General features: G+C 59.2%; 54 protein-coding genes (1 of these 54 only partly in view). 28 read left to right on the forward strand and 26 right to left on the reverse strand.

Annotated elements, in window-relative coordinates; genetic code table 11:
- Positions 1-183: 183 nt before the first annotated feature.
- The 3 genes from K1X75_10430 to htpG all read right to left on the reverse strand — a co-directional run bounded on the left by K1X75_10430 (position 184) and on the right by htpG (position 4636).
- On the reverse strand, positions 184-1077 hold the full coding sequence (locus tag K1X75_10430) for an alpha/beta hydrolase (protein MBX7058469.1): 894 nt from the start codon (positions 1075-1077) through the stop codon (positions 184-186).
- An 89-nt stretch (positions 1078-1166) separates the two neighbouring features.
- The gene (locus K1X75_10435; GenBank protein ID MBX7058470.1) at positions 1167-2720 is read right to left on the reverse strand and encodes a LuxR C-terminal-related transcriptional regulator; all 1554 of its coding nucleotides are present in this window, start codon (positions 2718-2720) and stop codon (positions 1167-1169) included.
- Between the two features lie 56 nt (positions 2721-2776).
- Positions 2777-4636 (reverse strand): molecular chaperone HtpG, encoded by a 1860-nt coding sequence (gene htpG, locus K1X75_10440; protein MBX7058471.1) that lies wholly within the window; start codon positions 4634-4636, stop codon positions 2777-2779.
- A 245-nt stretch (positions 4637-4881) separates the two neighbouring features.
- Here htpG and K1X75_10445 point away from each other — a divergent pair, with 245 nt between their 5' ends.
- The 8 genes from K1X75_10445 (at position 4882) to K1X75_10480 (ending at position 13599) form a co-directional block, all read left to right on the forward strand.
- Complete coding sequence (locus tag K1X75_10445) at positions 4882-7233, forward strand: GAF domain-containing protein (protein ID MBX7058472.1); 2352 nt, start codon at positions 4882-4884, stop codon at positions 7231-7233.
- Positions 7234-7261: 28 nt separating this feature from the next.
- Entirely contained in the window at positions 7262-7843 is a 582-nt protein-coding gene (locus K1X75_10450; GenBank protein ID MBX7058473.1) for a DUF2505 family protein, read from the forward strand.
- Positions 7844-7853: 10 nt separating this feature from the next.
- Entirely contained in the window at positions 7854-8774 is a 921-nt protein-coding gene (gene argB, locus K1X75_10455; GenBank protein MBX7058474.1) for an acetylglutamate kinase, read from the forward strand.
- Positions 8761-9306: an adenine phosphoribosyltransferase gene (locus tag K1X75_10460; protein ID MBX7058475.1), complete on the forward strand. Its 546-nt coding sequence runs from the start codon at positions 8761-8763 to the stop codon at positions 9304-9306. The genes argB and K1X75_10460 overlap by 14 nt, the downstream gene beginning before the upstream one ends.
- Positions 9306-9734, forward strand: coding sequence for a hypothetical protein (locus tag K1X75_10465; GenBank protein ID MBX7058476.1), 429 nt, complete (start codon positions 9306-9308; stop codon positions 9732-9734). The genes K1X75_10460 and K1X75_10465 overlap by 1 nt, the downstream gene beginning before the upstream one ends.
- 80 nt (positions 9735-9814) lie before the next feature.
- Entirely contained in the window at positions 9815-11236 is a 1422-nt protein-coding gene (locus K1X75_10470; GenBank protein MBX7058477.1) for a UTP--glucose-1-phosphate uridylyltransferase, read from the forward strand.
- A gap of 139 nt (positions 11237-11375) precedes the next feature.
- Entirely contained in the window at positions 11376-12587 is a 1212-nt protein-coding gene (locus K1X75_10475) for an NAD(P)/FAD-dependent oxidoreductase (protein MBX7058478.1), read from the forward strand.
- 148 nt (positions 12588-12735) lie between these two features.
- Positions 12736-13599, forward strand: coding sequence for an SDR family NAD(P)-dependent oxidoreductase (locus K1X75_10480; GenBank protein MBX7058479.1), 864 nt, complete (start codon positions 12736-12738; stop codon positions 13597-13599).
- Positions 13600-13639: 40 nt separating this feature from the next.
- Here K1X75_10480 and K1X75_10485 read toward each other — a convergent pair whose 3' ends face one another.
- From K1X75_10485 to K1X75_10505, 5 genes are all read right to left on the reverse strand, one after another.
- Positions 13640-15841, reverse strand: coding sequence for an adenylate/guanylate cyclase domain-containing protein (locus K1X75_10485; GenBank protein MBX7058480.1), 2202 nt, complete (start codon positions 15839-15841; stop codon positions 13640-13642).
- 16 nt (positions 15842-15857) lie between these two features.
- The gene (locus K1X75_10490; GenBank protein ID MBX7058481.1) at positions 15858-16601 is read right to left on the reverse strand and encodes a M48 family metalloprotease; all 744 of its coding nucleotides are present in this window, start codon (positions 16599-16601) and stop codon (positions 15858-15860) included.
- A 33-nt stretch (positions 16602-16634) separates the two neighbouring features.
- Positions 16635-17147 carry a hypothetical protein gene (locus K1X75_10495; protein ID MBX7058482.1) on the reverse strand — a complete coding sequence of 171 codons (513 nt, stop codon included), beginning with the start codon at positions 17145-17147 and terminating at the stop codon, positions 16635-16637.
- Between the two features lie 54 nt (positions 17148-17201).
- Positions 17202-17996, reverse strand: coding sequence for a M48 family metallopeptidase (locus tag K1X75_10500; protein ID MBX7058483.1), 795 nt, complete (start codon positions 17994-17996; stop codon positions 17202-17204).
- Positions 17997-18115: 119 nt separating this feature from the next.
- The gene (locus K1X75_10505) at positions 18116-19438 is read right to left on the reverse strand and encodes a TraB family protein (GenBank protein ID MBX7058484.1); all 1323 of its coding nucleotides are present in this window, start codon (positions 19436-19438) and stop codon (positions 18116-18118) included.
- Positions 19439-19585: 147 nt separating this feature from the next.
- On the opposite strand from K1X75_10505, the gene K1X75_10510 reads away from it, so the two are divergent.
- The 4 genes from K1X75_10510 to K1X75_10525 are packed head-to-tail and all read left to right on the forward strand — an operon-like array spanning position 19586 to position 22875.
- Positions 19586-20092 (forward strand): chemotaxis protein CheD, encoded by a 507-nt coding sequence (locus K1X75_10510; protein ID MBX7058485.1) that lies wholly within the window; start codon positions 19586-19588, stop codon positions 20090-20092.
- 4 nt (positions 20093-20096) lie between these two features.
- Positions 20097-20978 carry an HDOD domain-containing protein gene (locus tag K1X75_10515; protein ID MBX7058486.1) on the forward strand — a complete coding sequence of 294 codons (882 nt, stop codon included), beginning with the start codon at positions 20097-20099 and terminating at the stop codon, positions 20976-20978.
- Positions 20979-20995: 17 nt separating this feature from the next.
- Positions 20996-21547 (forward strand): shikimate kinase, encoded by a 552-nt coding sequence (locus K1X75_10520; protein ID MBX7058487.1) that lies wholly within the window; start codon positions 20996-20998, stop codon positions 21545-21547.
- Entirely contained in the window at positions 21544-22875 is a 1332-nt protein-coding gene (locus K1X75_10525) for a beta-glucosidase (GenBank protein ID MBX7058488.1), read from the forward strand. The genes K1X75_10520 and K1X75_10525 overlap by 4 nt, the downstream gene beginning before the upstream one ends.
- A 58-nt stretch (positions 22876-22933) precedes the next feature.
- Here the strand turns inward: K1X75_10525 and K1X75_10530 are convergent, their stop codons facing one another.
- A complete protein-coding gene (locus tag K1X75_10530; GenBank protein MBX7058489.1) occupies positions 22934-23845 on the reverse strand; it encodes a glycosyltransferase in 912 nt (303 codons plus the stop codon).
- A 135-nt stretch (positions 23846-23980) separates the two neighbouring features.
- Here K1X75_10530 and K1X75_10535 point away from each other — a divergent pair, with 135 nt between their 5' ends.
- Positions 23981-24511 (forward strand): hypothetical protein, encoded by a 531-nt coding sequence (locus tag K1X75_10535; protein MBX7058490.1) that lies wholly within the window; start codon positions 23981-23983, stop codon positions 24509-24511.
- Positions 24512-24519: 8 nt separating this feature from the next.
- Here K1X75_10535 and K1X75_10540 read toward each other — a convergent pair whose 3' ends face one another.
- Positions 24520-25020: a DUF4279 domain-containing protein gene (locus tag K1X75_10540; GenBank protein MBX7058491.1), complete on the reverse strand. Its 501-nt coding sequence runs from the start codon at positions 25018-25020 to the stop codon at positions 24520-24522.
- Positions 25021-25108: 88 nt separating this feature from the next.
- On the opposite strand from K1X75_10540, the gene K1X75_10545 reads away from it, so the two are divergent.
- Together K1X75_10545 and K1X75_10550 are read left to right on the forward strand one after the other, a co-directional pair.
- Positions 25109-26452, forward strand: a complete 1344-nt coding sequence (locus K1X75_10545) for an NAD(P)/FAD-dependent oxidoreductase (GenBank protein MBX7058492.1) — start codon at positions 25109-25111, stop codon at positions 26450-26452.
- A 43-nt stretch (positions 26453-26495) separates the two neighbouring features.
- Complete coding sequence (locus K1X75_10550; protein ID MBX7058493.1) at positions 26496-27845, forward strand: 4Fe-4S binding protein; 1350 nt, start codon at positions 26496-26498, stop codon at positions 27843-27845.
- On the opposite strand, the gene K1X75_10555 is transcribed toward K1X75_10550, so the two are convergent.
- Both K1X75_10555 and alr read right to left on the reverse strand, forming a co-directional pair.
- The gene (locus K1X75_10555) at positions 27842-28216 is read right to left on the reverse strand and encodes a hypothetical protein (GenBank protein ID MBX7058494.1); all 375 of its coding nucleotides are present in this window, start codon (positions 28214-28216) and stop codon (positions 27842-27844) included. The genes K1X75_10550 and K1X75_10555 overlap by 4 nt on opposite strands.
- Positions 28217-28398: 182 nt before the next feature.
- Positions 28399-29565 (reverse strand): alanine racemase, encoded by a 1167-nt coding sequence (gene alr, locus K1X75_10560; protein MBX7058495.1) that lies wholly within the window; start codon positions 29563-29565, stop codon positions 28399-28401.
- 93 nt (positions 29566-29658) lie between these two features.
- On the opposite strand from alr, the gene K1X75_10565 reads away from it, so the two are divergent.
- On the forward strand, positions 29659-29796 hold the full coding sequence (locus K1X75_10565; GenBank protein MBX7058496.1) for a hypothetical protein: 138 nt from the start codon (positions 29659-29661) through the stop codon (positions 29794-29796).
- Positions 29797-29974: 178 nt separating this feature from the next.
- A complete protein-coding gene (locus K1X75_10570; protein MBX7058497.1) occupies positions 29975-31960 on the forward strand; it encodes a polysaccharide biosynthesis protein in 1986 nt (661 codons plus the stop codon).
- Here K1X75_10570 and K1X75_10575 read toward each other — a convergent pair.
- Together K1X75_10575 and K1X75_10580 are read right to left on the reverse strand one after the other, a co-directional pair.
- The gene (locus K1X75_10575) at positions 31868-33154 is read right to left on the reverse strand and encodes a hypothetical protein (protein MBX7058498.1); all 1287 of its coding nucleotides are present in this window, start codon (positions 33152-33154) and stop codon (positions 31868-31870) included. The genes K1X75_10570 and K1X75_10575 overlap by 93 nt on opposite strands.
- The gene (locus K1X75_10580; protein MBX7058499.1) at positions 33147-33647 is read right to left on the reverse strand and encodes a hypothetical protein; all 501 of its coding nucleotides are present in this window, start codon (positions 33645-33647) and stop codon (positions 33147-33149) included. The genes K1X75_10575 and K1X75_10580 overlap by 8 nt, the downstream gene beginning before the upstream one ends.
- Here K1X75_10580 and K1X75_10585 point away from each other — a divergent pair.
- The 8 genes from K1X75_10585 to K1X75_10620 all read left to right on the forward strand — a co-directional run bounded on the left by K1X75_10585 (position 33646) and on the right by K1X75_10620 (position 40396).
- On the forward strand, positions 33646-34488 hold the full coding sequence (locus K1X75_10585; GenBank protein ID MBX7058500.1) for a hypothetical protein: 843 nt from the start codon (positions 33646-33648) through the stop codon (positions 34486-34488). The genes K1X75_10580 and K1X75_10585 overlap by 2 nt on opposite strands.
- The gene (locus K1X75_10590; GenBank protein MBX7058501.1) at positions 34485-34847 is read left to right on the forward strand and encodes a nucleotide pyrophosphohydrolase; all 363 of its coding nucleotides are present in this window, start codon (positions 34485-34487) and stop codon (positions 34845-34847) included. The genes K1X75_10585 and K1X75_10590 overlap by 4 nt, the downstream gene beginning before the upstream one ends.
- Before the next feature lie 112 nt (positions 34848-34959).
- Positions 34960-35304 (forward strand): hypothetical protein, encoded by a 345-nt coding sequence (locus tag K1X75_10595; GenBank protein ID MBX7058502.1) that lies wholly within the window; start codon positions 34960-34962, stop codon positions 35302-35304.
- A complete protein-coding gene (locus K1X75_10600) occupies positions 35276-35881 on the forward strand; it encodes a hypothetical protein (GenBank protein MBX7058503.1) in 606 nt (201 codons plus the stop codon). The genes K1X75_10595 and K1X75_10600 overlap by 29 nt, the downstream gene beginning before the upstream one ends.
- The gene (locus tag K1X75_10605) at positions 35878-36207 is read left to right on the forward strand and encodes a hypothetical protein (GenBank protein MBX7058504.1); all 330 of its coding nucleotides are present in this window, start codon (positions 35878-35880) and stop codon (positions 36205-36207) included. The genes K1X75_10600 and K1X75_10605 overlap by 4 nt, the downstream gene beginning before the upstream one ends.
- Positions 36208-36210: 3 nt before the next feature.
- On the forward strand, positions 36211-38829 hold the full coding sequence (locus K1X75_10610) for a TonB-dependent receptor (GenBank protein ID MBX7058505.1): 2619 nt from the start codon (positions 36211-36213) through the stop codon (positions 38827-38829).
- Between the two features lie 45 nt (positions 38830-38874).
- On the forward strand, positions 38875-39882 hold the full coding sequence (locus K1X75_10615; GenBank protein ID MBX7058506.1) for an alpha/beta hydrolase: 1008 nt from the start codon (positions 38875-38877) through the stop codon (positions 39880-39882).
- 58 nt (positions 39883-39940) lie between these two features.
- Positions 39941-40396 (forward strand): hypothetical protein, encoded by a 456-nt coding sequence (locus K1X75_10620; protein MBX7058507.1) that lies wholly within the window; start codon positions 39941-39943, stop codon positions 40394-40396.
- A gap of 44 nt (positions 40397-40440) precedes the next feature.
- Here K1X75_10620 and K1X75_10625 read toward each other — a convergent pair whose 3' ends face one another.
- Genes K1X75_10625 through K1X75_10645 form a run of 5 tightly spaced genes read right to left on the reverse strand, consistent with a single transcriptional unit; the run spans position 40441 to position 46635 of the window.
- Positions 40441-41193: a hypothetical protein gene (locus K1X75_10625; GenBank protein ID MBX7058508.1), complete on the reverse strand. Its 753-nt coding sequence runs from the start codon at positions 41191-41193 to the stop codon at positions 40441-40443.
- Positions 41190-42371 carry a DUF1574 domain-containing protein gene (locus K1X75_10630; GenBank protein MBX7058509.1) on the reverse strand — a complete coding sequence of 394 codons (1182 nt, stop codon included), beginning with the start codon at positions 42369-42371 and terminating at the stop codon, positions 41190-41192. Before K1X75_10630 ends, K1X75_10625 begins: the two co-directional genes overlap by 4 nt.
- Positions 42368-43651 carry a hypothetical protein gene (locus K1X75_10635; protein ID MBX7058510.1) on the reverse strand — a complete coding sequence of 428 codons (1284 nt, stop codon included), beginning with the start codon at positions 43649-43651 and terminating at the stop codon, positions 42368-42370. Before K1X75_10635 ends, K1X75_10630 begins: the two co-directional genes overlap by 4 nt.
- A complete protein-coding gene (locus tag K1X75_10640) occupies positions 43629-45134 on the reverse strand; it encodes an MBOAT family protein (protein ID MBX7058511.1) in 1506 nt (501 codons plus the stop codon). The genes K1X75_10635 and K1X75_10640 overlap by 23 nt, the downstream gene beginning before the upstream one ends.
- A gap of 4 nt (positions 45135-45138) precedes the next feature.
- On the reverse strand, positions 45139-46635 hold the full coding sequence (locus tag K1X75_10645; protein ID MBX7058512.1) for a DUF2029 domain-containing protein: 1497 nt from the start codon (positions 46633-46635) through the stop codon (positions 45139-45141).
- Positions 46636-46673: 38 nt separating this feature from the next.
- On the opposite strand from K1X75_10645, the gene queA reads away from it, so the two are divergent.
- Both queA and K1X75_10655 read left to right on the forward strand, forming a co-directional pair.
- Positions 46674-47777: a tRNA preQ1(34) S-adenosylmethionine ribosyltransferase-isomerase QueA gene (queA, locus tag K1X75_10650; GenBank protein ID MBX7058513.1), complete on the forward strand. Its 1104-nt coding sequence runs from the start codon at positions 46674-46676 to the stop codon at positions 47775-47777.
- A 51-nt stretch (positions 47778-47828) separates the two neighbouring features.
- The gene (locus K1X75_10655) at positions 47829-48734 is read left to right on the forward strand and encodes a hypothetical protein (GenBank protein MBX7058514.1); all 906 of its coding nucleotides are present in this window, start codon (positions 47829-47831) and stop codon (positions 48732-48734) included.
- A gap of 30 nt (positions 48735-48764) precedes the next feature.
- Here K1X75_10655 and dtd read toward each other — a convergent pair whose 3' ends face one another.
- The 7 genes from dtd to metF all read right to left on the reverse strand — a co-directional run bounded on the left by dtd (position 48765) and on the right by metF (position 56534).
- Complete coding sequence (gene dtd / locus K1X75_10660) at positions 48765-49223, reverse strand: D-tyrosyl-tRNA(Tyr) deacylase (GenBank protein ID MBX7058515.1); 459 nt, start codon at positions 49221-49223, stop codon at positions 48765-48767.
- 7 nt (positions 49224-49230) lie between these two features.
- Entirely contained in the window at positions 49231-50319 is a 1089-nt protein-coding gene (locus tag K1X75_10665; protein MBX7058516.1) for a hypothetical protein, read from the reverse strand.
- A 58-nt stretch (positions 50320-50377) separates the two neighbouring features.
- Positions 50378-51283 carry a hypothetical protein gene (locus K1X75_10670; protein ID MBX7058517.1) on the reverse strand — a complete coding sequence of 302 codons (906 nt, stop codon included), beginning with the start codon at positions 51281-51283 and terminating at the stop codon, positions 50378-50380.
- 115 nt (positions 51284-51398) lie between these two features.
- Positions 51399-52697 (reverse strand): adenosylhomocysteinase, encoded by a 1299-nt coding sequence (ahcY, locus tag K1X75_10675; protein MBX7058518.1) that lies wholly within the window; start codon positions 52695-52697, stop codon positions 51399-51401.
- Between the two features lie 46 nt (positions 52698-52743).
- Complete coding sequence (locus K1X75_10680) at positions 52744-53853, reverse strand: metalloregulator ArsR/SmtB family transcription factor (protein ID MBX7058519.1); 1110 nt, start codon at positions 53851-53853, stop codon at positions 52744-52746.
- 40 nt (positions 53854-53893) lie between these two features.
- On the reverse strand, positions 53894-55585 hold the full coding sequence (locus K1X75_10685) for a SpoIIE family protein phosphatase (GenBank protein MBX7058520.1): 1692 nt from the start codon (positions 55583-55585) through the stop codon (positions 53894-53896).
- Positions 55586-55658: 73 nt separating this feature from the next.
- Positions 55659-56534 (reverse strand): methylenetetrahydrofolate reductase [NAD(P)H], encoded by an 876-nt coding sequence (gene metF / locus K1X75_10690; GenBank protein MBX7058521.1) that lies wholly within the window; start codon positions 56532-56534, stop codon positions 55659-55661.
- A 94-nt stretch (positions 56535-56628) separates the two neighbouring features.
- Here metF and K1X75_10695 point away from each other — a divergent pair, with 94 nt between their 5' ends.
- Positions 56629-57402, forward strand: the 5' portion of a protein-coding gene (locus K1X75_10695; GenBank protein MBX7058522.1) for an ion transporter. Its footprint extends 387 nt past the window's final position; only the first 774 of its 1161 coding nucleotides appear in the window; its start codon is at positions 56629-56631; its stop codon lies beyond the right edge, outside the window.

Below are 57402 nucleotides of genomic sequence, written 5' to 3' on the forward strand. Positions count from 1 at the left end.
GTACGCGGGGCCTGCGGCGTTCTGCATCAGGCGCACTTTGGTCTGTATGCCATTCCGACGATCAGCAGCGGTTCGATCTACAATGACGACCTGACAATTCGCGAAGTGAGCGCCTGCCCCTTTTGAATGAGAGGGCGCGGAATCGCATCGCGGCGCAATGGCTGCCGCGATGCTCTTTCAATTTCAACGATTGGACTGAATCCACTGCAGGGCGAAGTCTGCCACTTCTTCCCAGCCCTGCTGGGCGGCAATGTAGTGGCCGCGTCCTTCAAATTCGCGATACTCGGTGCGGCCGGCCGATTCGGGATACTCTTCAAAATTCAAGCGAGTTACGCTGGCCGGAATGATGCGATCAGCGCCGCCAGCGATCAGCAGCAGCGGTCCGCGCGCTTTTGCAAAATCGAGCTCGGAAGCTTCGGTCAAAGATTCGCGCGCCAGACGTCGCGAGGTTGGCACACACTGCTCCTGATAGGCGCGCTGCTGGTCGCTTTCACTCAAATTATTGGCAAAGGCCCAGGCAAACTCCTCTTCCGAAAATAGGATTGGCTCATCGTCGCTGGCAAAGGGGCTGATGAAGGGCCAGCCGGTGCGCACAAAATCCAGGCCATGGCGGCCGGCGGTCAGCGGCGAGACAATGCCGTAAGGCGCCGCGCTATCCAGCACAATGGCGCCAGCGGCCAGGCCTTCATTCAAGAAAAGCTGCGAAAGCAGGCCGCCCATGGAATGGCCCACCAGGATTGGCTTTTCTGGCAGCGATTTCAAAAAATTGCGCAGATGATCGCGAGTTTGCGTGAAGGTCAGCGCAGCCAGCTGCGCGTCCGGATGTGCAGCGCGCATGGCCGCCGGGTCGCGATCATGCAGCGGGTAAGCAGGCGTATAGACCTTGTAGCCTGCAGCTTCGAAGCGCTTCTTCCATTCCGCCCAGGATTTTGGCGTCATATACAGACCATGCAGAAAAACTACGGTGCGTGTGGCGCCAATGCCGGCAGCGCCAGCTCCCTTCTGAGCCTGCGTAAAGGAAGCGCAGGCGGCCAGCGCTGCAAGCAACAGGCTGGCAAATAGTGCCTTGAATCTCATCGTTTTGGACTCCTTGCTGAGCATACCGTATTCTAGCTGAAGGCCTGGGCTAACGCAAGGGCCAGTTGGCCTATGCCATGACGCAGCGACTAGTCAGCGGACGCTGGCATATCGTGCAACAGGCCCTGCTGGCTGGCAATCAAGGTTGCGGCGGCCCGCGATTGGACGCCCAATTTTCCATAGATGCGAATGGAATGGTGCTGCACGGTTCGGGCCGAAAGCCCCAGCAGTCCGGCAATCTGTCCATTGGACAGGCCGGAAGCAATCGCCCGCAGCACCTCGCGCTCTCGATCGGTCAGTCCGAAGCGATCGCTCTGGGCGCGACTGCGGCGCGGCGTCAGACCCGCCGCCTCCAGGCAGAGCTTCAGCGCCCGACCATCGCGTCGGCCCTGGCGAAGCTCATCTTGCAAGGTCTGAGAAGCCTGCTCCAATGTCTGCGCCTCGCGCCAGGCGCGCGGCGAATGCAGCGCCGTCAACGCATCGCAGGCCGAAAGCAATGCCGCAGCCAGCGGCGCATCACGTCGGCCGCGATGGTAGCCGCTGCCGTCCGGTCGTTCATGGTGCGCCGCGGCGAGGGCGACGGCCGGCTGCCAGAGTTCAACTCCGGACAGAATTCGTTCTGTATAGAATGTATGCAAATGTATGCGATCAAGTTCGGGACGACTGAGCGGACCGGGCTTCTCGATCAGTCCGCTGGAGACGCTGCACATTCCGATATTCATCAAAAGCGCCGCCGTCTCAATGGCATCGCGATCCTCGGCGCTCATGGCGGCGATGCCTGCCGCAGAACGGGCCAGCCGCGCAACGCGCTGCGAATGACCAACGGTAAAGCGCGACTTCAGATCGGCAAAGCTGGCCATGGCCCGGGCGCATTGCAAGGCATCGACGCCTGGAGGCGCCTCAATCTCGTCGCAGACCAGCTCCCAGACCGAAGCGCGCTCCAGCTCCGGTTGCAACTGCGGCGCGAGGACTTGCAATGAGTGCGCCAGATGCGCATCCAGTTGGGCGCCGGCGCGCTGGCGCAGCATCTGACAGGCCGCATCTAATCCCAGGCGAAGACGTACGGATTCAAAGTTGTAAGCGACGGCGGCGGCCCGCGCCGAAAAGGCGATCTGTTCTCCAACGAGGCCCGCCGGCAATCCGCGGCCGTCGACCCGTTCAAAAACTTGAGTCAGCGCCGTGCAGACGCTGTCCGGAAAGGCCAGGCTCTGCCCCAACAGCGCCGCCGTTTCGCACTGTGCGCGAACCATCGATGCATAGATCTCCGGTCCGCGCATCGCTGCCGTCAGCACGCTGCGTGCCCGGGAAAGCGCCGAGTCGCCGCCAAGCTGGGAGGCGCGACGCAGTACATCTATGCGATCTTCGGAATCTGCGCCGCCATAGACGCCCTTGAATGTTAAATCATCGCCAAGCGCCTGCGCCTCCTCTGAGGCGTAGGAAGTGCACCCCAGAAAGCGCAGCAAGGTAACCAGCGCCGCCTCGCGCTGTACCGCGGACGGCCAACCCTCGACCTGCAGCAAACGCAGCGCAATGAGTGCGGCGCGCAGCGCCGTTTCCGGCGGATTGCCGTTGGCCAGATCCTCCGCCAGCGAAAGCGAGGAGAGAATCGGGCCCATGGAGAGGCCTTCGTTTGCGACGCCCACTGCCTCGATCGAAAGGCAGGCCTGTCGACTGACAAGCGCCTTTTTGCGCCGGCCTGCTAGAGGGTTCTGGCGAGGGCGGCGTAGCTGGCATCCAGCAAGGCCTCAATCTCATGATGATTGATCGCTCCCTGCGCCAGGCGCGCCAGGAAGTACAGCTGGCGTGCGATCAGTTCCTGTTTCGACGGCCCTGCCTCGCTGCTGATGATTGCCGGTCTGCCCAGCGCCTGGACAATCGCATTCTTGGCGTTCAATACCAGCGTATGCTCCAGCGGCATCGGCGGCGCCTCGCCGCGCGACATCATCGCCGCCATCTCGCTGAATCGTCGCATTTGCTCGGGAAAAATGACCAGCGCCGGGATATCGTCGCTGCGCAGGCCCTCCACACGAATGGTCACTTTGTCGTTAGCAATGGCCTTCTTGAAAAGCTCGCTCAAGCGCTCTTCGCTGCTCTGTCCGCCGGCATCGGCCAGCGAAGGCTTGTGCTCCTGATCCACCAGATGCTCGCCAAGCTCGGCATCGGCGCGTACAAAACGCAGACCTTCCTCTTTGCTTTCCAGAAACTGCACGAAATGAGCGTCGATCATGCTGTTCAAAAGCAGCGCGGAAAGGCCCTGCGAGCGCAGGAGTTTCAGCGGTCCGGCCTGAGCGCGCAGATCGCTAACGTAGAGGGCGCGATCGCCCAATTTTTCGCGGGTCTTCTCACGGTATTCATCGAGCGTGACAAAGCGCTCGGCTGGCCTGTCCTCGGCTTCGCCCGCCAGTTCGAAGAGCAACGCGCCGCGCGCCTGCTCAAAGAACTTCTCGTCATTGAGCATGGCATATTTCACAAACGGCGCCAGCTCGTTCCAGATTGACCGATAGTGCTCGGCATTTCGCGTGCGCTCCTCCTGAAGGCGATCAGCAACCTTCTTGACGATATGCTGGGCGATCTTTTTGATTTGCGGCTCGTTTTGCAGATAGGAACGCGAGACATTGAGCGGCAGATCAGGAATATCGATGACGCCTTGCAGCACTGTCAGATATTTCGGAATCAACTCCTGAGCTTCGTCGGTCACAAATACCTGCTTACAGAAAATGCGCACTTCGCTCTTGTTGAGGTCCATTTCGTGCGCCAGATGCGGAAAATACAAGATGCCCTGCAGCTGGAAGGGATAGTCCACATTCAGGTGCACCCAGAACAAAGGCTCCGGCTGCATTGGATAAAGCGTTCGGTAGAATTCCTGATAGTCTTCGGGCTTCAACTCACTGGGGTTCTTGGTCCACGGGGCTGATTCGCGATTGACTCGAGCGCCATCGATCTGAATTGCAATCGGCAAAAAGTCGCAGTAGCGGCGCACCAGACCCTGCAGATGGGTCTTATCCAGGAGATCGCGCGACTCCTGATTGAGGTGCAGTCTGATTTCCGTGCCGCGACGAGCGCGCTGGCCTTCGCCAATTTCATACTCCTCGCCGCCATCGCTCGACCAGAAAGCCGCCGCCGAATCGCCGCGATAGGAAAGCGAATCAATATCGACGCGATCAGCGACCATAAAGCTTGAGTAGAAGCCCAGACCAAAATTGCCGATGATTCCGGCCTTGTGACGATCGCCAGATTGTTCGTACTTGTTAATGAATTCCTGCGCTCCGGAGAATGCAATTTGCGCTATGTAGCGCTCGATTTCGGCGCCGTCCATGCCAATGCCATTGTCTTCAATGCTCAAAATGCCGTTTTCGCGATCGATCTTTAAGTTGATGGCGAAATCCAGATCATCGCCGTTGCGGATTTCCTCACTGACGCGAATGCGATTGAGCTTGTTAATAGCGTCAAAGGCATTGGAAATCAACTCACGCAGAAAGATCTCCTTTTCTGAATAGAGCCACTTCTTGATGATGGGCAGCAAATTGCCGGTTTGAACTGAAAGCTTGCCGCGTTGCATTGGATTCCCCTTATTCTGGCGCCGATTTTCAGCGGCGCGGCCCTGAAAAGTGGCCTGGCGCCATGAGCCGGGCGCCGGGGCAATCCTGATACTCCTACTTTGGCCGCAGAGCCCCGGCGGCGGCGGCCAGGAGCAAAAAAACCGACATAATTGAAGGGCGGGTAGCGGACGGCCAATGATCGGACCGGACTCAAATCAAAGCGCTTTTTGCTTTAACGCGCAGGCTGGCTGGCGATGCTCTCCGTATGCAGCCTTCTTCCTTTGCCGGAAGTCCGGCCGCGCGCATTCTGCAGCGGCTTCTGACACGACTCAGCGACGAAATTGAAGCGGAGGGTCTCTGCCTGCGCAACGAGAATGGCGTGCTGCTGGAAGTCGGCCATCCCGCGGCGGAGAGCCTGGCCGAACCCTTCTCCGGCTATACCCTGGATATTTCCTTTGGCGCGGAGCGAATGACCCCCGCGGTGCGCCGCCGGCTGCGCGTCTATCGCCGCATCACGGACATTGTTCTGCGCGGCATGCGCGAGCCGGCGCTGCCTCAATTCTCGGGCAAGGCGCTGGGACGCATTGGCGTGGACTTCCTGCTCGATGCCCTGGTGGAGATCTTCTTGATCCTCGAAGAGAAGAGCATTCTTCTCGATCACTACCAGCGCATCCTGCAACTCAATGAAAAGATTCTGATGGCCGAAGACCTTTTCGGTACGCTGCAGGTGGTAATGGATATGGCGCGCGAGGCGGTTGGGGCCGAAGGCGCTTCGTTGCTGCTGGTCGACCAGCGCACCGGTGAAATGTATTTCAATGTGGTCTCCGGCGATCGGCGCAGCGATCTGCGCGAAGTGCGCTTGCCGCCCGGCCAGGGCATTGCCGGCAGCGTGGTACAGAGTGCGCGCGCCGAGATCATCCGCGATGTCAAAGCCGATAGTCGAGCCTTTCGCGATGTCGACCAGCAAATTGGACATACCACGCGGGATATGATGATTGCACCAATCATTGCCCGCGGACAGGTCATTGGCGTCATCGAAGTGATCAACTCGACTTCGACACATGGCTTCCTTTCCGAAGAGCTGGATGTTCTGCAAAACATTGCCTCGCACGCCAGTCTGTTTATCGAGAACAGCAAATCCAAAGAAGATCTGCTGCGCTCCAACCGAGAGCTGGACCGGCGGCACACCGAGATTCAAACGCTCCATGAAATCGGCCGCGCCCTGAATAGCAGCCTGGATCCCGTAGAACTGCAGCGCACCCTCTTGCGCACCCTGCTGCGATTGATGCACATTGATAGCGGCATGATCCTGGAAATTGGCGAGCAGCGGCGCACGCTTTCGCGCAGTCTGGCCATGCACAACGAAGGCGAGGGCATCGTTGAATCAACGGCGGCCGGCCAGACGATTTTTGTCGAAGCCACGGACGCCCTGCTCTGGATGCAGGAATATCGCGAGCCTTTTTACTTTTCGCAATCTGAGGAACAGGAAGTTGATCCGCGCCTGGGCCTTGCCAATCGGCTGAAGCAGGCCAATGCCGAGAGCTTCGAAAGCGCCGGCGCTCCAGACGCCTGGATTCCGGTATTTGCTCCGGACAACGAAACTATCAAGTTCGTCATTTCGCTCAGCGGCGCACAGCTGCGTCGACGCGATCCAGTCAGCGACCTTGCATTTTTTCGCAGCGTGATGAACCTGGCCTATGCGGCCTTTCGCAACGTCGCCTCCTACGCCGAGGCGCTGCTGGCGCGCCAGCAAGAGCAACAGATCCGCCAGAGTTTTCAAAAGTATGTCCCGCTGCGCGTGATCCAGGAGGTTCTGCAAGAGTCTGACGAATCGCCGCCGCGACAGCAGGCAGTGAGCGTATTTTTCCTGGATCTACACGACTTTACCAGTCTTGCCGAGCATACCGAGCCCGAGCATCTGGTACACCTGCTCAATGAATTCTATGAGGAAGCGGCGCCGGCGGTCGACGCCCATGGCGGCGTCATCGACAAATTCATGGGCGACGGCTTCATGGCCCTTTTTGGACTGCCGGAGGCGCGAGAGGACGACAGCGTCCGGGCCGTCGACTGCCTGCGCACGATCTTTGAACGGCTGGCGCGCTTGAATCGACGTCGCGCCGACGAGGGCCGTCCGCTGTTCAGCGCCGGCGCCGGCGTACACGCTGGCATGGCCATCGTCGGCAACCTGGGTTCGCGGATGCGCATGGACTACACCGCCATCGGCGATGCCGTCAATCTGGCGGCCCGCGTCGAGAAGCTGGCGCGCTTTTACGGCGGCGATGTGCTGCTGACCGAGGAGGTGCAGCAAAAGAGCGCCGCGGTGTGGCCCGCCCGGGAAGCCGATCTGGTGCAGGTGCGCGGTCGCAACCGAGCCACGCGAATCTACCAGCCCTGGCTGCAAGGCGCCGATCAGGCCGCAGAATGGGACCGCACCTGGCAAAAGGCGCTTTTCCAGTACCGGGCGCGCAATTTTCAAGAGGCCTTTGCCCATTTTGAGCGAGTACGCCGGGCAGGCAGCGAGGACCCGCTGGCTGATCTTTATTTGCGGCGCTGCTCCGATTTTCAGCGCAATCCGCCGCCGCCGGAATGGGACGGCGTTTTTCGAGTGGACGTATGAATCACAGGCCAACACTTTCCCACGCGATATGAGGAAGATCTCCATCCAGCAGGACTTCCCGCATGCGCTGGCGATGCTGCTTGATGCGCGCGAAGAGCGCTACAAGCGGCTGGACAAGTTCCCCGAACTGAAGAATGTGCATATCGTCTCGGAAAGCCGTCATGGACGGATCCTCGACCAGAAACGCGAGATCTCCATTGCCGATTCCATGCCGGCGGTGATCGCTACGCTATTGCCGGCCGGAGCGGATGTGCTGGTGGAAGTATCGCAGTTTGACGAAGATAGCCACGTACATACCTTTACTGTGACGCCCGGCGGCGCCAATGACCATATCTTCCGCATCAAGGGCGTCTCCCGCTACTATGAAAGCGGCGCCGGAGAGTCTGCGCGCAGCTATGACATCGAGATCCACAGCGATGCGTTTCTGGTTGGTCCCTTGATAGAAAATGCAATTGCCGACGTGTACGCCAGGAACCTGGAGCGGGACCGACGTTCCATTCTCAATTTCATCCAGCTGCTGAATGAAGAGCAAGGCGCGCCTTCGGGGCCGGCCGACGATCAGAGGCCCGCGGACGGCGTAGCTGCCGACGAACATGCCCATGGCAACTGAGTCCCTCGATCTGCAGCAGGAAAACCAGCGCGCCCAGGTTCTGCTCGAAGCCCTGCCCTACATCCGTCGTTTCCGCGGCCGCACACTGGTGATCAAGTTTGGCGGCGCCGCTATGGAGAGTCCGGATCTCCAGCACCGCTTCGCCCGTGATATTACGCTGTTGCAGATGGTCGGAATCAAGCCGGTGATTGTCCACGGCGGCGGTCCACAGATCAATCGTCTGCTCAAGGATCTCAACATCCCCACACAATTCGTCGATGGGCATCGCATCACTGACCAGGCCTCCATGGAGGTTGTGGAGATGGTGCTCTGCGGCCGCATCAACAAGGAAATCGTAGCGCTGATCAACGCTGAAGGCGGGCGCGCCGCTGGAATCTCCGGCAAGGATGGCGGTCTGGCCGTCGCTCAGCCGCACTCTTTACAGCGCACCAACGAACGCGGTCAACTGGAGGAAGTCTCGCTGGGCCTGGTGGGCACAGTGAGCGCCGAGGATATCGATCCATCGTTGATTCGCGCCCTCGAACAAAATGATTTCGTTCCGGTCATTGCTCCAGTTGCAGCCGATCGGCAAGGACGCGGGCTGAATGTAAACGCCGATACCATGGCCGGGGCCATCGCCTCCGCTCTGCGCGCAGAAAAATTGATTCTACTTACAGATACGCCCGGCGTGCTGGCGGAAGGAAAGACCGTCACCGGCCTCAGCCCGCGCGACGTAGAGCGCATGAAGAACGACGGAACAATCAGCGGCGGCATGATCCCTAAAGTCGATTGTTGTTTGCTTGCCCTGCTGAGCGGCGTCAAGCGCACGCACATCATCGACGGTCGAGTGCCGCATGCTCTGCTGCTGGAGGTATTCACCGACCGCGGGGTAGGCACGCTGATCTCCAACGACTTTGATAAGGCCAGGAACCCTGAACATGTTGACCATTGATAAAGATTATTTAAAGAACCTGGTGCGCACCGTCCCCGACTGGCCCAGCCCGGGCATTATGTTTCGCGACATCACGCCGCTGTTCCAGCATCCGAAGGGACTGCGCTCGATGATGGATGCTTTTGTGAATCGCTACTTCGATATGCGCGCCGAGGTCATTGCCGGCCTGGACGCACGCGGATTTATGCTGGGCGTGACCATCGCCTACGAATTGAACATTGGCTTCGTACCAATTCGCAAGAAGGGCAAACTGCCCTGGAAGTCCATTTCCGAGGACTATGACCTGGAGTATGGCAAAGCTACCGTAGAGGTGCACGAGGACGCCATCGAAAAGGGACAGCGTGTGGTGCTCTTCGACGACTTGATTGCCACAGGGGGCACGATGCTAGCCGGCGCGCGTCTCTTGCGACGGCTGGGCGGAGAGATACTGGAAGCGGCGGCAATTGTCGATCTTCCGGAGCTTGGCGGCTCAGCCAGGATTCGCGAGGCAGGCATTCCCGTGCATCATCTGATCGACTTTGCAGGCCATTGATGCGCTGCTTGCGCCGCGCTGGCGTCGTGGCGCGCGCTGCCAGGATCTGTGCAGCGCTCTGTATGGCGCTGGCCAGCCGCGAAAGCCTGCGGACGGCGCCGCTTCCGCCCGGCTATGCTCGCGTAGCGGAGCTGTTGCCTGCGCTCTGGAACGCACGCTATCCGCTTGCGGCGCGCGCTTTCCTGCCCAATCCCGAGGCCCGCGGGATACTTACGGCAAGCGATGGCGGTCGCCGCGTTTATTACTATCATTTCCAGGCAGTCATACCGCGTCCGGTGCGTCAGACGGACGAAGTCGTGGGTTACGAAGGCGAGCGTCGGATAGAACTCTGGGTGCGCTTTCGACCGTGGCTCGCTGATGCCTATGATCTGAGTTTTGCCAGACGCGATTTGCTGCCCGGCGCCAACAAACGCTGGATCTTGCGTTAGAATCTAGACGCCGCAAGGCGTCGCCAGACCTGCACTGGATTTGGCATGACGGAATGGGCAGGATGCGCGACTGCTGCAACATGGCGCGACCTCCCCTCTCCGAAATTCAGGATCAGATACGCTTGCGCATGCAGCAGCGCCAGATGGCGCCGGCCGTTATCGAAGAGTACCAGCGGCGGGCGGCGCTGGTCTTTCACGGCGCAACCGGAAAGGTAGACTGGAATTCTATCGGCGATCTGCAGGCTCGCGACTATGTCGAGCTGGAGCATCTGCCTGCGCCGGGCCCCGATGAAGTGCGCGAGGACCTTTCCAAACTTGCTGTCATCAAGCTCAACGGCGGGCTGGGGACAACCATGGGACTGACGCGCGCCAAATCCTTGATTCGCGTCAAGGGCGAGTACACTTTTCTGGAAATCATTCGCAAACAAATTCTGTCGCTGCGCGCTCATTTCGGAGTTAACCTGCCGCTGCTCTTCATGAACTCTTTCGCCACCCGCGAGGATACGCTGCGCGAGCCAGGCATTTCTGAAATCAATCGCAGTGTGCCGGGCGATATTCCGCCAGATTTCATTCAGAGCATGGCGCCGCGCATTGACGCTCAGACGCTTCTGCCGGTTGGCGACGGCAGCGATGAAAGCCACTGGTGTCCGCCGGGACACGGCGATGTATTTCTGTCGCTGGCCATTACCGGGATTCTGGATCGCCTGCTGGGCGCGGGGTATCGCACCGCCTTTCTTTCCAATGGCGACAATCTAGGAGCGACAGTCGATCCGCGCCTCTTGCGCTATTTTCACGCCAACGAGTTGCAATGGGTTTCCGAAACCACGCCCAAGACCAATGTGGACCTGAAAGGCGGCGTCCTCTATCGCAAGAAAGCGGAGCATGCGCCGATCGAGCTTCTGGAAACGGCGCAAGTGCCGGCCGAACGCTTGCCGGATTTCCAGAACATTTCTCGTTTTGGCTACTTTAATATCAATAATCTGTGGGTCGATCTCCAGGCGCTGAAGGATCGCCTCAGCGGCGGAGCGCTGGAGCTGGCTTTGATTGTGAATCCCAAGAGACTTGGCGATCAGGAGATTCTGCAGCTGGAGACGGCAATGGGCGCAGCCATTGGCCGTTTCGATCGTTCGCGAGTCATGATTGTGAACCGTAAACGCTTCGCGCCGGTCAAAGACTGCGCCGACTTGCTGGTGCGTCGCAGCGATTGCTACACGCTGCATCCAGATAGCTGGGCGCTGGAGCGCAATCCTGCACGCAGCATTGCCGCCGAACCCATCGTCAGCCTTGATCCAGTCTACAAAAGCGTGCACGATTTTGAGAGCCTGACGCCCTTTGCTCCCTCTCTGGCGGATTGTGAAAGCCTCAGCGTTCAGGGCCGGATTGAATTTGATCAGCCAACAACAATGCGCGGCAAAGTGAAGCTGCAGGCCGGACCGCAGGGTTCGCGCATCTCGGCGGCAGGGCGCAGTGAATTTGCCGATGAAACCGTAACGCTGCCCTGAACGCGGCGCGCCGCAACGCCGTAAAGTTACGTAACAGATCTACGCCGGCCGCAAGCCGGCGCCCAGGATCGTCGCAGGATTGCGCTGCCGCCCTGCACTGCGCTTGCCAGAATCCGCCGGCCTGTATACCCTGGGGGATATGGCAAAAGTTCTGGTCCTTGGTTCCAATTTTGCGGGCATGACGGCGGCTATCGAGCTGCGACGCAAGCTCTCCAGAGAGCACAAAATCACCGTGGTTTCGCCGGCAGAGCGCTTCCTCTACACGCCCTCGCTGATCTGGGTTCCCTTTGGAATGCGCAAAGTCGCCGATATCAGCTTTCAATCGGCGCCCATCCTGCAGCGGCGTGGCATCGAATTCATTCAGGATCAGGCGCTGAAGGTCAATCCAGCGAAGAATCAGGTTAAGACAGCAAAGAACGGCGCGCTGTCCTACGATTATCTGATCGTTGCCACTGGCGCCGCCATGAACTTCAGCGTTTTGAAGAACCTCGATCCCGCCGACGGCTATGTGCAGTGTATTGTGACGCCGCCGCTGGCTGAGAAAGCTTACAAGGCCTACGAACGTTTGCTCGATGATCCGGGACCGGTGGTCGTGGGGGCGACGCAAAGCGCCAGTTGCATGGGCGCAGCCTACGAGTATCTTTTCAATCTCGACAAGCAGCTGCGCAAAGCCGGCAAACGCAAGCAGGTCGATCTGACCTGGATTACGCCGGAGCCCTTCCTTGGACACTTTGGCATCGGCGGCATCACCGGCGGGCAGAAGATGCTGGAAGCTTTCATGAAGCTATATAAGATCAACTGGCGCACCGATGTTGTGATTGAATCGATCAAGCGCGATACGATTCTCATCAAGGGCGGCGAAAGCTTTCCCTACAAGATGGCGATGCTTATTCCGCCCTTTGTCGGCGCCGATCTGGTGCGTTCCAGCCCGGGCCTTGGCGATGAAAAGGGCTTCATTGAAACCTCCGACAGCTATCAACATGTTCGCTTCCCGAACATATTCGCGGCTGGCCTGGCGGTAAAGGTGGTGGCCCCCTTCCGCCAATGCTCTGCGCCCTATGGCACGCCGAAAACAGGCTTCCCCAGCGATGTAATGGGCAAGCTGGCCGCCGAGAATATTCGGCGCATGATCGAAGGACGATCTGACTTCAAAGAAATGCCCTTTGGCAAGATACCGGGCGTTTGCATCATGGATGCCGGGTCCAAAGAGGTCTGGATTCTTACCAACCATCTCTTTCCGCCGCGCCAGCTGGAGATCATGGCGCCCAACATCATTTACAATGTTGGCAAGAGAGCGCTGGAGAAGTACATGATCTGGAAAAACAGGCACGGCTACAGCAGGCTGCCCTGATCCTTCGATTCTGCCTGGCGGACGGCGATCCGAGGCGCCCGCCTCTCAAAAAAACCGCCCGGCACTCTCGCCCGCCGGCAAAGGAGCTTTGACAGGGGGCCCGGACTTCGAACAATGCGGCCGCGCCCATCGACGGCGCGGAGCAGTTATGGCAGGAAACAGCAGGAAGCCCGTCGCATTGATCACCGGCGCCGGCGTTGGCATTGGGCGCGACGCCGCGCTCTATCTGGCTCAGCAGGGCTACCTGGTCTTTGCAACGATGCGCAAACCAGAGCGCCTGGCGCGCTTCGAAGCCGAGGCGCGCGAGCTTGGACTGCTGGACCGCATGCAACTGCATGTTCTGGACGTAACCATTCCAGAGCAGATTGAACAAGCCTGCGCGGCGCTTTTTGCCTGGGACAAAGCCGAACTGCAAAGCGAAGCGCCGCCCATGCTCTGCCTGATCAACAATGCCGGCTATGGTCTGTCGGGCGCAGTGGAAGAGCTGCGGATGGATGACTTCCGGCGCATTATGGAAACCAACTACTTCGGGGCAGTTGCACTGACTCAGAGGCTATTGCCCTACATGCGCGAGCACAAACAAGGCCGCGTTGTTCAGATTTCCAGCGGCTTTGGCCGCATTGGCGCGCCGCTGATGTCGGCCTACAACGCCTCCAAGTTTGCGCTGGAAGGTTTCAGCGAGGCGCTTCGCTACGAAATGCTTCCTTTTAATGTCTTTGTGTCTCTGCTGGAACCCGGTCCTGTCAAAACGGACTTCAGCGAACATATGGAGGCGACGCCGATCAAGGAATCGTCCCCTTACCGTCGGCTCTATGAACGCGCCGATCAGGCGGTGCAAACCTCGATGCGCGTCGCCAGCGAGGCGCGCGATGTCTCCAGGACGATCCAGAAGGCTTGCGAAGCGCGCTATCCTTCGTTGCGCTACGAGGTGGGCCTTGGCGGCTATCTGGCCAAGGTTACCAATCAGTTTGCGCCGCAAGATGTGATTGAAGGGATCTACCGCTTCGTTTGATCGCCGGACAGGACCAGCGGGAGGCTGGGGCGCCTGCGATTTACTTGGTCTTCATTACCAGCGTTCCATCCCAGGCCTCCGGCGGCGGATTGCGCTGGTAGTCTTCGCATCGAGTGATCATGCCCGCTGCCGCCGAGTCCTGGCGGCCATCGACGTACAGTAAGATAGAGCGGTAGCCGTCGATCGCGCGCTTCCAGTCGCGTTGCAGATAAGCCTCAAAGGCGGCGTTGTTGGCGGCTACATAGTCGTTGTGATTCATACCCGAGACCCGCGGCGGCGACTGCGGGTGCAGCGGCTCGAAGATCATGATTGGCTTGGTCTTGCCCTTGACTGCGACCAGATCCAGACGCCTTGCCGGAATTTCATCGTTGAGCTGCTCAAAACAGCTCTGGCTGATAATCATGTCCACGCCGTAATTCTTGGTAATGCCTTCCAGTCGAGAACCCAGATTGACATTGTCGCCAATCACGGTGTAGTCCAGACGCTTCTCGCCGCCAATGTTGCCGACGATCATCTCGCCGCTGTTGATGCCAACGCCCATATGCAGCAGCGGCAGATTGCGCGCCTTCCAGCTGGCATGCATCTGGTAGAGCGCCTGCACCATTTCCATGCCGGTGAGCACCGCCCGCCGCGCATGATCAGGCTGGTCGTTGGGCGCATTCCAGAAGGCCATGATTGCATCGCCGATAAACTTATCAAGCGTGCCCTCATGCTGAAAGATGATATCAACCATCGTATTCAGATACTCGTTCAGCAGCTTGACCACTTCGGCGGCGTCCATCTGTTCCGACATCGTTGTGAAGGAACGAATGTCGGTAAACATGACCGACATGACCCGGCGTCGGCCAACCTCGGCCTGCAGGTTGGTGCGCGACATGACATCAGTAAGAACGCCGGGCGACAGGTACTTGGACATCGCCACTTTGAATTTGAACTTATCCCGTCCCTCGATGAAGGTCAGCAGAGCCAGCGCTGCCGGGAATGCAAAGGGATACGAAACCAGAAATGGGGCAAGGCCGATGGAAAGATCCGTGAACTTAAAGATCAGCATCGCGCCCAGGACCACCGCCGCCAGTATCAGAGTGGGGAACAGAATGCGCGCCCACAGTTTCTGGGCGCTGAGCGTGATATAAACGCCGGTTGGCGCCAGCAGCAGCGCCAGAAGGAAATTGAACCAGGCCGGAGTGAGGCGGACAAAATCCTTCTGCAGCAAATTGGAAAGCATGATGGCATGCAGCCAGGGCCCCGGGATGCGGCCATAGGGAGTGTTCTTGAGATCAAGGGTGGCGGCCGCCGTCGCCCCGATGATGATGATTTTATCCTGAAACTCCAGCGGAGACACCGGCAGATCGGAGAGGTCTGTAAAGTCGCCTGTCTCCACACGTCGTTTGCTTTCCAGTACAGCTGCCATCGATATCCGCTGGAAGCGACCGCCGGTCATCTGCTCCTTCGGGTAGTAATTCAGGAGAAACTGGCCATCGACCAGCGGGATGCGTAGATCTTCCTGGCCGGACTGGATGCGCAGCAAATCCTGGCGCACCTCGATGGCGTCCGGAGGATGGAAGGCCAGATAAGCGGCAAGGCCAAGCGAGGGATAGGTGCGGCCGCCAAAGGTGGCCAGCGGCGGAATGCGCCGCGCTATCGAATCGGCATCGGATTGAAAATTGACGGTGTGGATGAGGTTCAAGGCGTCGCCGATTTTTCCAGTCGGCGCATCCATGACGTTGAAACGCGGCGCTCCGGAATCGCGCGTCAACGACGCCGGCAGTCCCAGATCGGCAACCGGCGGCAGCGTGCCGTCCAGGCGCGGATGAAAGCCGCGGCACTCCAGCGTACTGCAGGGATCGCGCAGGTTCACGGCGTGCGAGACCAGGCCAGTAGCGCGGGTTACATCGGCGAGGCCGGCGTCCGCCTCGGTGCGACCCAGAAACATGATGTCAAACAGGATGCGACGCGGCGCTCCCTGCGAAATGAATTCAATAATCGGCGCGTAGACATCGCGCGACCAGGGCCAGGCGCCAAAGCGATCGTCCGGCTCCAGCACCTGAAAGGTCTGGTCGTCGATCTCCAACATGTAGACATCCTGAGAGATCTGATGTCCGGGATTGAAACGATTGAAACGGAAATCAAGCAGGCGTTCTTCCAGGCCCTGCAGCGTCCCGCCCAGCATCAGAACCAGAGTCCATGCCAGGGGGATGGCCGAAAGCGCGCCAATCGCCAGTAGCTTTTGTTTGCCCTGCATGACGCGCTTGCAGGTTCTAGAGTCGGCCTACGCTGCCGGCATAGCGCGACTGGTTGGTCTGGCCGCCGGAACGAATCCCATTCTGGCTTTGCACCGCCTGCAATGCGCTGGCTCGGTCCGCCGCCGATGGATGAGCGGAGACATAGGCTGCGCCGTTCATCTTTTGCAGAGCGCGCGCTGCGCCGCCCACATCGTAGCCAAGGGTTGCCAGATAGACCAACGCTGCTTCGTCCGACTGACGGATGCGCGAAGAGCCAAGTCCCCCGCCAGTCAGCATTGGCAGCAATCCGTCTACGGCGCTTTCCACATCGCCGCTGGCGACGCCCGAGGTGTAGCCGCTCATGTGGCGCAAAGCGACGTGCGCCACCTGCTCGCCAAGTATGAAGGCCGCCTCTGATTCATCGCCCAGGGCCTTCAGCGCGCCGCGAGTAATGAAAAGGTAGCCGCCCGGACAGGCCATGGCATTGGCCTCGCCATCGTTCAAAATTCCGACATAGAAGGTGAGCTCCTGCCGTGTAGATACGCCGCCCAGCGCGTTGGCCAGCTGGTTCAGGTAGCGCGTGGCGCCGGCGTCCTCAACCAGTCCGTACTTCTGGGCCAGACGCGCCGCGCAGGATCGGCCGACGCGCACCTCTTCAATGATGCCGCGCAACGTGCCCGAACGCTCATCCGGGCCGCTGGCGCAGACGCTGGCCGTCAACAGGGCCGCAATGATTGTTGCGACCCTCAATTTGCTGGAGCTAAGCTTAAGCGAAAACATAGAGTTCCTTTCCGTTCTCTTTTCGAGATAGTGTCAAAGCGCGTTCAGACGGCCGGCGCGCAAGAAGCCGCTCACTTCAGGGCGAGAGACCTTTTGCGATTCAAGCCAGCGAACCTGGCGTTCATTGTATTGCGGCGGCACGTCCGGACCCTCGTCCCCTCCGCCAGCTGAGAGACCGCGCGCGGCGGCCGTTTCGCTCACTTGCGAAGCCTGGCGATTGAGATTTACATTGGGATTGCGCTGCAAGTCGGCGACGCTAACCTGATTTTGCTGCGGCGGAAAAGGCGAAACAAATAGTTTCGAAACGTATTTGGTTGAACTGCCAACCTTGATCACGTAGAAGGCGCCTTGCTCGCCCTGTTCATTGAGCGGCTGACCGCGCTGCAGGGGAGCGCCGGCGCTGCCCATGCTTGGCTGGTCCAGCAGGCGCGCCGCCGGACTTACAACATAGACGGTGCGCGCCAGCAGGCCGCTGCCAGCCACAACGATAATCGCCGCAGCGGCTGCCAGGAGGCTACGGCGCGAAGCAAATTGGAACAACTTCATTGATATTCTCCCGGCCGGTGGGGTAGCACCGGCCATGCATGTCTAGACGATCGATTAGAGATGACAGTTCGGCTTCTTGCCCTGGGCCTGCGCCGCTTGATAGAGCAGGAAGTTCTCCGGCATTGCATCGTTCAGATCGCCAATTCGCGTTTCGTGCGACGGATGGGTGGAGGTGAACTCCATGGGATGGCTGCCGCCAGCAGCGGCCGCCATATTTTGCCACAGCTCCACGGCGCCAGTCGGCTTGAATCCGGCATTGGACATCAGCTCCAGACCGTAGAGATCAGCTTCGGATTCCTGACCGCGGCCAAAGGGCAACAGCAGCCCGTACTTTGCGCCAAGCTGTCCGGCCGTTACGGCGATATCTTTGTACTGCGAGTATTGCGATCCGCCCAGCGCCGCGCCTACTCCGCTGATCGCCTTGTCGGCAAGGCTGGAAGAGCGCTGTTGCCTGGCGCTATGACGCAGGTTGACGTGGCCAATTTCATGACCGATCACTGCCGCCAGCTGGTCCTGGTCGCGAGCTACTTGCAAGAGTCCGGTAAAGACGCCTATTTTGCCGCCGGGGATAGCGAAGGCGTTGATTGCATCGGTGCGAAAGACTACGATCTCCCACTGCCCTACGCCGGTATCATCGTGCGCCACTTGCAGCAGATTATTGGCAATGCACTTTACGTAAGCGTTGATGCGCGCATTGTTCTCAATGGTCATCTGCGACTTGAGTTCCGTAAAATACTGCGAGCCCTTGGCGCCCATCTCGGCGTCGCTTGGCAGCGTATACTTATCAATGATTGCGCAGGCCGGCAGGGTTGCCACCAGCGCCAGGGCAAGAAGGCGAATGCGGGTCATAGTTCGATTGCTCCGTGTTGATTGGGCCGCACAGGGCCGAAGCCGTTACTATGACAGCCGCCTGCAGGCCGGCAAGAAAAAAAGGCGCAGGCGTCTTGTTGTCGGCGCCGCCGCCGGATTCAGCCGCCGCCAAGTCGTGGTAGAATTACAGAGAAGAAGGCCAGCGAAGCGAGGGCGACGCCCCAGCCAACGCCCAGGAAAAGGTAGGCCAGATTCAGTACCGGGTTCGTATAGAGGGCGCGTACAAAGCCGCCAAAGCTGCTGGTTTCCAGTGCAATGCGCTCAAAGTCCTCGACCGAAGGCTTGTGGCTGCGCAGCTGCAAGAGCGCCGTGATCATCGAGAGGCGAATGCCAGCAAAACCCAGAAAGAAGGATACGGGCGCCAGCGCGGCGGTAATCAGGGCGTTCAGCGGACGTACGCCGGTCAAGAGAGCGCCCAGGCCGCCGCCCAGTGCGCGCAACCCGGCCCACCAGAGGAGGGCCTGCCGGATTTGCTCCAGTCGATCCGCTTCGCCGCGAAAAAACAGCACAGCCGATACAACCAGCAGCAGTGCGCCGCTGAGAACCCACTTCAGTATTTCCAGCCAGCGTCGACGCCGGGGCAGGCTGGAAAGCGACTGCAAATCAACCTGCGACCCATCCAGAAGTTCGCGCTCAATTCCCGGCAAGTGCCCGGCGCCAACAACCGCCACGATACGTTTCTTCCCGCTGCGTTGCAGCTCTTCGCGCAGCGATTGAGCCATAAAGCGGTCGCGCTCATCGATGATTACTTCGCGCACCGCTGCATAACGCGGCGGCAAATCATCAAGCAGCGTCTCAAAAACATCGCGCTGCTTGAGGTTTTCAATTTCTGTCGGGTCGATATCCTCGCGCACCAGCAGCGACGCAGCCAGAGACGAAGCCAGCCAGAGGCGCGAAAAGAAGCCGACTCGGTCCCAGGCGCGGGCCAGCGTCGATCGCACCTCGCGATCGATCAATGCCAGGGGGATCTTTCTTTTTGTAGCCAGCTCTGCAGCGCGCAGCATCTCCGCGCCGGGCGCCACGCCGGTCAATTCGCCAATGCGCTTCTGAAAGGCTGACAGCGCCAGGCTGCTGGCCAGAAGCCAGATCTTGCCTTCGCGGATGACGCGAGCCATATCCAGTTTGCGCCAGCGATCTTGATCGGTCAATGACTGGTAGCGCGGGGCGCACAGCTCGATCGCAACCAGGTCCGGTTTCAGCGCGGCGATCGCTGCCTCTACATCGGCGACGGATTCGGCGGACACGTGCGCCGTACCCAGCAGATGGATGACGCTGCGGCCCAGTTTTACCCGTCGCAGAGGCGCCTTTTTCAGTCGGGCCGCGGCTGCACGCGAAGCGCCGCTTCCGCCGGCCGACGAAGGGCGCGATTGGCGCCGCACGCCTGTCCCGGGCGACCTTACTTTAGCCTTCTGTACTGCCATTGCGTCCCAAGCAGCGGCAGCTTTCGCCGGAACCTCGCCAGGACCAGCGATTTTCATTGCCCTGTCGATGGCAGCGCGGCGTTGCAGTATCTGAGGGCCGAAAGACGAGCGCTGGCAAACGACTCGCCCCGGCCCAACGTAAGCGGGATGCAAGCCGATCCATTATTCAAAGGGGTGGTAGTGCACGTCGGCGTCGCCGAGTGGAAAGTGGCCGAAAAACCCGACGCCCTGCGCACCACTCTTGGTTCTTGCGTTGGCATTGCACTCTATTGCGAAAGGAAGGGCGTCGGCGGTCTGGCGCATGTGCTGCTCGGTCACCCGCAGCCTGGCAAGATCGTCAACAAAGGCAAGTATGCCAGACCGGCGGTGCAAGGGCTTGTGCAGGATTTGCAGCGCGAAGGCGTTGCCGCCGAAGATCTGAGGGCCAGAATATTTGGCGGGGCTTCAATGTTTGAAGCTCAGAATTCTTCCTTCTTGCAAAACATTGGCGCCGGCAACGTAAGCGCCGTGAAAGAAGCGCTTCAGGAATTGCACATCCCGCTGCTGATCGAAGATGTCGGCGGGACTGCAGGCCGTACGATCACCTTTTTTCTGGACGATGGTCGAATCCTGCTGCGCGCCAACGGCAAAGAGAAGTATATCTACAAGGTTTAAGTCCATGGAAGCAGCGGAACAAAGCGCCGCAATCAAAGCGGCCATCGATAAGCGCCTCGCCGATATCCAGCAATTGCCGCCGATGCCGGCCATGGCTTCGCGCATCTATTCCATGGCCTCCAATCCGGACGTGGACATCAAGGCTCTGGCCGAAGAGATCACGCGGGACCCAGCCATTACCGCAGCAATTATCAAGCTTTCCAATTCGGCTTACTACAAGCCGACGCGCCCGATTCGCAGCGTGCAGGAAGCGATTGTCACCCTTGGCCTTGAGACGGTGGCCAACATCGTAATGGTGGCGGCTTCGCGCGGACTGCTAAAAGTAAACCTCGATGCCTACAAGATTCCGGCTACCGAGATGTGGGATCACAGTTTGTTGGTCGCCGAGTTGAGCGGAGCGCTGGCGCGCATGAAGAAGGGATCGGCGCCGCCTGATGTCGCTTTCACCGCCGGCCTGTTGCACGATATTGGCAAGGTTACCCTGGTCAGCTACTTTCAGCAGGTCTATCGGCCCATCGCGATTGAAATGGAGCGCAACCCCTCGGCGACCTTCATTGCCATCGAAGAGAAGTATCTGGGCTACAACCACGCCCAGCTCGGCGCTCGCTTGCTTGAAATCTGGAAGTTTCCGCCTGATCTGGTGGATGCCGTGCGCAACGTTTACACGCCAGAAAAGGCGCAGGTCAACAAGGCGCTCTGCGCTATCATTCACATCGCAAATCTGGTGGCCATTGCCGGCGGAGTTGGCGTCGATATTGGCGGCCTCAGCGAGAAGTTGTCGGGCCAGGCGCTGGCCGCCCTGAAAATGACTGACTCCGAAATGGAAGCCCTCTACTCACACCTGCCGGAGCTGCTGGAAAAGCTGGTCGATCTTCGCTCGATCTGATTTCCCATTGGCCGGCAATGAATCATCCGCAGGAGAACATCGCCTTCATTGGCGCCCGCGGAGCTGGCAAGTCGCGGCTCTCGCGCAAGCTTGGCAAGCTCTGCGGCCGCGTCACACTTTCTACAGACAGCCTGATCAGCTACGAGGCTGGCGGCCTGACCATCGCCGAAATCGTCGCCGCCGAAGGATGGCATGGTTTTCGCCAGCGAGAATACCAATTGTTGCAGAAGTTCCTGGCGATGCGGCGCATTCTGATCGATTGTGGCGGCGGCATCCTGGTGGAGAGCGACGCACGCGGCGGAGAGGTTCTCTCGCAACGCAAGCTGCAATTGTTGCGGCAAACCGCAAACATTGTCTATATCAAGCGCAATCTGGAGTGGCTGCTGGAGCGCGGCCAGGCTGATGCTCTGCGACCGCAGTTGAGCGCCGACTATGAACAAACGTTGATGCGACGGTTGCCCTGGTATGAGGAAGCGGCGGATTTTACGCTGAATATGGACAGCCGCAGCCTGGACGAGGCCATGCTTGTGTTGCAGCGCGAATTTGGACTGCAGGCGCCGGGGCTGTGAGTTTTCCAGCGCCGGCCAATTTTCTATGGGGAGCGGCTACCGCCGCCTATCAAATTGAAGGCGCTCATGACGCGGATGGCAAGGGGCCTTCGGTCTGGGATGACTTTTCGCGCCGCGGCAAGATCAAGGGCCGGCAAAGCGGCGATCGCGCCTGCGATCATTACGCACGAATGAAGGAAGACGTTGGCCTGATGCGCGAGCTGGGTCTTGGCGCTTATCGCTTCTCGCTTTCCTGGCCGCGTATCCTGCCCGATGGAACGCTGCGCGGCGGCCTCAACCAGGCCGGCATCGATTTTTATAAGCGCCTCTGCGACGAACTCTTACAGAGTGGTATCCGTCCCTTTGCCACGCTTTACCACTGGGATACGCCGCTGGCCATCGAACAGCAAGGCGGCTGGCAAAACAGGGACATTGCACTGCGCTTTGCAGATTATGCGCAAATGTGCGTGGCGCAGCTTGGCGACCGCATCAAGGACTGGATTACGCTGAATGAGCCCTTGATGTTTACACTGCTGGGCTATGGCCTGGGCTATTTTCCGCCTGGCAAGTTTGGTCGCCGCAGCTTTTTGCGCGCTGCGCACCACGCCCTGCTGGCCCAGGGCTGCGCAGCGCAGGCCATGCGCGCTGTCCGCGTCGGTTTGCATCTTGGAACAACGATTTCCACCGTCGCCGGAACGGCGCACAGCCAACGCCCGCGCGACCAGCGCGCCCTCGCCGCCCATGACGCGCTCTTCAATCGTCTTTTTGTCGATCCGATATTCGGCGATGGCTATCCAACGGACGCCCTGCCCTGCCTGCGACGCATCGAATCCTTTGCAAAGGCCGGCGATCTGGAGACCATTCGGCAGCCCTTTGATTTTCTGGGCGTAAATCACTACTCGCGCAAGGTCGTTAAGTCGGCGCGCTATCTGCCCTGGATTGGCTTCCGGGAAAAACGCACGCCGCGCGGCGCGGAAAGGACGGCCATGGGCTGGGAGGTTTATCCGCCTGGATTTTATGATATCCTGATGAAATTCAGCAAATACGAAGCAATCCCGGCGTTGTATGTTACAGAAAATGGCGCAGCCACAGAAGACGAAGTCGCCGCCGACGGCGCGGTCCACGATGCCGCCCGACAGAGCTACCTGCAACGCTACATCGATCAGGCGCTGCGGGCGGCGCACGACGGCGGAAAGTTGCGCGGGTATTTTGTATGGAGTTTGTTCGACAATCTGGAGTGGCGCGAAGGCTACGACAAACGCTTTGGCATCGTCCGCGTCGATTTCCAGACGATGCAGCGCACGATCAAGGACAGCGGTCGCTGGTACGCAAAGCTGATCCGCGGCTGAGCTCCGGCGCCCGGCGCCTCTGGTTTCGCGGCAGCGATTTTTTTTGATCGGCCGTTCTTTATTTTTTGGCCGGCGTTGCCAGTGCGCCAAGAGCCTTCATTACTGAATCAAAGCCGCTACGCCAGCGTTCAAGCAGATCGGTGGAACTGGCGCGCTGCGCCTGATCGTTCATGTCTTTGGAAAACTGATTGTAGACCTGCTCCATCTGGATGATTTTTGATTCCAGATCCTCCAGCAACCGCCCGCCTTTTTCTTTGTCGGCGAAGTTTCCAAATTCGTATTTTACGATCTCTTCGCGTACATTGCCCTTGAAGAGAAGATGCAGCTCAACCTGCATGTACTTCTGGATCAGTGAAAAGCGCCCTTCTTTCTCCAGACGGCGGACGCTGACCCTGAGCTTCGCGTTCTTGAGCACGCGCAACGGACGAAACTTTGACGCGCGCTGCACCAGGTCATGATCCTCGGCCAGTTTCAGCGATTCGTCAAAGCCGCCCACGCGGCGGAAAAGCCGCGCGGATACAAAAATGCAGAATCCTGCGGCGCGCGGATTGAGATCCTGATTCATCTTTACCGAAAGATTGGCAAAGCGAAACATTACTTCGTCGAGCTTGAGATCTGATTTGGGCAGAAACTCGCAGGTTGCCAGGTCCAGAAAGCGATCGTTCATCTCTTTGAATGCGCTCTCCAGGAAGTCGGGCGGCAATTCAACGTCGGCATCGAAAAAGAAAAGAAAATCGCCCGTTGCCGCCTCGGCGCCGCGATTGCGTCCTGGCCCCGGCATGCCGCCGGGGACGACTTTTGCGCCGTACTTTTTTGCTATCTTGACTGTTTGATCCTTAGATCCGGCGTCAGCAACAATCGTCTCGAAATCCTGAAAGCTCTGCTTTTTCAACGATTCCAGGAGCACGGGCAGATCGATTTCTTCATTGAGTGCAGGAATGATAATGCTGATGGCTGGTCGCTGGCCCATGGCGGACTCCGGCAGGGATTTGGCGGAAAGCTGAATCGGGCCCTGGCAGGCACAACCAGAAATAGGGTCATCGGCCGCAGGCATTCGGGCTTGACCGGCGCCCTGAATCCTTGCTTCATTCAATCCATTGCGGCCATGGACTCCTTCCTCCGCTACTTCCACGACGACGGGCCTGGTTTTTCCGAACGGCGTTTCTATGTTCCTCCGGAAATCAGCGAGAAGCTGATGCGCCCCGAGGAAGCGGAGACGCGACTGGCCGCCGGCCAGAGCGCCGTTGACATCAGCGTCGATAAGTGGACGCGCATCCGCGAATTTCTGCGCTACCTGGAATCGATGTCCTTTCCCGATGTCTACTACCATCAGCTGGAAGGCCTGATTGGCTTTCGCACCTGCGCACTCTGTCTGGATAGCGTGGCGCGGGTCATCAGAGAGCGCGGACAGGTCAGTCATCAGTCAGAGAAATGCGAGCTTTGCGCGCTGGCGCCCATCGATCGCTGTCCCGACCGCGGCAGCGTCTATCTGGGCATCGAGGGCGTGCTGCACGAGTCGCGCGATTCCAGTCGCACCGGTCGAACCATCGCCAGCGTAGCCGCGGACTATCAGCGACTCTGCCAGCTGGTGGAAGGCATGGTCGCCAATCTTCAAGCGTGCTCCGTCCGCAGCTGATCGGCAAATCAGGATGTCGTTTTCGCAACGTCGGAAATCTCGCAGACCACATGAGCGCCGACGTAGCCGATGAGTAGCAAGAGTTGCGGCGGAAGATGAAATTCGATCATCGCCGAAGTTCGCTTCTCAATGGCGCAAAAGAATTCCAGGCGAGCGTCATGAGCTATGCGCCTTAGCTGATTGCGCACCGGCAACAAACGCCGCAGCAATTGGTCGAGGTGCTCATCCAGACGAGCCTGGGCAGTGAGCGACGAGTTCAATTGCCAGAGTCCGGGCCGCCCGGGCAGTCCCTGCACCGCCCGATCGGCATCCATATTGAGCAACAGATTGATATGATCAGGATTGAGGTCCTCGGCAGTGATCGTAAAGATACACCAGCCCGTAAAAGCCGGACCGCTATCGGCCGCCGCCTCGGAGGTCGAGGCCTCGGCCGGCGGCGATGGATTGGAATTTTGCTCGATCAGCGGAGCGCCGGCCAGCAATTCTTCAAGCAGCGTCTCTGTAACCATCCAGGCCGCACGTACTCCAAAAGTCTATGCCCTGCTGTCGCCCTCAATCTACTGGCTCGCGGCCAGCCTTGCGCACGCCGGAGGGAGCATGAGCGCGTCCAGCGACAGGGGTCTTCTGATTATCGGCAACGGCGTAACCGGAATTTCAGCCGCGCGCCGCGTCCGACAGCTGGCGCCAGAGACGGCGATCCGCATTGTAGCAGACGAATGCTCTCACTTCTTTTCGCGCACGGCGCTGATGTATATTTACATGGGGCACATGCGCCAGATCGACACCGAACCCTACGATCGCCAGTTCTGGGCAAAGAACCGCCTGCAGCTGATTCAGGACCGGGCGACTGCCATCGATCCAGCTGCCGGCCGGGCGCAGCTGGCTTCCGGCGCTGCGCTGGACTACGATTTCCTGCTGCTGGCCACCGGGGCGCGCTACAACCGCTTCGGCTGGCCGGGTCAGGACCTGCAGGGCGTCCTCGGGCTCTATTCGCTGAGCGACCTGCAGGAAATCGAGAAGTACAGCGATGGACGCCTGCAGCAGGCGGTCCTGGTAGGCGGGGGCCTGATTGGCGTCGAACTGGCTGAAATGCTGCACAGCCGCGGCGTGCAGGTTACAATGCTGGTGCGCGAAAAGGGCTACTGGGGCAACATCCTGCCGCCCGAGGAATCGCAGCTGGTGGAGGGCGAGCTCCTGCGTCACGGCATTGTGCTGCGACTGGAAACAGAGCTGGCCAGCATCGAAGGCGATGCTAGCGGACGCGCCGCTGCAGTACGTACCACAGCCGGGGAGCGGCTGCCCTGCCAGATGGTCGGTCTGACCGCCGGCGTCAGTCCCAACCTCGACCTCGCGCGTCAGATTCCGGGCTTGCAGCTGCGTCGCGGCATCGTTGTGGATCGCTGGCTGCGCACCAACTTGCCAGGAATCTTTGCCGCCGGGGATTGTGCCGAGCTCAGCGAAGATCGCGCCACAGCGGGACGCGTTGAACAATTGTGGTACACCGGTCGGATGCAGGGCGAGGCCGCCGCCAACTCCATTGGCTGGATGCTGAAGCGCAAGGCCTCCTTCCAGCAACTCCCAGAGCTTGCCGCTCCCTATGAACGCGGTATCTGGTTTAACAGCGCCAAGTTCTTTCATCTCGAATACCAGACCTACGGCCAGGCGCCGGCAGAGCCCGCGCCCGGCCGGAGCCATGTCTGGGTGGATGCCAGACGTCGACGCTTGATTCGGCTCTACTGGGACGAAAGCGGCGCTATCAGCGGCTACAACTTCATGGGGCTGCGCTTTCGACAGCAGACCTGCAGCGATTGGATTGCGGCGCAAAGGCCGTGGCGAAGGGTCGCCGAGCAATTACGCGAGGCGGCCTTCGATCCGGAATTCAGCGCCGATTTTCATGGCTCCTTCATGCAATCCCTGGGCGCACTGAGTGCAACGCACTGACCAATTGGAGGCAATCATGACTACAATTGCAGAGAACAACTGGATGCACCCCGGCCGACTGCCCGCCTGGCTGGCGCCGCTGTTGCTAATTTGCGGCGGCTTGCTGGGCATCGCCTTGCCTCTGTCCAGTCTGTTCTGGCCCGGATCGCTCTCGCCGCCGGCCCTGTGGTTGAGTCTCTGCCTGGACCTGCTGGCCGCCGGCGCGCTGATTCATTTTGCGCGCCGCTCGCTGCAACGCGAAGCGGGCATTGACAATGACAATATCGTTCGCTCCGCAATCAGCGCCCGCGGCGCCGTCGCCTGGCTTTGTGCGCTGGCGCTCACCGGATTGTATACGATCATTTACTTTGGACGACAGCTGCCCCTTGGCCCTTCGAAAACGCTGCACGATTGGATGGCGGCGCATGTTTACCTCTGGTTTTCACCCCTATCGCAGGCGCTGCGCGCCGCGCCAGCCGATGAATGGTTCTTCTACTCGACGCTCTATACTTTTGCAGTACTGGTTTTTGCGGCGCGCATGCTCCTGAAGTACCGCCACAATCGCTATCAGATCCTGCGCACCATATCCGTAGGCGCCTTCCAGCTGGGCTTTGGCTACATGATTCCTTATCTGTTGATTCGCTTCCAGCAGCCGGAGCACTTTTTCAGCTACTTCTGGCCGCTGAAGGCCGAGTATCTGGCGCCCGACCACTGGCTGCCGGCGCTATCGCAGGGCGCCCAATCGCCGGCGCTCTGGTTTCTGGGTTTTGGCGCGATGATGAGCTTCGTGGCCACGCCGCTTTTGACCATGCGTTTTGGCAAACGCTGGTACTGCTCGTGGGTCTGCGGCTGCGGCGGCCTGGCCGAAACGATGGGCGATCCCTTTCGACAGCTCTCCAGCAAATCGCTTTCCGCCTGGCGTCTGGAGCGCTGGCTGATCCACAGCATCCTGGCGGCAATTGTTATAAGCACGGCCGCACTGTGGATCAATTCCGTAAGCGGCGGCAAACTGCTGGGACAATTCTCAGGGGTGCTTGCCAATGCTTATGGCTTTTACATCGGGAAGATTTTTGCCGGCGTCATTGGCGTGGGCTTTTACCCGCTGCTGGGCAGTCGCGTCTGGTGTCGCTTTGGCTGTCCGATGGCCGCCATCCTGGGTTTTTTTCAGCGCTTCCTCTCTCGCTTTCGCATAACGACCAACGGCGGTCAGTGCATTAGCTGCGGTAATTGTTCAACCTACTGCGAAATGGGCATTGATGTGCGCTGGTATGCGCAGCGCGGTCAGAACATTGTTCGCTCTTCTTGTGTCGGTTGCGGAGTTTGCGCCGCGGTGTGTCCGCGCGGCGTGCTGCGCCTGGAAAACGCGGCCATGGCTGGCCGACTTGCAACGCCGCCGATGGTTGAGCTGCGCTAGCGACAGCCCTCGCCCTCGAAATAGAGCGGGTGACGCATGAAGCGCGAAGAACGTCGACAGCCGGCGGAATCATAGAAGATCTGCAACAATTCGCTATCCTGATAAGCCAGGCGACAGCGGCAGCTGCCAGCGCCGCTGGAGCTGCAGGACTGCACAGTGATGTCCGACAGAACCTGATCGATCTGATTGTAACGAAAGGGAGGCGTAGCGCCGCGTTCGCCATCCAGATAGAGCAGCTGCAGCGAAATCGAGGTCATGCGCTGTAGAAACTCGCGCCGCACCGAATCGCTCACCGCCGCCTGACAGTCGCCAGCCGCTGCGAACTCCAGATCACATAGAAAGGTTTGTCCAACCTGCTCCAGGGTGCACACGGCTCCGACACTGGCGACCGGCGCCGAGGCTGTTATGGCTTCGCCAGGGGCGGAAGCGCCCGCCGCGCAAGAAGCGCCCAACAGCAGAAGAACAAGCAGCGCCGGCGCGCGCCCCAAAGCCCCATTCCAGCGCCGAGGCCGACAGGCGGGAAAAGCAATCCTGAAACTTGTGGACATCGAGCTTACTCCGTTACGATTCTGGGCAACGTTGCATTCAATCGCGTTGTCACTTCGTAATTGATGGTTCCGGTCAGCGCGGCCAAGTGATCGGCGCTCAGCTCTTCCTCGCCTTGACGGCCAATCAACACTGCTTCATCGCCGGGGCGCGCCTCCGGTATGTGCTGTATATCGACGATCAGCATGTTCATCATAACACGCCCAACCAGCCGCGCCCGACGGCCGCGGATCAGAACATAGGCGCCGCGGTTGGACAGAGCGCGTTCGTAGCCCTCATAGTAGCCCACGGGAATCACTGCCAGACGCGTCTCGCTTTCCAGCTGTACCGTGCAACCATAGCCAACGCTTTCCCCGGCCGCTACGGTTTTGATCATGGCAATGCGCGCCAACCAGCGCAGCGCCGGGCGCAGTTCCGGCAATCGGCCGTAAATAGAAAGGGCGGAGAGTCGGGTCTGTGGACTGGCCCAGAGACCGTAGAGAGAGATCCCGGCGCGCACCAGATCCAATCGCGATTCGGGAAGGATGACCAGGGCTGCTGAGGCGGCGGCATGCCACAGCAGGCGTCGCTGGCCTGCAGCTTCGGCGACGGCAGCGCGCTCTTCCTCAAAGCGCTGCAACTGTCGCCGCGCCGTGCGCTGATCGCTAACGTCTTCCACGTCGGCAAAGTGGGTCATGACTCCGACCCAGGGCGCCGCCGGTTGTGCTGCCAGCATTTGCAGGCATGCTTGCCAGCCGCTGCGGTCGGCGCCCAGACGGGAGAGGCCAGTATCCAGCTTCAAATGAAGCGGCGGCGTAATTGGCCAGACCAGGGCCTGCTGCAGGGCCTCCGGACTGGAAACGACGATCTCCGGCAAGGTCAGCGCGGAATTCTGACTGAGCCAGGCGGCAAGCTCTTCAAATTCGAGCCCGGCCAGGCCCATGATCAGACAGGGCGTATGCGCATCCACCTGGCGTAATCGCAGGAATTCGCCAAACGAATTAACGCCAAAGGCGCGGACCCGTCCTCGCAAAATTCCAGCCGCTTCTTCGAGGCCATGGCCGTAGGCGTTGGATTTAATGACCGCCAGGAATATGCTCTCCGGCGCCAGGGACTGCAGGGCGTCCACATTAGCCAGCATCGCGCTGCGACTGATCTCGATGCGGCTTGCCTGCATGCCAGGGACCAGAGCCATCCAGGCGTTTTTTGTTGCAATGCGAATCGGCTTCCAGACCCTGCCCGTTCCCGCTTCTGGAACCTCCGGCCAATGAAGCGGCGGTCCCTATTTATGAAGAAAGTCCGTACCTCCAAGAAAGTGCGCAATCGCGTAGCCAGTAAGCGGCATGCGCGCAGCCTGCGCAGCCGAGCCAAGCAAGCCCACCGTCGCGGCGTCGGCTACAAAGACCTGGAACAAGCCGAAGGCTAATTTTACGGCGCTGATCGCTTTTCCCGCCAGGACTGAGGTTCTCGACTGTTGTAAGAATCTGAGCGTCTAAACGGCGGATTTCGCTCAGGCTTCGCGAATTGCTCGTCGTATCTATTGATAAGGCGCAGCGGGAAGCAGACGCCCCCCAGGCGAAGACCGCGCGAACTTGAGGCGAGGCATGTTAGACTGGATTACCAAGCACCGGCGATTTTTGATTCTGCCGGTCGATGCCGCCCTTACGATCCTGGCCTACTTCGCCGCCAACTCCTTGCGCTTTGATCAGATCCTGCCCGAGCAATGGGAGGCTTTCCCCGGCTACAGTGAGGTGCTGCGGACGCTGGCGGTCCTTGTGGGATGCCAGCTTTTGGCCCTCGTCTTTGTCGGGCTCTATCGCAGCCTCTGGAGCTACGCCTCAATCCACGATCTGGTGCAAATCCTGAAAGGCGTTTCCATTGGCACGCTGGTCGGAATCTGTGCGCTCTTTCTCTACAATCGACTGGAAGGCGTCTCACGCAGCGCTCTGGTACTGGATGGCGTATTGCTATTCTTGTTGATCAGCTTTCGCAGCTTCAGCTGGCGCATCGTACGCGATTTGCTGCTTACGCCGATGCCGCGCAACGCCCGGCGCACATTGCTGGTAGGCGCCGGACTGGCCGCAGTACGCTTGATGCGCGAACTGCGCAATGAACCCGATAGCGAGTACAACCCCGTGGGCCTGGTGGATGACGATCGGGCCAAGAGCGGAGGACTGCTGCAGGGACTGCCAGTACTTGGTCGTCCGGATGATCTGCCCCGTTTGATCCGCCAGCTGAACATTGAAGCCGTTTTGCTCACGGAAAAATTACCGGCGGCGAGGGTTCGCGCTATACACCGCGACTGTGAAGAGGCCGGCGTTTCAACCAAGACGCTGCCGCCGCTGCGCGATATGCTGAACCGGCCGCGCATTGGCGGTGCGCTTCGCGAATTGACGGTGGAGGATTTGCTGGGTCGCGATGTGGTCGATCTCGACAATAGCGAGATCCATACGGCCCTTTCAGGCAAGACCATCTTGATCACCGGCGCCGGCGGTTCGATTGGCAGCGAGGTATGCCGTCGCTTGCTGCAGTGTCAGCCGGCAGCGATGGTTCTGGCTGAGCAGGCTGAAACGGCGCTCTACGAAATCGACTATGAGCTACGCAACGTGCAGCCCCCGGAAAAGGGCGCAAGAATGCCGCGCATCGTTTCGATCATCGCTGATATTCGCGACCCCCGGGCCCTGGATCGTATCTTTCGTGAGTTTGAAATCCAGGTCGTTTTCCATTGCGCCGCCTACAAGCACGTGCCAATGATGGAACTGAATTCCGCCGAGGCCATTTACAACAACGTGATTGGCACCGTGCGTTTGGCCGAGGCCGCTCGCGATGCCGGCGTCGATCGCTTCGTGATGATCTCCACCGACAAGGCGGTAAATCCAGTCAATATCATGGGCGCCAGCAAACGCATCGCCGAACTCTACATTCAGAACCTTGCGCGCACTACGGATACCTGCTATATCACAGTGCGCTTTGGCAATGTGCTGGGTTCCAGCGGTTCGGTTATTCCGCTCTTTTCTCGACAAATCGCCGAGGGCGGTCCGGTAACGGTCACGCATCCGGATATCATTCGCTACTTCATGACCATTCCTGAGGCCGCCGGACTTGTTATTCAGGCCGGCGCCATGGGCAAAGGCGGAGAGATCTTCATTCTTGATATGGGCGAACCGGTACGTATCAAGGACCTTGCCGAAGATATGATTCGATTTGCCGGACTTGTGCCGCATAAAGATATAGAGATCCGCTACGTTGGACTGCGACCAGGCGAGAAACTCTTTGAGGAATTGCTGCTTGATGGCGAGGGCGTCCAACCCACGCATCACAGAAAGATCCACATTGCGATGTCGCGCATGTTCAGCCTCGCTGAACTGCGGCGTCTGATTGACGAGCTGGCGCGCGCTGCTGCTCGCGGCGACCGCATGCTGATCGATGCGCGCATCGCCGACATCGTGCCGGAATACAAGCCGGTCTACAGTCTGGGAGCGCAGGCTGAGCTTGACCTACGGCTCAAGCAGGAAAGCAGCAGGTTGGACGCCGAAGAGAGCGCTGCGACAGAACCAAAGGAAGGACAGCGCCGCGAAGATCGTCCATAGCAGAACCAGCGCACTCTGCGGGCGAAAGGCGCGCCAGGACGCGAAACGCACGCAGGCCAGTGCGGCCGCGCCGGGCAAGAACAACCGCGCCAGATTGGCAAACTCCAGATAATATTCGGCGCTGGCCCGGCTCAAGAGAAAGACAGCCTGCAGCGTGCATAACAATGCAGCAAGGTCGCGCCACTGTTCGTCGCTCAGAACCAACGAGCGCCGGCGCCAGATCACAGTACACAGACGCAAAGCGGTCCACGCCGACCAGACTGTTAGCAGCGGCAGCATCAGAACACAGAGACTGCGTCCTGAAAAAAGCGCATCCGGGGCGCTCCAGTAGTCGCGCCAGGCGGAAAAGGGCGCTGCGCCATGTGTGGCGGCCAGAGCCAGACTGAATCCAGAGTAGCGCCACCAGAGGAGCAGAACCGCCAGCGGCAGAAGCGCCACGGCAGTTGAAAGCCATTGCCAGCGTTGCAAGGCTGCCCGCCGCAGGGAGAACCACAATAGCGGCGCCATTGCCAGCGCGCCGCAAAGAGCAGTTTCCTTTGCCAGTACGGCGCTGGCCCCGGCCAGGCCGGCGATCAACAAAGTATATCCTGGATGCGGCATCGGCGGCTGTGCATTGTCGTTGAGCTGAGTGCGCAATTGTAAGAGTAGATGCAATGTGGCGGCGACGCAGGAAAGAGCCAACCAGTCGGCCAACGATAGCGATAGCGATAGCAGTGCAATGGGATTCAGAGCGATGGCCGCGATTTTCAAGACCGCGCTATGCGATCGATCGCTGCTTAGCACCAGCAGCATTGCAAGAAACGCCGCAAGAAGCGTGAGCGCGGGGAAGCCAAAAACCAGGGCTTCGGCGCCAGCCAGGCGTCGTAGCGGCGCCAGTAACAACGGCATCAAAATACGCGATCGACGGAATGCATCGGAGTCCAGCTGCGCCGAGCCTGCTCCAGAGAGTTCGCTGGCCAGATAAAAATAGAACTGACCATCATAGCCTCCGGAGGCATAGACCAGCGCTTCGGGCGGCAGCATTGTATAATTGGCTCTGGCAAAGCACGCGGCCGGCGGCGCACAACCAAACCCGATCCAGGCGCTGGCATCGCCGTAGCGCAGTGCACGGGCGATCATCGGCAGCGAGGCCAGCGACAACAAAGCAAGTATCCAGAGAACTCGACGCAACCATGCGCCGGACGGATCAGTCATGAATCAATTCGGCGCGCAAATCGTCATGGAGTCTGACCTGCCGCTGGCAGGAAGGACAGGCATAGTCGCCTGATTGTGGAGCGCGCAAAGTCGCCTGACAGGCGGGGCAGACAAATGCAATGACCTGCCGCAGCAGTACGCTACGATTGGATGGCGGCGGACCAAACATCGAGAATACCGGCAGCGTGGCAGAGCTGATTTCGACGGCGCTCACGCGCAGATCGCTTTCCGAATCAAGGTCAGAACAAAGACGCGCAAGCTCCATAACGCCTTCGGGCAGCGCATAGCTCAAATGAGAGCAGTCTAACATGATCTCGCCGGCCCCTGCCGCAGTAAGGCTGCGCAGTTCGCGCGCGATCTGTCGGGCGCCATCTGCATCCAGGGCGCCTTCAATCTTCAATATGAATTGATCTCCCATGCTCCCCGCCGGACCTTGATTTTCGAGGCGCAGTCCAGACCCTCTCTGGCGTCGAGGCTCGCGGAAGTGGATCATGTCGGCAATTCCGAAACCCCGCTTGTATCTGGGCTGGATAAAAGAAATCCTGTTTTGTCTGCTATTCCTCTTACAATGGCCGATTGCCATTTTCTTTCGACAACGCAGCTGGCAGGGACGGCGCAAGGAAAGCCTGATCCTGCTGGGCGATCTCGGCGCCTCGCCGCTGATCTACTGGCGACTTGCCGGCGCACTCCATCGCCTGGGCTTCACCGTTCACGTCTACTGCTGCGCCAGCATCCTTCGCGGAATCGGGGCGCAATCTCGCGAAATCAGCGATTGGCTGGCCCAGAAGGGCGTAACCGGAGGCATCTTGCTGGGTCACGGCGCCGGAGCGCTGGCCGCGTTGAGTCTGCCTGATGCCGGGCGGCAGCGCATCCAGCGACTGATCACGCTGGCCGCCCCCTTTCATGGTTCGCGGCTCTTTCTGGCCCTGCCCTTTGTTCCGGCCTTGCGCGATGTAGCGGCCGGAAGCGACTTCCTGCTGCTGCACCGTATGAACGCCCTGCTCTTTGCAAGTTTTGATCCCTTCTGTGCGTGGCAGGATCAATGGATTGTGCCCTTCAATCTTGCACTCTTCGGCCAGGGTCGCGATCTGATCGTAGACCAGGTAGGTCACTATAATCTCGCGCTGGGTGCAGAGAACATCGAGGTGATCAAAGAATTTCTGTCGGAACGGTATCCGGATCCAGGCGGCGCCGGGCAGATGGCTCGCCAGAGTGCAGCGCCGAGCGGCGGCAAAGACAGGACGCCAGCGGTCTCGGGAAAAAGTGACCGACAACGGGCGCCGCGCCGTCCAAAGCCTAAAAAGAGTGTGGCGCGACGAGGCGCGCGGCGATGAGCGCCGCGCTTACTGTTGCCGAAGCGCAGCAACGCGTTGACCATTTCATCCGTAGTTTTCCGCAGGGTTATTTTTCTGAACTGGCAAACCTTGCCCGACTTACGGAAGAGGCGGGCGAGCTGGCGCATATCTTGCTGCGGCGTTGCGGACCGCTGAGGCCCAAGCCTGAGGATCGCATCAGCGCGGAAGATCTTCGCAACGAGATGGGCGATGTTTTGTTCACGCTGATCTGTCTGGCAAACCAGCAATCCATCGATCTGGGACAGGCGCTGCTCGCGACCATTGACCGGTACAATCTACGCGATCGAGATCGACATCATTCGCCTCCGCAGTCAGCCGGCGATCAGTCTATCGACTAACTGAATTTCACTCGACCAGGCGGGCGCGCGCTGTCGCGCTGGTTCGGCGCGCCTGCCGCCGCGGCGCGAGGAGCAGTTTATGGCACGCTACCCATCTTTCGGCCGCAGGCTATTGCAGCGCAGCGTACTGAGCGCCGCTGCCGCGGCTCTTGCTTGCTGTGTGACTGCCTCTGGAGGCATCGCCGTTTCCAACGTTCCGGTCGAGGGCCGTCGTTTTGAAAATCTTGGCGAGGCGCAAAGCACAGTCAGCTGGTGGTCCTTTGATACCGGCATAATCTCTCTGCCGCTGCACGAACCTCCCGTGGATGAGGCGATGCGTCAGCTCTTGACGGAAAAATCGGGCGATGCGCTGCTCAATCTGCGCTACTGGACCGACCGTTCCGTATTCCTACTTTTCTTAACACGCCACCGCTTCCATCTGAAGGCCGATGTCATCAAATTTACAGATGGGCGCTGAACTCAAAGCCCGACGCACAGCCGGCGCTGGCCTTGCGGCATTCATCCTGGCATGGAGCGCGGCATTCACTGCCAGCGCCTGTTTGCCTGGCGGCATCATCGACCGGGGCGGCCCGGTGGATCGCCTATCCATCGCACCGGTCGCCACCCTAACGCGCGGGGCGCCCTACAAGATCGTCTGCGTTGACCAGGCCGAGCTGCAGCGCAGAGAATCGTTGGCCGAAGATGAATTGCGCGGACTTGCGCCCGCTGTGCGCTACGAAGATCCCCGCGAATATCATGGCGACTGCTCGCTCTACGGCGAGACCTCGGTCTTTTTTCTTTTCAACCTCTGGCCGGCAACCGATCCGCTGGACCCGCACTATGCCATCGCCACTGCGGTCCAGAGCGTAGAAGGCGATAGCATGATCAACATTCGCATGTGGCATGAGACGCACTACTACTCGCTGCTCGGCCGCGTGAGCGTTCTGCGAATCAAGGGCGATGTAATCAAGTTCCTGGATGCCGCGGAAATCAAGGAGCTGGAACGGCGAACGCGCAATCAAAATCAGGGACGGCCGGCCGGTCGGACGCGATGAGAGTCTTTCAAATTTCAACCGCCCTGTCGTGCGCCGTCGCCGCCGCCTGGGTCTTCGGCCATTGTCGTATCGAAAGCCCCTATATGGATCTCAATGACGCCTACAGCGAAATTGGCGTCTCCATTGCGCACACCGCCAATCGTTGCGGCGCGCAGCCTGGCTATCCGTTGCTGTTGCCAGCGCGACCATCCGAATATGGCGTGCGACTCTGCTCCCTGTTGATACTGCAAGCGGCCTGTCCCTTTCAGGACTACCCAATCCCCTGTTTGGAAATCTATACGGCGGAGTGCGAGGCCTGCGACCTGCCGTTCTACAAAGCGGAATAGCCAATGCAGAAACAGGCCCATCTTAGTTCACTGCACGCCGCCCTGCGCAGATTGACAGCCGCTCTGGTCTTATTGGCGCCGGGCGCTCTACTGGCGCTGGAAGCGCGTTTGCGTGTGATTGACCCGAGCAACCAGCAGCCCGTAGCCGATGCCCAGGCCATCATTCTGGAGACCAGACAGCGCTATTTTACTGACAATCGCGGCGAGGCAACCATCAGCGTTCCTGCTCCGGGTCGCTACACGGTACGCGTCATTTTACCTGACGGCAAACTGCTACAGGCCTCATTGGAAATCCGCAGTGCAAATCAATTGCTCAGCGTCTACAGCTCGCAACCGCCGGCCGCCGGACGTCAGACGGCAGATTCGCAGCAGGAAATCGTAATCCACGGCAGTCGCGATCGCACACAACTCTCGCGCTATCAGGTTCGCCTGGATGAAGTACGACGCATTCCCGGCCAATTTGGCGAAGCGCTGCGCGGCATTGAATCGCTGCCCGGCGTCAGCGCGGCGCCCTACGGCAATGGCGAAATTTCTTTGCGCGGCGCCGACGAAGGTTCCAATACCTATCTGGTCGACGAGCTTCCCATTGGCTATGCCTTCCATTTCTTCCCGGTCAACTCGGTGCTGCACAATGACTTTCTGAAAAGCATCGATATCTACAATGGATCTTATCCGGCGGCCTTTGGCAATGCTACAGGCGGCGTCATATCCATGCACACCGTCGACGGCCCGCGACGTTTTGGCGGCCATAGCTCTTTCTCGCTCTGGGCGGCCAATGCGCTCTTTCAGGCGCCCTTTGATTTTGGCCCAAGCGACGCAGCCGCCGCACAGACAGGGCCGGCGGCGCAAACCGCTGCTGCCGGCAGCGAGGACCAGCGAACGACGGAAGCCGCGCCAGAATCGGACAGCGGCGTCAGCGGCTACTGGATTGGCGCCGGCCGCATCTCCTACCTGCATCTGACCTTCAGCAGCCTGGTCCCCAACGGAGTCAACCTCCCGATTTACTGGGACGGGCAATTCAAAAGCATGGTGCGCTTTTCGCCGGAGCATTCGCTTTACTTTTATGCCCTGGGGGCGCGCGACACCTATTCGCTCGATTCCAAAGACAATGGACCGCAGCTCGATCCAACCAAGGAAATCGACCCCATATTCATCGGCGCCAATGTCGCTTTTGAACGCGCCTACCATACCGAAGCGCTGCGTCATGTCTGGCAGCCAGGCGCGCGCCTGCAGAATCGAATTACGGCCCTCTACACCAACAGCAGCTATTTTATCCAGGGACAGCTGGGCATTCTCCGGGCCGACCAGGAAGTGCAACAGGGCTACGTCGGATTGCGCGAGGAGCTATTCTGGGATCCAATTCCCGATCACCTTGGCCTGGAAGCCGGCGGTGAAATCCGTTCCTTCTTTTATCGCAACAATGGCATTACCGTCCGGCAGCGAACCGTCGACGACGGCTCCGTCAGTTTTTTCCGGACAACGAATCCCGACTTCGAGGTCGTTACCGTTCGCGATTCGCAGAAGACCGAACTGAATAGCGGCTGGGCTCAGCTTTCGCTGGCTGGCTATGGCTTCGAGTTCAAACCTGGCGTGCGCGCCGATAGCTTTGGGCTCAGCGGGCAAACTGTCAGTGATCCGCGCGGCACAATTTCCTATCGCTTCCCAACCCGAACGCTGCTCATTGCGGGCGGAGGCGTCTACCATCGGGCGCCGGAGCCCAATGAGTATTCGCCGACCAGCGGCAATCCCAATCTTCATCTGGAAAGAGCCGAGCATTACAGCGGCGGCATACAGCAGGAATGGGATCGCTACCTCTTCAAAATAGAGGGCTTTCGTCACTACTTTCGCGACCTGGTCGTGGTCGATCCCTACATTCGAACGCTGGCCCGTCAAAATCAAGATCCCTATACGCGCTACGATCGGCCGATTTTGTTCAACGATCCGCTGGGCTTCAGTAACGACGGCCGCGGCTGGAGCGAGGGCGTCGAGCTCTACATCAAGCGTAACAAGGAAGAGGATGAGGTCGGCTGGTACGGCTGGATTTCATACACCTATTCGCGATCCTTCCGAAACGATCATCAGCTGCGGCCCGAGTTGCTGGATGGCAACTTCAGCGCCGACCAGATCTATCTGCTTTCGCAGGTCTACGACAACGCCGAAGAGCATCTCGCCGATTTTGACCGTACTCACATAGTAAACGTGATCTTCGGCTACAAGTTCAGCGCCGAATGGCAGCTTGGCTTCAAGTGGCGCTATTCATCCGGCGAACCGTATACGCTGATCATCGGCGACGACGGCGGGCTCACCCAGAATCGTGGGCGCACAATCTATGAGCCGGTCTACTCGCGCTATCGCAATAGCGAACGTTTGCCTGAATACCAGCGACTGGACTTTCGCGTGGACCGCTTCTTCAACTACGGATGGGGCTATGGCAACGTCTTCTTTGAGATGCTCAATGTTTACGTACGCAAGAACGTAATCGGCAAGGCATGGGATCGCCGCCGGCCCTACTCAGCGTCCAATCCAGAGCCGACCTACGATTTCTTGCTCCTACAGCAAGACTCCGGCGATCGGCGCATCTTGATTCCATTTTTTAATATCGGGGTGGAAGTCAAGTTTTGATGCTTGCCCTGGCGTCGGCTGCGGGCCGGCGTCCTCCAAATCCTCATGCCCCTCATTGAGCGCAGCAGTTACATCTCTCCCTGGTGGCTGCAAAATGGCCATGCTGCAACCATCTACCCATCGATGTTTCGGCGGACTTCGCCGCTCCCTTTCCGCCGTGAACGGCTGGAACTGCCCGATGGCGACTTTGTCGACTTTGACTATCTGATTGCCGAGGATCCAGAGGCCCGGCGCCTGGTAACGCTGTCGCACGGCCTGGAAGGTTCCAGCGCCAATGGCTACATCCAGGGGATGGCCGGCGCCTTCTGGCAAAGGGGCTGGAGCGTGTTGGCCTGGAACTACCGCAGCTGCAGCGGAGTTCCCAACCGACTGCTGAGGATGTACCACAGCGGCGCCACCGAGGATCTCGATCTGGTTCTGGCGCACGGTATGCGCGATCTGGCGCCGCGCGGCGGCTGGCGGGAAACGGCGCTGGTCGGCTTCAGCCTGGGCGGCAATCTAACCTTGAAATATATGGCCGAACGCGGCCGCGATTTGCCCCGTCAGTTGAGCGGGGCCGTAGCTTTCTCTGCACCCTGCGATCTCAAGTCATCCAGCGAGGCCCTGGCTGCGCCGGCCAATCGCGTCTATATGCGGCAATTTCTCAAGGAACTCGAGACCAAGCTGGCTGAAAAAGCGGAGCGTTTCCCCGGGCTGATCGACCTGCAAGACTTCAAGCGGATCCGGACCTTCCCGGAGTTTGACAGTCGTTTCACTGCGCCCTTTCATGGATTTCGCGATGCCGAGGATTACTATCGTCAGGCCAGCTCGCGACCGCTGCTGGCCAGGATTCGGCGGCCGACCTTGCTTGTAAACGCTCGCAACGATCCCTTTCTGGGCCCCGGTTGTTACCCGGAGGAGGAGGCGAGAGCATCCAAACATTTTTTTCTGGAGACGCCCATGCATGGCGGTCACGTTGGCTTTGCTCGAATAGCCAGCGATGGCTGCTACTGGTCTGAGCTGCGCGCCGTGGACTTTATCGATGCGCGGCGCAGAGAGTATGCGCGGCTGTAAGGGCGGCAAAAAAAGTCTGGATGACGGACGCGTCCGGACCTTGATTGTTTGAACTGTCATGAACCGAAAAGCGCTTTCAATCGTTTTCCTTTCTTCCCTGCTGGCGGCGGCGTTATTCCCGTCTTGTTCTCCCGATTCGAGCTCCTCGCCTGCAGCGCCGGAGGCGCGCATCAGCGCACATCTTCGCGGAACAAATCAGCTGGCGGTAACAATCACCGTGCCGCCGCGCTACCACGCCTATCTGGACGCCGGCGATGGCAACGCCCTGATTCCAGTTTCTTTCGACTGGAGCGCCAGCGGACTGCAACCAAAGCCGCTCAGCTCGCCCGAGGGCGAACGTGATGAAACCGTGCAGGCGCGAGTTCTGCGCGGCCGCAGCGAGTTTGTATTTGCAGCGGACAATGCAGCAACCGCGTCCGGTCGCAGCGTTCGCGTTCAGACTCAGATCTGCAATGAAGAGCGCGGCATTTGCTATCGACCGCGCTGGCAGGATGCACTGATTCAGGCCAACTGAGCGGCCCGGGCCCGGGCATCCCGCTGCGTTACTGTCGTTCGTCTTCAGCGGCCCGATGCTGCCAGCGCGGCAAATGGATCCGCCTGGCCCGCCGGCGGATAGCTGGCATACATATGTACATCGAGCATGCGAATGGACAGAATCGACAGACTGTTCTCCGTGGGAAAGGAAACGCCTGTTTCTCCAGTCTGGTAGCCGCCAAGTGTGGCGCGCACTCCTTTGATCGGCAGAACAGAAACCCATAGCTGCATTTCTACGGCACGCCCGCTTTCATCGGTTCGGAAGAGATACGCATCGCCAGGCGTAACGCCGCCGCTGGAATATTGCACGCGTAGCGCAGGTCCCTGGGCAGAGGCGACCAGACCGCGATGGGCGCCCGGGGCGCGAACATGCAGCAGCGGGTTGAACCAGAAGGAGTCATTGACAAACTTTTTATTGGCCTCGGCCAGCAACTCGGCGCGCATTGCGGGATCGGAAACGGGCGCGCCCTTTTCCTCAATTTCCGCTCGAAAATCATTCAGGCTGTAGCGAACGACGATCTCGTCCCAACTTGCCTGGACCAGACGCCGGCGAAGATCCCAGATGTAAGACTGACGAGAAGCTCCGTCAAAGGTAAAGCTCAGCGCTGCCGTGCGTTCTGTCCAGTTCTGGTAGCCGATAGCGGCCAGCATGCGGTCGGTCAAAGCTTCTGCCGCGGCGCCCTCTTCGGCGTCAGGCAAAGAAGCGCAGCCCCCCAACCCAACCAGAGTCGCCCAGATCAGCGCTCTCATTCTGTCGCGAAATCCATGTTGTATCACCGCTCGCTCCTGCTTGATTGCGCGGTCTCGCCGCGCCAGTATTCATTCATCACCAGGCTCAACATTGGAGCGTAGCAATCAATCGACATATGCGACCCGTCGACGAAGGTATTGCAATAATAATCGTCGCGCGCGCCAAGGTCGATGTACTTTGCATTGTACTGCCGGGAAAGTTGATCCATTCGCCGTTGGTACTCCGCCAGCGGTTGGCGCAAAGCATCGCTCTCCTGAAGCAGCGAACTGAGCGGACGCGATACAGGGGGCCGCACCATCACAACCCGGATCTTATTGTCCTCTGCCAGTTGCAGCAGCTGCTCCAGAAATTGGAACTGTGCGTCGGAGATGCGGTAACGCGCATACAGCCAGTTGAGCGAACGGTCCGCAGAGTGCTCCAGGCGCGTAAAGTCGCGCTCATACCATTGCTCGATGGGTATCACATTCCTGGCCCCGCCGCGGTGCTCGCGCTGGTATTTGTCCAGCAATTTGCTCAGAGTGAGGAAGGGCGCCTGCGGATCCCCCAGGCGACTGCTGATATTTCCATAGTGAGGCGGATACTTGTATGCTGCGAATAGATTGCGCGAAAGCCAGTAGGAAAACTGATCTCGGCTGAACTGCGAAAAATGCCGTAGCATGAAACGCAAATCAAAGGTATAGCCGAGATTGGAGCGGGCAAAGGCGTCGCTGGACTCGTTAAACTGGAAGGGATCGGTTTCGATGAGTACATAGTCAGGCCGAATGCCGCGCTCGAGGGTTCGCTCCAGAATATAAAGGTAGTAGGCTGGCGCCGTTACTGGAGCGCTGAAATTGAACATCTCCCACTCGGGATAGTTGCGATCGAACCTTTCATAGTCGAAATAAAGCATCCGCGATGTGCCCAGAACCTGGAAGATACGCGGACGCACGCCTGGCGGGAATCCAGCTTCGCCGGGATCGATGTCGCCGCCAGCATCGGCGCCCTGCGCCACCAGCGCTTCTCCCTGCTGAATCCGCCTGGCCACATCGGCCATCTGATCCAGCAACTCTGGTTTGTAGTCGTAGAAAAGAAAGGTGGCATCGCCTTGTGAATAGAGCTTATAGATATCCGTGGAACAAAGCTTATCGATCCCGAAGTATATCGCCAGCAGCGCCAGAGGAAAGTAGACGTAGCGAATCTTCCACAACTCCCGGATTCGGTTCACAACCCGCCCCCTGCTCTTTCATCCAGATTGCGCATGGCTGCTTCGCCGGATGCCGGCGGCGCAAAGGCCAGGATCCGGGGCATCACATTCCTGTAAAAGTCCTCATTCACAGATCGAGCCGCCTCGCAATTGTAGTGGATTTGATCGACAAAGCTGTCGGCCGTCAAGTAAGGCCTGGCGAAATCAAACTGCCGGGCGTCCTCCCGACCGGCTAACAACTGCGCCAGCTGGCGGCGGTATTCCACGTAATAGCGCGCGTTGCCATACTGATCGACAGTCGGCGCGGCAGCCATTGCAACGCGCACTCCGTGCCGACGAGCTACATCCAGGATGGCCTGCAGCGGACCCAGATCAACGGCGGCCCCGTCAAACATCTGCCGCGTCGCCGTCACCAGCTTTTCACGTACCAGATTGTACTGCAGCAGGTTTGCCGCCTCGATGCGTTCGCCCAGATTGATGGCGCCATAGTCGCGGGCCAGCTGGGCGCGAATCAGTGCGTTGTCCTGGAAATTTGGCAAACGACTTCGGCACTCATTTCGCAACGACTCGCTGCAACTCTGGCAATAGACTGGACGCGGCGCAGGCAGCGCCGGACGCGGATTGGAAACATAGCCGCGGAGGGCGTCGCGATAGCGGAAGGTATAGTATTGTAGCGGCGCAGCTTCGCGCAAAACAAAGATGCGTTCGGCGCCAGTATACTGCCCGGCCAATTCCGCTGGCGAAAAGAGATGCAGGAAGCGGTGCGAATAGCTATCCCAGGCCGCCTCCTGAGGCATCTGCGGTCCGCGCACCGCCGAGAATCCGTATGGGATGCGACGGACGACTCGATAGTAGAGATATCTCCACAGCGGATCTTCGCGCGAATCGCTGTAGATCCGTCCCGGATCGTGCAACGGCGTATTCCAGCTTTGCTGAAACACGCCCGGATCGCCGGCAAAGATTAGCGCCGCCGGTTTGCGTTTGCGGTGCGCCAGATATTTTTCCAGCAGGAAGGAGAAGTAGCGCGAACCCATGGCCGGCATGCTAAAATTGTACACGCTCCAGTTTTCTTGCGCCGTCGCACGATGACCGCGAATGCTCAAGCTCTTCGATTCGCCAAAGATAAGGTAGTCGAATTCAGGCTGCTCGGCATCGAGCAGCTGACGGCGATGCACGGTCAGATAGATCGCAGCGCCGCTGTACATTTCAAGCGGGGCGACCCGAGCCAGAATCTCAACGGCCAGAAAGATTGCCGCACAGACCAACGGAACCGGCTTCTTAAAAAGCGAAGTAAATGACATCTTTCCCAAAGACTCCGTAAATTACAATCAGCGAATAAAGCGAGCAATATGCAGCGCCGCGGAACCACGGATTTCGCTGGAAAATCCACAGCGGATCGCCGCTACGACGCCACATTGCGTCCAGCACCAGGAGCAGGCCGACTTTTTGCAGTACCTCTAGCGCATACACGCCCGCGGGCTTCACATTGTTGATCGCATGCGTCCAATCCCAGTTCGTTGTTAGCAGCGAGCGGAAAAGCGCGATGGTATGTCCGAAATCGTAGGCGCGGAAAAAGACTGCCGATAAACTGAAAAGCAGAGTAACGCCTGCCATGCGCATGACTACGCTGCCGCCGCGCAAGAAGGCCGGCGCTCCGGCGGGCAATCGCGGCAGGCGCTCACGAAATGCGTCGTAGAGCACCGTCCACAGCCCCAGATAGGCCCCCCACAGGACAAAGCTCCAGCTGGCCCCATGCCAGAGTCCGGATAAGAAGAAAGCCAGGAACAGATTGCGCCACTTCTTCCAGTTTCCGTGACGGCTGCCGCCGAGCGGAACATAGACATAGTCGCTGATCCAGCGATTCAGAGTTGCATGCCAGCGACGCCACAACTCCGCCGGGTTCAAAGAGTATTGTGGCGTTTCGAAATTCATGGTCAATCGAACGCCCAACAATCGCGCCGAGCCGAGAGCGATGATGCTGTATCCGGCAAAATCGCCATAGATTTGAAACATGAAGGCGACGCAGGCCACGAGAACCTGCGCCCCGTTGAATCCTGCCGCGTAGGTCGGGTCGGCCAAATAGATGCCGCGTCCAGGCAAGAATACGCGATCCACCAGCGGCGAAAGCGAATCGGCAATGTAGGTCTTCAGGAAAAAGCCAAGCAACAGGAACCAGGCGCCAGCCTCGATATCCTGCCAGGCGATGCTGCGCGGGCGCTTGAGCTGCGGCAAAAGATCCTCGGCGCGTTCAATGGGTCCGGCCACAAGCTGCGGGAAAAAGGTTACGAAAAGTGCAAAGTCCAGAAAATCGCGTTCGGCCGGAATACGCCGGCGAAAAACATCGATCGTATAGGCCATGGTCTGAAAGGTATAGAAGCTGATGCCAACCGGCAGGACCACGCTGAGTAAAGTTGCCGAATGTGCATCGGAAAAGGCGCCGGCGTCAAAGACTCGCGCCGCCTGGACCAGACTGTCGGCAAAGAAGTTAAAATACTTAAAGATTCCAAGGATCGACAGATTGGAGATAACCGAAATGGAAATCAATATGCGACGGCGAGCCTCGCTTTGCGCCGTTTCGATCCAGCGCGCTGTAGCATAGTCAATGCCAGTTGAAAGCAAAATCAGCGAAAGGAAAAGCCAGTCCCACCATCCATAGAAAAAATAGGACGCCAGTAAAAGGAATCGGTTTTGCCATCGATAGCCCTGTCGAACTCGTTGCAGCGACCAGTAGATAGCGAGAACGATCGCCAGAAAGACGAGGTAGATGAATGAATTGAATACCATCGCTTCAGGATTCCCTTCGCAAGAGCCCGATTGTCAGCCAGAAGCACAGCGCCACGGCCAACCAGAGAAAAATTGAATAGATCGCGAATGCGTCGCGAAGCGCGCCAGGCAACAAGGGGTAGCCCAGACTGAAAAGCCCGATAAAGCCCAGCCATGCCCGATCCACTCGCGGCAAGCGGTCGCCCGCCTTGCGCCAGCTGTAGATGCGCCACAGCGCAGCTGGCAGAAGCGCGCAATAGGCATGACGCCAGCTGACTCCTGCGCCAGCTACGGCGCTGAGCGTAGCCAGAAGCGACAGGCGGATCATCTGCGGCGCAAGCAGGTCTTGCCAATCGCCGGTCAGCGCCGCTGTGCGCCAGCGTCGCTCTGCCAGAAGCGCTCGCAGCCAGAGTCGCCAGGCCAGCGCCAATCCAGCAAGAAATGGCAGCGCATAGAGCGTCAACGTACAGAAGCGCGCAACGTTACGCAGCAATTCCATCTCAACGGCGCCCGGCGAGCGCCCAAATGCCATCAGGGGCAAGCCATACTTTGCCTGCAGAGTATCCGAGTATGGGACAAACAATTTGCCAATTGCGCCTGGCACGCTCTGATTGTTAGCCCAGGAGCGGATAAATACAAATTGATTGAACGACTTGAGAATGTAGGCGCGCCAGAGCCGGAGCAACTTCAGATTTTCTTCCCAGCCCACGACCATTGCCGGAAGCAGCAAGCCGGCGACGATTCCGGCAAATCCGGCGGCGATTGCCGCCCGCCTCCGCCCCGCAAACAGAACGACAAATAGAAAGACCGGAGTAATCTTGATGGTTACGGCGATGCCCAGCATAAAGCCGCCCATCAACGCCGCCGTCATTGAAGATGAAAAAGCAAGGAACAAACCGCCGCCGCTGAGCAAGATCAGCCATGCGCCAATGTTGCCATTGCTTCCGTTCTCAGCCAGCAGCCCGGCGCAGAGCAACATGGCCAGCGCCGCATTGCGCAAACCTTCCGTCCGGCGAACTTCGCCCAATTCCGGAAGGCGAAGCGATAGCCAGAGGAAGGCGACCAGGGCGGTCAAACTCGACGCCTGGAAAAGCAGCGCCGCATTGTGGTAATCCAATTTGCGAAGCGGACCAAGCAAGAACGCAGTCAGCGGCGGATAGAGATAGCTGCCAACGCCGCGCAGAAGCTGAACGATTTCAAAGAGGTTGATCGCCTGACCGGCGCTCTGCGACTGCATTGCAGCGCCCAGCGCCTCCAGCCGATCCAGATTGTAGGGGTCCTTGCCATCGTAGAGCCGAATCGAAGCTCGACGGTAGTCATCAAAATCGCTGTAGGACTCCTGAAAGGGCCCCGGCTCTCCTGGATCGAGGACGCGAGCGGAAGCCGCGCCTACAACCAGTAGCGAGGCGGCCAGCAACGCCGCCGCCGGCCAGCTGCGCGTTGTATACAGCTCTCGGATTCGCCGTCCCGCTCGCACGGTAGCCTGCAACGCGCTTTTCAACAATGGACTATCCGCCAGCATGGACCGGACCCAGAATCTAAAGAGGGTCTAGAAATGAAATGAAAAATGGCGACGACTGGCGGGAAAGCCTGCGAGCATTGCACTTCGATTTGCCTGAGAACTTGATTGCAAGTCGACCGGCAGAGCGGCGCGACCATTCCCGTCTGATGGTCCTGCGCCCGCAGGCCGATGGCTGCGGTGCGACCATCGAACACCGCCGTTTCCATGAATTGCCGGAATTGCTCTCGCCTGAAGACTTGCTGATCTTGAACAGCGCCCGCGTTTCGCCGCGCCGTGTGGCGCTGCGCCGGCGCAGCGGCGCAGCAATCGAAGCGCTTTTCCTGGAGAACAACGGCAATGGCGCGTGGCGCACCTTGCTGCGCGGACGGCGCAAGCTTGCCGACCAGGAGCTGTTAGAGCTGGCAAATCCGCTGCAACCTGTGTATTTTCGCTTCCTCGGAGCGGCAAGCGAACATCCCGCTGAATCATTGCTCTTGCCGCTTGATACCCGCGGAGAAGCGGCCTGGCCCGACCTGGCGGCAGCCGAGAGTTTTTTTCAGCACTGCGGGGAGGCGCCGCTGCCGCCCTACCTGCGTCGCCGCGCCGACGACTCTGATCGCATCCGATACCAGACTGTTTATGCCGTAGCGCCGGGCAGCGTCGCGGCGCCCACAGCCGGACTGCACTTTACCCCTGAACTGCTGGCGCGACTTAAGGAACGCGGCATACACACCGCAGCTGTTGCGTTGCAGATTGGCTACGGAACCTTTGCGCCGCTGACCGAGTCCCACTTTACAGAAGGCCAATTGCACGCCGAACGAGTAACGATTTCTGCAGAATTTGCCGAAGCCTACAATTCCAGCCGCGGAAGAAAAGTGGCCGTAGGCACAACCAGCCTGCGCGCCGTGGAATCCTGGCGTCGTCAGGAAGGCGTGGCGCCCGGCGATTTTGAAACTCGACTGTTCTTGCGGCCGCCCGATACAATTCAGTCCATCGATGCGCTGATTACAAACTTTCATTTGCCAGGCAGCAGTTTGCTCATGCTGGTCGCCTGCGCCGTCGGCGTCGACACATTGATGAAAGCCTACAGGGAGGCCATAGCCGAAAAGTATCGCTTCTTTAGCTACGGCGATGCCATGTTGATTCTCCCTCCCCTTTTGTAGTTGACCTGCGTCGCGCCGGGCGACTCACTCACAGCGCCAGGAGCAAAGACAATGGAGACGCTACAGCGCATCAGCGCCATGACCCTGATGAAGATTCCGCGCTTCAGCGCGGATTCCTTTCAGCAGGATATTCTCAACAACCTGCACCTGGAATTTTTTCTGAGCAGCTGCCGCGCTCTGATCACCCCTGATATGCGCTACCTGACCACCGGCGCCGCGACGCCGGAAGAGGAAGCGCAGCTCACCTCGCTGGTAGAGCGCCACGGCAATGTCCTGCACTGGATGAAGGAGTACCTTGTATATCAACTCTCTCTGTACTCTTCACTGGTAGAGAGCAATTCCTACTATATTACGCTAAATAATAATCTGATTATCACGCGCTTTGTGGACGTTCCGGACCATCCCGAGGATTTTGAGGTCAAGCTCTACACCATTGGCGCAGATGAATTGCCGCACAACTATCGCGACAAGATCTACATTGGACGCGACTTCATTTCTCTAACCCGGCTGCATCGCGAGCACTTTGGCCTGAAACACATTAGAAATTCGTTGACCGATCAGGTTGAGAAGCTTCGCCATCGCTTCAAGGAGATGACTCCCGCAGAGGACTTGCCCGAGATCGAGTCGGAATATCTCGACGAAATTTCGGAGCTGGTCTTTGACTTTCGCGAAGAAGCCGACCTGATCCTGGAGCATTTTCCCGTGGATATCAGTCCGCGCACACTGGACCACAAGGCGCTTACTGACGCCAACCGCCGATTTCGGGAGCTCAAACACATCCTGACCGAACTGGAAGAGACGGCGCGCGAGCTGGAAAGCGTCCTTTTTGATCGGAACATGGCCCGACCGGTGCGCTATGCCACAAAATTCCGCAAAGATCTGACCAACTACATCAACTACATCATGAGCAAGATCAATGGCCGCATTACCGATGCGGTAAACGGCATCCATATCTGATCGCTATTGCGGCGGATCTCTCCAGGCTTGCTACAGAAGATCGCTGTCCAACCACAGCGTCACCGGTCCGTCGTTGACCAGCTCTACCTGCATTTCTGCGCCAAAGCGGCCCGTTGCCACGCGGCCCGAGGCCAGAGTCCGACAGCTGGCCACAAAGGACTCAAAGAGCGCTTCCGCTAGCGGCGGCGATAAAGCAGCCGTAAACGCCGGCCGCTTGCCCTGGCGTGCATCAGCATAGAGCGTGAACTGCGGAACGAGCAAGGCGCCTCCGCCTGTGTCAGCCAGAGAACGATTCATTTTGCCGGCTTCATCAGGAAAGATGCGCAAACCAATACTCTTGCGCGCCATTTTTTCCAGCAAAGCCCGATCGGCGTCGACATCATCCTGGCCAAAACCGACCAGCAAGAGCAGGCCGCGCCCAATGGCGCCCACGCTTTCATGCTCGACGCGCACCTCGGCGCGCGTCACTCGCTGCAGCAGGATTCGCATCGCCCACTCAGCGAACAGCGCGCAATAGCCGATTGGTTTCGGCATCTTCTACGCCCAGCTCGCGCGCGGCGCGCAATTCGGCCACCGCTTTCTTGCGATCGCCGCCGCGCAAATAAAGAATCCCCAGGTTGAATAGTGCGCGCCCGAGATACATTCTCGCTCGCTGCAACTGAGCAACCTCCATCCGCAGTGCGGATAGCGCCAGGCGATCATCGCGCAGGGCGCCATGCTTTACAATAGAATTGATTCGCTCGCGCAACTGATCCAGCGACGCCGACAGGTCGCCGCCGGGCCCCCGGCGCAGCTCGTTGGACAGTCGAATATTTTGAGAGACCACATCGTCATACTTCCTCGACAGAATGGAGTACTCCTCGCGCAGGGCGCGATGCTCCTGTACGATCTCCGATTCGATCTCCGATCGTCTGGCTGTTTCCTGGTCGGAGAGTCGCTTCAAGCGAGCCTCGACCTTCTGGGCATGACGGCGCTCTTCGGCCAGCTCCGCGGCCATTGCGGCGCCCTGCTCCCGGAGCTGAAGTTCTCGAGCTTTCAGCTGCACCAGCTCGTTTCGATTCGAAGCCTGGGAAGCGTCGGCAATCAAGTGCATCACCAGCTGCTCGCGCGATGCGGCGCTGCGAACCTCTTTGCCCACCGTAAGTTGATCACGAAAGCACTGGGCGCGCAACATCGCCGCCTGCAGCTGGGCTGCTTGTTCCACTGCAGCACTGGCGGCTCTTGATACGGCGGTCTTCGTTGCAGCTTTCTTAGAAGCCTTCTTCTTTGGGGCGCGTGCAGAGTTTCCCTGCAAGGTTTCGATAAAGCGGGTCCAGATCCAGTAGCATTGGGCGGCGCTCAAGATCTCCTGCGAAAGGCGATCCTGCATGGACAGTGCAGCGAGTTCGACGCGCTGTAAGGGATTTGCCAGTAAGGGCACGCTTGTCTTGCGGCCGCTGCGCTGGCGTGCGGATTCGGGGAACGCTGCGATGTGTTCCTCGGGCCAGAGTATCTGCTCCGGCGCAAGCCTGGCAATGGCCGCTTGCAGCGCGCTTTGCTCCGCTGCGCGGCTCTGGCTATCGGAGAGTCTAGGAGCTCGTGGCATGGGTCGCGTCCGAATACAATATCGGAGCGCGGCGGGCCCGGGCGCAGCCTTTCGCTGCCTATCCGAAGGACGCCAGGCAACTGGCGCAGGCGCCGTGATCTGGTTGCCAGTCTGGTTTTACGGCGCGAACTCTCATCGCATCGATCATAGAGTCATCAACGGGAATAAAGAAAACGCGCTCGTCCACCATGCGTCCGCACACCGGACACTGCACTGTGATTATGTCCTGCAGCTGCACGCCCTGCGCCTCGATGCCTCCGGCCTCGAAGGGACGCACCTCTTCGCCGCGGGCGATGCGGTCGCGAATGCTCTGGTACATCTCGGTAAGCGGGGCTTCCAGACGCGAGACCATCCAGCCGTCGCTGCGGCCGACGCGCAGCAGCTCGGGACGCAGATTCTGCTCGCGAAGCATCAACAACGAAAGCGTCAATCCCAGGCCGCGTCCGGTCGGATCGTCGGGATGGTCGCGGAAGTAGTCCATGATGTCGCGGTATTCCATGGCCTCGCGCAATGCGCCGCGCAGCCGCTCCTCCTGGGCCGGACTGAGGTAGGCGTTGTTCGACACCTCCAGCACCATAGCGCCGGCAGCCACTTCCAGTCGTGTCCGAAGCTGCAGTCCCCGCCGACGAACACGCTCCCGGTAGCTCATTTCATTTTGCGATGAAACTGTGCTCTGGAAGGCCTCTTCATTCTTGCTCAATTCCAGGGCGTCGGACAGGTTCAGACCGCGTTCTTCGAAGTAGACCTGGCGCATGTTGGCAATGGAAGCAAAGAGGCAAAGTTCCTGGGCCACAGAGTGGAGGATGGGCGCGAGGTCCGGTCGACCAGCCTGCGTCAAAAGCACGCGTAAGGCCGTATCCAGGTTTCTCTGGTAGGTGCGTGAAAAGGTGTAACCGCGCAGCTCTACTGGAACGCCACGCGCGCTGGCCTGTTCCAGTCGCGCTTCAATCAGCACCCCTTCCATAGGTCAGCAGAAGCGGATAGCTGGTCTCATTTTCAACAGCTTTTTGAGTCTCAGAGGCAAGGCCCGGAAATAACCCGACGCCGCCGAAGGGCGGCGCCGGGTCCTCCGGCTACAATCAGTAGCGGTAGTTCTCGTGTTTATAGGGTCCCTCGACGGCTACGCCAATGTAGTCGGCCTGCTCTGCAGTCAGCTTTGTTAGCCGGGCGCCAATCTTATCAAGGTGCAGGGCCGCCACCTTCTCATCCAGCTTCTTCGGCAAGAGGTGAACGCCTATCGGATACTTGCCGGTAAATAGCTCGATTTGCGCCAGGACCTGGTTGGTAAAGCTGGTCGACATCACATAACTGGGATGTCCGGTTGCGCAGCCCAGGTTAACCAGACGGCCTTCGGCCAGAAGCAATATGCTGTTGCCGCTGGGGAAGGTGTACTTGTCGACCTGTGGCTTGATTTCCACGTGCTTGATGCCCGGAAACTTCTGCAATCGAGACACCTGCACCTCGGTGTCAAAGTGACCGATGTTACAAACAATTGCTCCGTCTTTCATGCGCTGCATATGATCAATGCGCACGATATCAATGTTCCCGGTCGTGGTCACAAAGATATCCGCTTTGTCCGCCCAGTTGTCCATGGTATCTACAAGGTAGCCTTCCATGGCGGCCTGTAGCGCATTGATCGGATCGATTTCAGTTACGACCACGCGGCAGCCGAAGGCTCGCAGGCTCTGGGCGCTGCCCTTGCCTACGTCGCCATAGCCGCAGACCACGGCGGTCTTTCCGGCAAGCATGATGTCAGTAGCGCGCTTGATGCCGTCGACCAGCGACTCGCGGCAGCCATACAGGTTGTCGAACTTGCTTTTGGTGACAGAGTCATTGACGTTCATCGCCGGAAATGGCAGGGAGCCTTCCTTCGCACGCTTACGCAGCTTGTGAACGCCGGTAGTTGTCTCTTCTGACACGCCGCGAATATTGGGAATCAACTCGGTGCGCTTGGTGAGCACCCAATCCGTCAGATCATGGCCGTCATCGAGCAGCATATTGGGGCCGCCCTCGAAGTTCAGGGTTTGATCCTGGGCCCACCAGTATTCTTCTTCATTCATACCCTTCCAGGCGAACACCGGAATTCCGCGCTCGGCAATAGCCGCTGCCGCATGATCCTGGGTGCTGAAGATATTGCAGGTCGCCCAGCGCACTTCGGCGCCCAGCTCTGCCAGCGTTTCGATCAGCACTGCCGTCTGGATCGTCATGTGCAACGAACCTGAGACTTTAGCGCCGCGCAACGGCCTGGCAGCGCCATACTCAGCGCGCAGCGACATCAATCCCGGCATTTCCTTTTCGGCCAGGATGATCTCCTCTCTACCCCAACGGGCGAGGCTGATATCCTTCACTTTGTAATCTACTCTTTCCTTTGTCAGCATCTCTCTCTCCTTGTTGGCGTCCGTCTTGCAGACGCAAAATTCAAAATCAGTTCATCAAGGCCCGCGCTGGCGGACGCGAACGGCGAGCGCGCTGGGCGGCAGGTTCAATCGCCCGCGTTGTTTTGGTGCGCCGGGCTAGAAAGAAGATGCATTTCAGCTGACCGACGCCTTCGCCGCTGGCCTGTCGCTCTACGGAAAAGCCAGCTTCCTCCAGGGCTCGATGCATACGCGCCTGTGGGAAGCCCAGCCAGAAGTCGCCAAAATTAGCGCGCATCGCCTCCACATCGTGCCGATCCAGCTCGGCCAACACCAGACATCCGCCTGGCCGCAGCGCTCGGCGAATCTCGCGCAAGGCGGAGGCCGGATCGGGCATATGATGAAGGACCATCGACGCGACGACGGTGTCGATCTCGCCATCCTTCACCGGCAAATGCTCAAGCGCCCCAATTCTGAATTCAGCATTTGGATCGGCCACGCGTCGCTCGGCGTGTTCAATCATGTTTGGACTCTGATCCACGCAGATCAAGCGCGGCGCACGCGTTGCCAGCAGTCGCGCCAGCTCGCCAGCGCCACAGCCCAGATCCAGAGTCAATCCAGCATCTTCCGGAAGCATTGCCAGCACCTGACGGCGATAAAAGTTGGAGTCCACCAGGCCGCTTTGCAGGCGATCCTGCTCCTGGCCATGCTGCTGAAAATGCTCAATGGCGTCGCGTCTGCGTTCCGCCAGCACAGCCTGCAGCCGATCGCGATCCTCGGTCATTGCCGCCGGACGCCGCAGGCGCGGCGCCGCTGCCTCGCCGTCAGCAATGCGCAGGGCTTCGCCAGATGGACCTGCGATTCCAGCTGCCGCAAGCAGCCCGCTCAGCTCAGAAGAGCGGCGGATGTCCTGGTGCAAGCCGTAGTAGACACGGCTGCCGTCGCGCACGCCCTCCACCAGGCCAACCCTGGCGAGAATCTGCAGGTGCCGGGAGGTGCGGCTCTGCTTCAAAGCCAGAATCTCCTGGATTTCCTGCACAGAAAGCGGCTCGCCGGAGAGCGCTGCCAGAATGCGCAGCCTGATCTCATCGGCCAGCGCGGCCATTACCAGGACCAGATCGCGCTGCAGAAGAATCCTGTCGTTGAAGACCGCCATGGCCTGGAAACCGCTTATTGACATATCTCAATAAGCGGCGATAGCGGTCAAGTACAATCGATGCTCAAGCCAGGCGGACGACCATCATCGTGGCGTCATCATTTGCTTCAAAGCCATCACGAAAGCGATCCACGTCGTCAAAAATTGCCCGTATGATTCCATCCGGCGGCAGGGCGCCATTTTGACGGACGACCTCTATCAGCCGCTCCTCGCCATATTCGCCAAAGCGACGGTCGTTTGCTTCCGTAATGCCATCCGTATACAGCACCAGCAAATCGCCTGGCTCGTACTGGACCAGGCGTTCCAGATATTCCATGCCCTCGAAAATACCCAGAGGAGCGCCCTTCCCGCTCAGCACCTCGATTTCGCCCTGCCTGGGTCGATAGAGGTACTGTCGATTATGACCGGCGGATGCCATTCGGATTCGTCGATGCTCGCGCTCCACCTGCAGAAGCATACAGGTAACAAAGATTCCAATCTTGCTATTCCGATACAGCTCATCGTTGGCGCGAGCCAGCGTGGCCACCGGATCCAGATTGCGGGGAATCTGTCCGCCAATCAGCGTCTTGGAGTACTCCATGAACAGCGCAGCCGGAACGCCCTTGCCAGCCACATCCGCGATCAAGAGCGAAATACGATCCGGCGAATGATAAATCAAGTCATAGAAATCCCCGCCGACCTCGCGGCAGGCCTCGTAGCGAGTGGCTACCTCGTGGCCGCCAATGCGCGCCGGAATACGAGGCAATGAATTCCTCTGAATCTGCGCAGCTGTATCCAGATCCTTGCGATACATCTGAATTTCGAGGGCGCGCTCGCGAGAACGCATCCGCGAGCAAGCGTCGGCAATTTGAGCAGCGGCAGTGGAAAGTACTTTCAGCTCAAAGTAATCGAAGGGTTCGCCGTTGGTCTTGTCCGCGGCATTGAGCAGCCCGGCCAGGCGGCCCTCGACCTTGATCGGAACGCTGATAAAGGAGCGGGTCGAGTAAAGGCCAGCTCGATCAGAATGGATACGCAGTTCTTTTTCAACATCGCGCACCAGCAAGGGATCGCCAGTCTTCAAAACAATGCCGGCAATGCCAGTTTCCGGATCGATGCGAAAATCACGATCCTCTACGTTGAAGCCGCGAGTGCGCGCCAGACGCAGCCCCCTTTCGCCTTCCTCGCGAAAAAGCACCGACAGGCGCTCCACCCCCAGCACCCGACCGATCGCATCAAGCGTTGCCTGCAACAGCCCGTCCAGGCTATCCGCCTTCTGGGCGCTTTGCGAAATTTCGAATACGCAATTCAATTCGTTGACGCGCTCCTGGGTTTCGTCAAACAAGCGGCGATTTCGAATCGCCAATGCGGCCATATTGGACAGATAGTTCAGCAGTCGCAGGTCGCCGCCCGAAAAATCGCGCCGGTCTGCAGTATTCAGCGCTTCCAGCACGCCAATTACCTGCCCGTTGGCCACCATCGGAGTGGCCAGCAAATTGCGCGTTTGAAATCCGGTGGACTGATCAATGTCGCGCAAGATGCGCGAATCGGATTGAGCATCATTGATAACAAACGCCTGGCGTTCACGCACGCAGAGTCCGGCGACGCCCTGACTGACCGGGATGCGCCGGCGAGCAAGCACTGCTCCGCCCGCGCCTCGCGCGATGTCGAAAATTAGCTCTTCGCTTTCCGCGTCGTAGAGCAACAGCGAGGCTGCCTCCGCCTCCAGCAAGCCCTTGGCCGTGTCCATGATCGTGGTCAGCAATTCATGGAGATCCATTGAAGAATTAATCCGGACCGTAATCTCGTTGATCCGCTTCAATGTTAGAGTGCGCGAGGAGTCCATAGTGAGATCAGCGAATCGCCTTAAGAATTTCCATGGTCAGCTTGCTTTGATTCAAAGTGTAGAAGTGTATGCCGGGGACCCCCCGCTCCAACAATTGTCGGCACTGGCGGGTCGAATACTCCAGGCTCGTCTGAAAGACCTTCTCGCGATCCTCGCCGCAGGCCTCCAGGCGATGCACCAGATCTTCCGGAATACGACAGCCGGCCATCTGCGTGATCCGTGCGATCTGCTTGTAATTGCCTACCGGCATGATGCCGGGCAAGATTGGACAACGAATTCCCGCCGCTCTGGCTCGATCCAGAAATGAGAAGTAGAGCTCATTATCAAAGAAAAGTTGCGATACAAGAAAATCCGCTCCGGCGTCTGCTTTGCGCTTCAGATTTGCAAGGTCCGCCTCCGCCGAAGCCGCCTCGGGGTGCTTCTCAGGATAACAGCCGCCGGCCAGACAGAATTCCGGCCGCTCGCTTCGAATGAAAGCAATCAGCTCCGATCCATAACGGAAGCCGTCGACGGGCGGCGTATAGCCGGCCTGATCCTGTGGCCAATCCCCGCGCAGGGCGATGATGTTCTGAACCCCGGAGGTCGAGAGCTGGTCGAGCATTGCACGCACCTCGCCGCGCGAGGCGCCAATGCTGGTATAGTGCGCCATAGTTGTAATCCCATGGCGCTGCTGGATTTCCTCCACCCAGCGGACGGTGCGCTCCCGCGTGGAGCCGCCAGCGCCGTAGGTCACGGATACGAAATCCGGGCGCAGCTTGCCCAGTTCAGCGATGGATAAAAAAAGCTGCTCTTCGCCTGCTTCGTTCTTGGGCGGATAGAACTCAAAGGAAAAGACCGGCCGATGACCCGCACATTCGCCCAATATATTAGAGATTTTCTTCATTTAAGCTGCCAGCTCCACATTTCTGCGTCGGAACGCCCGCAATAAGCGCTTCCGGACAATGAAATTGTACCCGGATCGTTGAGTCCGTTCGAAAATGTATCTGATGCACCGCGCCGGACGCAGCCCCCGAACAGCTCTGGAACAGCTGCTCGATGACCCACTGTTCAATTTCGGCGCTATTGCGGTGACACTGGCTTCAATTCTCAGCCTGGCCTGGCCTATTCTGGCGAAGCTGAGCCTGGAATGGCAAAACTCGATGCGGGTCATCGACCGAGCCTTGTTGGGCCTCATTGCCCTGCACATGGTTCTGCAGCTGGTCGCACCTCGCGGCCGACGATATATTCGCGGTCTGCCCTTTCTGGCCGATATGCTGGTCTGCCTTCCGCTTTTTGCCTGGCTTGCCGGCCTGGCTCTCGAAACCGCCGGTCTGGTGAATAACACACAAATTGACGCGCTGGCCGGCATCCCCGGAATGCGTTTGCTCAGCGGTGTTCGCGTACTGCGGCTGCTCAACACAATTCCCTACTTCTATCTGCAGCGGCAGATGGGCCTTGCTGGCGATCGCGTCCTCCGCTCCGAACTCAAACAGCGGATCATGAACGGCGTCTCCGCGACGCTGGTTTTCCTGGTACTGATCATCGGCGTTCTCTTTGCCCAGGCCACGCGTGCGGCAACGCGCACGCAGCAAACCCTGCGCATCCAGCAGATTCAATTGCAGGCGGCAAACTACGGCGCGCTGCAGGCCAGACTGCTTTTTCAAAACTCTGTTCTATCGGTTCGCAGCGCCGCGGGCGGGGCCATCAATGTTGTTCACAACGACAACTGGCCGCCGGATCGGATTGGCGAGGAACTGCTCTACGGCCGCGAT

This window comes from Leptospirales bacterium, from assembly GCA_019694655.1.
In the GTDB taxonomy this organism is placed as follows: domain Bacteria; phylum Spirochaetota; class Leptospiria; order Leptospirales; family Leptonemataceae; genus SSF53.

Bases quoted from the DNA above. Each gene is read 5' to 3' on its own strand.
- K1X75_10430 (MBX7058469.1), bottom strand. From the start codon at position 1,077: ATGAGATTCAAGGCACTATTTGCCAGCCTGTTGCTTGCAGCGCTGGCC.
- htpG (MBX7058471.1), bottom strand. From the start codon at position 4,636: ATGCAACGCGGCAAGCTTTCAGTTCAAACCGGCAATTTGCTGCCCATC.
- K1X75_10445 (MBX7058472.1), top strand. From the start codon at position 4,882: ATGCAGCCTTCTTCCTTTGCCGGAAGTCCGGCCGCGCGCATTCTGCAG.
- K1X75_10450 (MBX7058473.1), top strand. From the start codon at position 7,262: ATGAGGAAGATCTCCATCCAGCAGGACTTCCCGCATGCGCTGGCGATG.
- K1X75_10460 (MBX7058475.1), top strand. From the start codon at position 8,761: ATGTTGACCATTGATAAAGATTATTTAAAGAACCTGGTGCGCACCGTC.
- K1X75_10465 (MBX7058476.1), top strand. From the start codon at position 9,306: ATGCGCTGCTTGCGCCGCGCTGGCGTCGTGGCGCGCGCTGCCAGGATC.
- K1X75_10470 (MBX7058477.1), top strand. From the start codon at position 9,815: ATGGCGCGACCTCCCCTCTCCGAAATTCAGGATCAGATACGCTTGCGC.
- K1X75_10475 (MBX7058478.1), top strand. From the start codon at position 11,376: ATGGCAAAAGTTCTGGTCCTTGGTTCCAATTTTGCGGGCATGACGGCG.
- K1X75_10480 (MBX7058479.1), top strand. From the start codon at position 12,736: ATGGCAGGAAACAGCAGGAAGCCCGTCGCATTGATCACCGGCGCCGGC.
- K1X75_10485 (MBX7058480.1), bottom strand. From the start codon at position 15,841: ATGCAGGGCAAACAAAAGCTACTGGCGATTGGCGCGCTTTCGGCCATC.
- K1X75_10490 (MBX7058481.1), bottom strand. From the start codon at position 16,601: ATGTTTTCGCTTAAGCTTAGCTCCAGCAAATTGAGGGTCGCAACAATC.
- K1X75_10495 (MBX7058482.1), bottom strand. From the start codon at position 17,147: ATGAAGTTGTTCCAATTTGCTTCGCGCCGTAGCCTCCTGGCAGCCGCT.
- K1X75_10500 (MBX7058483.1), bottom strand. From the start codon at position 17,996: ATGACCCGCATTCGCCTTCTTGCCCTGGCGCTGGTGGCAACCCTGCCG.
- K1X75_10505 (MBX7058484.1), bottom strand. From the start codon at position 19,438: ATGGCAGTACAGAAGGCTAAAGTAAGGTCGCCCGGGACAGGCGTGCGG.
- K1X75_10510 (MBX7058485.1), top strand. From the start codon at position 19,586: ATGCAAGCCGATCCATTATTCAAAGGGGTGGTAGTGCACGTCGGCGTC.
- K1X75_10515 (MBX7058486.1), top strand. From the start codon at position 20,097: ATGGAAGCAGCGGAACAAAGCGCCGCAATCAAAGCGGCCATCGATAAG.
- K1X75_10520 (MBX7058487.1), top strand. From the start codon at position 20,996: ATGAATCATCCGCAGGAGAACATCGCCTTCATTGGCGCCCGCGGAGCT.
- K1X75_10530 (MBX7058489.1), bottom strand. From the start codon at position 23,845: ATGGGCCAGCGACCAGCCATCAGCATTATCATTCCTGCACTCAATGAA.
- K1X75_10535 (MBX7058490.1), top strand. From the start codon at position 23,981: ATGGACTCCTTCCTCCGCTACTTCCACGACGACGGGCCTGGTTTTTCC.
- K1X75_10540 (MBX7058491.1), bottom strand. From the start codon at position 25,020: ATGGTTACAGAGACGCTGCTTGAAGAATTGCTGGCCGGCGCTCCGCTG.
- K1X75_10545 (MBX7058492.1), top strand. From the start codon at position 25,109: ATGAGCGCGTCCAGCGACAGGGGTCTTCTGATTATCGGCAACGGCGTA.
- K1X75_10550 (MBX7058493.1), top strand. From the start codon at position 26,496: ATGCACCCCGGCCGACTGCCCGCCTGGCTGGCGCCGCTGTTGCTAATT.
- alr (MBX7058495.1), bottom strand. From the start codon at position 29,565: ATGGCTCTGGTCCCTGGCATGCAGGCAAGCCGCATCGAGATCAGTCGC.
- K1X75_10565 (MBX7058496.1), top strand. From the start codon at position 29,659: ATGAAGAAAGTCCGTACCTCCAAGAAAGTGCGCAATCGCGTAGCCAGT.
- K1X75_10570 (MBX7058497.1), top strand. From the start codon at position 29,975: ATGTTAGACTGGATTACCAAGCACCGGCGATTTTTGATTCTGCCGGTC.
- K1X75_10575 (MBX7058498.1), bottom strand. From the start codon at position 33,154: ATGACTGATCCGTCCGGCGCATGGTTGCGTCGAGTTCTCTGGATACTT.
- K1X75_10585 (MBX7058500.1), top strand. From the start codon at position 33,646: ATGTCGGCAATTCCGAAACCCCGCTTGTATCTGGGCTGGATAAAAGAA.
- K1X75_10580 (MBX7058499.1), bottom strand. From the start codon at position 33,647: ATGATCCACTTCCGCGAGCCTCGACGCCAGAGAGGGTCTGGACTGCGC.
- K1X75_10590 (MBX7058501.1), top strand. From the start codon at position 34,485: ATGAGCGCCGCGCTTACTGTTGCCGAAGCGCAGCAACGCGTTGACCAT.
- K1X75_10600 (MBX7058503.1), top strand. From the start codon at position 35,276: ATGTCATCAAATTTACAGATGGGCGCTGAACTCAAAGCCCGACGCACA.
- K1X75_10605 (MBX7058504.1), top strand. From the start codon at position 35,878: ATGAGAGTCTTTCAAATTTCAACCGCCCTGTCGTGCGCCGTCGCCGCC.
- K1X75_10610 (MBX7058505.1), top strand. From the start codon at position 36,211: ATGCAGAAACAGGCCCATCTTAGTTCACTGCACGCCGCCCTGCGCAGA.
- K1X75_10615 (MBX7058506.1), top strand. From the start codon at position 38,875: ATGCCCCTCATTGAGCGCAGCAGTTACATCTCTCCCTGGTGGCTGCAA.
- K1X75_10620 (MBX7058507.1), top strand. From the start codon at position 39,941: ATGAACCGAAAAGCGCTTTCAATCGTTTTCCTTTCTTCCCTGCTGGCG.
- K1X75_10635 (MBX7058510.1), bottom strand. From the start codon at position 43,651: ATGTCATTTACTTCGCTTTTTAAGAAGCCGGTTCCGTTGGTCTGTGCG.
- K1X75_10640 (MBX7058511.1), bottom strand. From the start codon at position 45,134: ATGGTATTCAATTCATTCATCTACCTCGTCTTTCTGGCGATCGTTCTC.
- K1X75_10645 (MBX7058512.1), bottom strand. From the start codon at position 46,635: ATGCTGGCGGATAGTCCATTGTTGAAAAGCGCGTTGCAGGCTACCGTG.
- queA (MBX7058513.1), top strand. From the start codon at position 46,674: ATGAAAAATGGCGACGACTGGCGGGAAAGCCTGCGAGCATTGCACTTC.
- K1X75_10655 (MBX7058514.1), top strand. From the start codon at position 47,829: ATGGAGACGCTACAGCGCATCAGCGCCATGACCCTGATGAAGATTCCG.
- dtd (MBX7058515.1), bottom strand. From the start codon at position 49,223: ATGCGAATCCTGCTGCAGCGAGTGACGCGCGCCGAGGTGCGCGTCGAG.
- K1X75_10665 (MBX7058516.1), bottom strand. From the start codon at position 50,319: ATGCCACGAGCTCCTAGACTCTCCGATAGCCAGAGCCGCGCAGCGGAG.
- K1X75_10670 (MBX7058517.1), bottom strand. From the start codon at position 51,283: ATGGAAGGGGTGCTGATTGAAGCGCGACTGGAACAGGCCAGCGCGCGT.
- ahcY (MBX7058518.1), bottom strand. From the start codon at position 52,697: ATGCTGACAAAGGAAAGAGTAGATTACAAAGTGAAGGATATCAGCCTC.
- K1X75_10680 (MBX7058519.1), bottom strand. From the start codon at position 53,853: ATGTCAATAAGCGGTTTCCAGGCCATGGCGGTCTTCAACGACAGGATT.
- K1X75_10685 (MBX7058520.1), bottom strand. From the start codon at position 55,585: ATGGATCTCCATGAATTGCTGACCACGATCATGGACACGGCCAAGGGC.
- metF (MBX7058521.1), bottom strand. From the start codon at position 56,534: ATGAAGAAAATCTCTAATATATTGGGCGAATGTGCGGGTCATCGGCCG.